We start from the raw sequence: 56,124 nt of genomic DNA, 5'->3' as shown, positions 1-56,124 counted from the left end.
CCTCGATCTGTTTCAGACGCTTGTCATAGACCTCGCACTCGTCGCCCAACTGGTCGGCGGTGCGCTTGGCTTCCATCTGGCGAATCTCCTCATTTATCTCCTCGGCGCGTTCCGGATTGCTCTCGGTCAGCTGGTTGACGCGCTCGGCCAGCTGTTCGGCCTTGGCATTCACTTCGTCCGGGGTGCACGCTGCGTGCGCAGTCGGGCTGGCCAGCGCGGCGGCGGTCAGGGCAATCATCAGCAGTTTCATGGCTCGCTCCTCGTTCAATCGGTCTGAACGGTGGATCGCAGCGCAGCCGCTTTAGTTCAGACAACGAACCGGTCGCCATGGTGAACGGTCCCAATCAGTAGGCGCCTCATTCGCGAGGCGAACATCTGCTGAGGGAGAACGACCATGAGCTATAACTGGGGCCTTATCCAGCGCCTGTTGCATGAAGTTCAACGCGGCGCCAATGACAGTTTCAAGCCACGCCACTACGCCGAAGAACATGCGACGCAGATGGAAAGTGAAGGTCAGCCGATGCCGAATCTTGATAGTCTGCGTGCCGAAGCGGCCGATTACGAAAGTCTGCTATTCGAAGGTGGCTTCATCGTTTCGCGGCCCGAGGAGGAGGGCGGCAATGGCGAGAATTTCGTCCTGACCGAGCGCGGCTCGCGTTTGCTGGCGATCCTCGACGATCCGCAGGAGGCGCAGCGCCAGCACCTGGCGGACAAGGGCGATGCGGCGCTGGTGCCGGAAGTGTTCGACGAGATGGCGGCCGGTCGCCCATGACCGGCGTTGTCGTTACAGGCGAAAGCCATCGGCGATGTAGCCGGCGAGCGTTTCGCTGACCGGCGACTGCTGCTGCGGGTTGCGCAGCAGCACGATGCTGGTCTGAGGCAGGCGCGGCAGGCCCTCCTTTTCACCGAGTATCTGCAGATCGGCAGGAATCAGGCTCTGCAGCTGTGCGGTCAGCGCCAATCCTGCACCCACGATCGCCATGATCGCCGACAGGCTCGGGCTGCTATAGGCGATCCGGTACTCGATTTCCCGCGCATCCAGCGCATTGCATACCCAGGCGCGACAGAAGCAATCGGTATTGAACGTTGCCAGCGGCAGGGGGCGATGCTCATGCAGGTCGAAGCCCGGGGCGGCGGCCCAGACGACGTGCTCCTGGCGCAGCAACTGGCCAATCTCGGTGCCCGGTTCGCGGGTGACGATGCTCAGGTCCAGATCCCGTCGCTGCAACAACTGGGTCGATGGCTCGCAATGCACCTCGACTTGCACCAGTGGATACGCCTGGGCGAAGCGCGAAAGAATGCCGGGTAGAAAACGCATGACGTAATCGTCCGGCGTGCCGATGCGCACCGCGCCGACCATGTGTGGCTGGCGCAGGGTGGTCATGACTTCGCCGTGCAGTTTGAGAATGCGCCGCGCGTAACCCAGCAGTATCTGGCCCTCGGCAGTAAACCTGACCTGCCGACCGTTGCGCTCGAATAGCGGACGCTGCAACACATCCTCTTCCAGGCGTTTCATCTGCATGCTCACCGCCGACTGGGTGCGGTTCACCGCGGCTGCGGCACGGGTGAAACCGCCGTGGTCAGCGATGGCCACGAAGCTGCGCAGCAGCTCGGTGTCGATATTCGGGTAGTTGGCCATTCATCAATCCTCGAGATGCAAGGCATTAGGAACATTCGTTGGATTGATCTTAATCCGAGCGCGAGACTGACGCCAACCCAACTGGAGGGCGTCGTGATGAACATGCACAAAGTCGCTTTGCGATCTTTCCATCTGCCGAAGGCACTTCGAGCACCCGCGCCGGGATTGCTGCTGCAGGCCTGGCACAAGCTGCAGCGCTGGAACGAACTGGCACGCCAACGGCGCCAGCTGGCCGCGCTCGGTGACGACATGCTCAAGGACATCGGCCGCAGCCGTGCCGACATCGAATGGGAAGCGAGCCGGCCGTTCTGGGACAACCCTGATCGTCAGTGACCCAGCACCAGCTTTTGAATCCCCAGCGACAGGCTGACGGTGACCAACATGAGCGCGAACAGGCGCTGCAGCAGACTGCTGTTGAGGTATTGCGCCAGGCGGTTACCGGCCAGCACGCCGAAGGCACCGCCCAGCGCCAGGCCGCCGAGCAGCGGTAGTGGTGGCTCGGCATCGGTAAGGTAGAGCAGGAAGCCACCGCCGCTGACGACGGCGATCACCGCCATCGAGGTGGCCATGGCGCTGAGCAGCGATAGCGAGGTGAACCAGAGCAGTGCCGGGACGATGAGAAAGCCGCCGCCGACACCCATCAGCCCGGAGAGCAGGCCAACGCCGACGCCGATGCCCGGCAGCGCCAGCTGTCGATCCTTGACGTTTTCCTTGGCCGGCAGGTTGGCGCCGCGCCACATGCGCCAGGCGGACCACAGCACCAACAGGCAGAAACCGATGATCAGTGCGCGCTCCGGTATGAACTGCCCGAGCCATTGACCGGCAGCGTTGCCCGGCAAGCCGCAGACAGCCAGCAGCATGACCGGGCGCCAGGCGACCTGGCCGAGCCGCGCCCGCGGAATCGCGCCGATGAGTGCGGACATGGCCACCGCACCGAGGCTGACGCCGATGGCATCGCGCAATGGCAGGTGCAGGCTGAGTAGCAGGGGCAGGGCGACCAACGAGCCACCGGCGCCGGTGAGGCCAAGCAACAGGCCGAGAATGAGGCCGATTCCCAGTGCTTCCAGCAGTAGAACGTCCATCAGGCAAGGCTGCCGGATGCCAGGGGAATGGTAGGGACCGTATCGGTTTGCATGCGTGCTCCGTCGTCAGCGTTCCATCGTCCATCGTTGATAGGCCCGAGCTGGCGTGTTCCGTGCGATGGACGGCGGCCGCAGCGGTGCCACGCACCCGCAGACAAAGTGTAAGGCCTATCAGCGTGGCAGGGCACGACTGAGGGTGAAGGCGCCGCGCAGATCGCCCTCGCGAAACCCACGGGCCTGATCCTGCGGGTAGTGGTGGTCGATCAGCTCCAGCAGCTCCGGCTTGATCTTTTCCCCGTGACAACCCAAGCAGGCTTCAGCGGTGCCGATCGCCTGCATGTAGCGGTACTCGCCTGCGACAACCTCACCATGCTTGAGCTGCTCGATCGGTTCACCCGCGGCGGCACGCTGGGCGAACTGCTCCAGCACCGAGCGCTCCCAGGCATCTGGCGCGTTGTCCGGATTGCGCAGCTTCAGCGCGGTGCGGCCTACCTGCCAGGGCGCCTGGCTATGCTGGCTGGTGATTTCCGGCGCGAGAAGACGGCATGCCTTCACGGCTTCCGCCGGGCCAGCGTCTGCCATGGCCTGCTTGACCGTGCCGAGCAGCTGCTGCTGGAACGGTGGAATCAGGCTGGCAGCCTCGCCGCGCAGCGGTTCGGTGTCGACGTCAGGTGCGGCGTGGGCCTGCAATGCGAACCAGCCGAGCGTCAGCAAAGACAGTGATTTCATAATGCCTCCCAGAATGTGAAATATAGTGGGGGGAGTATCGGTGCAGGCGGCACACGATGCAAGCCACTGCCTGCGGTAGGCAGCGGCTCCGGCACCGGAATGTCTCAGGTACCGCGAATCAGCTTGCGCAGCAGGAAACGATTGGGGTGGCAGGCTTCGGCGACGTCCCGAGGCAGCGGCAATGGTTCGTCGTCCAGCCAGGCTGCCAGCAGCTCGCCGGACAGCGGGGCGCTGATCATGCCGCGCGAGCCGTGAGCGGTATTGACGTAGAGCCCGTCGAGCCACGGGCAGGGCGCGTGCAGCGACTGACGGGCGTTCTTGCCCAGCGCCGCATAGGTTTCGGCGAATGCATCGGGCTCGGCCAGTGGCCCGATCAACGGCAGATAGTCCGGGCTGGTGCAGCGAAATGCCACGCGCCCGTCCAGCATCTCGGTACGTTGTGGGTTCGCCGCCAGGCGCTGGTACAGATCCGCTGAAATCTGCTCGAGCATTTGCAGATTCGCCTGGTGCTCGGCGACGCTGGGGGTATCGTCGGTCTGCTGGAAGTTGAAGCTGGCACCCAGCGTGTGCGTGCCATTTCGGGGCGGAGCGACGTAACCTTTGGCGCACAGCACGGTACCCAGCTGGCTGCTCTGGGCGGTCGCCGGCAGGCAGGAAATCTGCCCGCGAATACGTTTGAGCGGCAGCCAGGCGCTCTGGCTGAAGCGTGCGACGTCCGCCGCGCCGGTCAGGATCACCACGGGCGCCTCGGCCAGCAGCGCTTGTTCCCTCAGCACCTGCCAGGATTGTCCGTTGCGGCGCAGTTCGAGCGCATCATGGTACTTGAGCAGCTCGACTCCCGGTCGCTGCAGCAGCCACTGGCATAGCGCCGGTGGGTTGGCCCAGCCGGCGTCGGGATAGAACAATCCGCCCTCGGGCAGGGCAACCCCGGCCAGCGCTTCAGCGGCTTCGCGCGACAGCGGATGGACCAACGAGGCCGGAAAGGCCGTCGCCAACTCGGCCTGGCGTTCGCGCTCCTTGTCGTCGTAGATCAGTTGCAGTACACCGCATGCCTGCCAGTCCTGGCCTGCTTGCAGATTGCTCAGCAGCCGGCGTGTATAGCTGAAACCACTGACCACCAGCCGCGACAGTGCGGTGCCGTGGGCAGAAAGCTTGAGGTAGAGCACGCCCTGCGGGTTGCCCGAGCCTTCCTGCGCCGCCGCGGCGTGGCGTTCGAGGACTGTCACCTTCCAGCCGCGGGCAGCCAGCGATGCGGCCGTCGCGCAGCCTGCCAGTCCCGCGCCGATGATCACCGCGCGACGTTCGGCCGTCGCATAGCCCGGGCGAGCGAACCAGGGCTTGTCCGAAACGCGGGTGCCGGGTGCTCGCAGGCGCCCGCGCAGAATCTCGCGTTTGTGGCCGTAGCCGGGTATCCGCTGCATGTCGAAGCCTGCCTCGATCAGGCCGCGCCGCACGAAGCCGGCGCTGGTAAACGTGCCCAGCGTTGCGTCGGGCGCGGAAAGTCTGGCCAGCTCGGCGAACAGCGCCGGTTGCCACATCTGCGGATTCTTCGCCGGGGCGAAGCCGTCGAGGAACCAGGCATCGACCTGCGCATCCAGGCTCGGCAAGCATTCGAGCACGTCGCCGATCAGCAGGGTCAGCACCACGCGGCCGCCAGCGAAGACGAAACGCTGATAGCCCGGATTCAGCGCCACGTACTGCTGCAGCAGCTGCTCGGACTGCTGCTCCAGCTCCGGCCACAGCGCCAGTGCACGCTGCAGGTCCTCGCGGGTCAGCGGGTGCTTCTCGACGCTGATGAAGTGCAGCCGCGCCTGCGGGTCGGCCACGCGCTCGAACAGATGCCACGCACAGAGAAAGTTCAGCCCGGTACCGAAGCCGGTTTCACCGATCACCAGGCGCCGGTTGCCCTGTAGCGCGGCGAAACGCTGGGGCAGATCGTTCTGCGTGAGGAACACATGTTCGGTCTCGGCCAGGCCGCTGGCCCGGGAGAAGTACACGTCGCCGTACTGGCGAGATTGCGGCAGGCCGTTCTCGTCCCAGTCGAGTTCGGCATGCTGGAAGGCGTCGGAAGCGGGGCGGTCGTTCATGGTGGTTCCTGAAAGGGCGGGGCAACGCGATGGGAATCGCCGGGTGCAGATGACGCACCCGGCGCGGTCGATCAGCCGTCGACCTGGATTTGCTGCTCCAGTCGGCCGATGGCGGCGTCCAGCTCGTCGAGCGCGGCCTCGCTGTCCGGATGGTTCTGCTTGAGCAGCGTCTCGCTCTGCTGGCAGGCATTGCGCAGCTGCGGCACGCCGCAATAGCGGGTGGCGCCATGCAGGCGGTGCACGCGCTCGATCAGCGCCTGGCGATCACCTGCCTGGCGGGCTTCGCGAATGGTTCGGCGGTCGCCTTCCAGTGACTGCAGCAGCATGCCGAGCATGTCATCGGCGAGATCGGCCTTGCCTGCCGCCAGGCGCAGGCCTTCTTCCTCATCCAGCACTTTCAGGCTCGGTTCAGCCTGTTTCGGCGGCTCCAGCGCGCGCTGCGGCTGGCTGCGCAGGGCCAGGCCGGTCCACTTCAACACCACCTGGGCCAGCTGCCGGTCGCTGATCGGCTTGGTCAGGTAGTCGTCCATGCCGCTCTGTAGCAGCGAGCGTTTCTCGTTCGCCAGCGCATGGGCGGTGAGCGCGATGATCGGCAGCGGCGAACTATTGCTGGTGTGCTCCCAGTGACGGATGGCTTCGGTGGTTTGCCGGCCGTCCATGCCGGGCATTTGCACGTCCATCAGGACCAGGTCGAAGGCATGCTGCTTGACCGCTTCCAGCGCGGCCGGGCCGTTATCCACCGCAACGACTTCGGCGCCCATATCGCCGAGCAGGGTTTTCACCAGCAGCAGGTTGGCCGGATTGTCATCCACGCAGAGCACGCGCGCCGCACGGTCGGGTGCCGTCGCGGTGGGTTCCGGGTAGCTTTGGTTGGGGCGTACCAGCGCCACCAGTACGCGTTGCAGCTTGCGCGTGCAGGCGGGTTTGCCCTGCAGCTGGGTATAGCTGTGGGCTTCCGGGAGGGCGTCGTGGTAGTGGCCCTGCTCGGTGGTCGGGCAAAGCACCACGCATTTGCAGCCGAGCGCCTCGATTTCCATCAGGCGTCGGCTGAGGGCGTCCGGTTCGATTTCGCGGCCGGTGACGCCGAGCACGGCGAGGTCGATCAGCTGGCTGCTCTGGCGTTGAGCGTCGATGGTTTCCTGCATCTGATCAAGCGTATCGAAGGTATGCACTTCGAGGCCGAGGCTTTCCAGCTGATGCTGCAAGGCCTGACGGGCCAGCGGGTGCTGCTCCAGCAATGCGATCCGCCGGCCCTGCAAGGCAGGATGCGGCAGGTCTTCGATGTCGTCCCGCGCTTTCGGCAGGCTGAGGCTGATCCAGAACTCGGAGCCTTCGTCGGGGATGCTGTCGACACCGATCTCGCCGCCCATCTGTTCGATCAGGCGCTTGGAGATGACCAGGCCGAGACCGGTGCCGCCTGGCTGGCGCGACATGGAGTTGTCCGCCTGGCTGAAGGCCTGGAACAGGGCGCGCAGGTCCTGATCGGTCAGGCCGATGCCGGTGTCCTGCACGCTGATGCGCAGCTGGGCGCGATCGGCGTTGTCGTCCTCGACCATGGCGCGCACGGCGATGGTGCCTTCGTTGGTGAACTTGATGGCGTTGCTGATCAGATTGGTCAGCACCTGCTTGAGGCGCAGCGGATCGCCCAGCAGCGACAGCGGCGTGTCGCGATAGACCAGGCTGACCAGCTCCAGCTGCTTGGTGTGTGCAGCCGGGGCGAGGATGGTCAGGGTGTCCTCGATCAGATCGCGCAGATTGAAGGGAACGCTGTCGAGCACCAGCTTGCCGGCCTCGATCTTGGAGAAGTCGAGGATCTCGTTGATGATCCCGAGCAGGCTGTCGGCGGACTGCTCGATGGTACCCAGGTAGTCCTGCTGACGCGGGGTGAGGTCGCTTTTCTGCAGTAGCTGGGTGAAGCCGAGGATGCCGTTCAATGGCGTACGGATCTCGTGGCTCATGTTGGCGAGGAATTCGGACTTGATCCGGCTGGCCTCCAGGGCCTCCTTGCGCGCCAGGTCCAATTCGATGTTCTGGATCTCGATGGTTTCCAGGTTCTGCTGTACGTCCTCGGTGGCTTGGTCGATGCTCTGCTGCAGTTCCTCACGGGCGCTGAGCAGCGCCTCGGCCATGCGGTTGATGCCGGACGCGAGTTCGTCCATCTCGTGACTGCCCAGTGGTGGCAGGCGTGTTTCCAGGTGGCCGTCCTTGAGCTGCGCGACGGCGCCTTTGACACGCTGCAGCGGCAGGCTGATGGCGCGGCTCATGCGCAGGGCCAGCAGGGCGGTGATGATCAGCCCGGCACCGACCAGAAACAGGCTGGTCAGCAGGCTGCGATAGCCACGCAGCAGCGTGTTGTGGTGCGACAGTTCCAGTTCCAGCCAGCCGATCAGCTTTTCGTCCGGCCCATGGGGTTCGTCGGCGAGGTTGAGGTGACGGCTGAGCACCGGCATGAGGATGCGCGTGTGGTCCATGCTGCTGACGCGGGTCAGGCTCTCCGGGTCGCCTGGCGGAGGCGGGGTCAACATGCGCGGGCCGGCATGTACGCGCTGGACGCGTTCGGGATCGAGGATGGTCACGGCGCGGACGTCGGCCTGATCCAGCACCTGAGTCAGGATGCGCTGCAGGCGTTTGTCGTAGCCCAGATTCATGGCGGGCGCGGCCAGTGGCGCCAGCTGCTCGGCGATCAGCTGGCCGCGCTCGTCGAGCTGGTGACGCATCTCGGACAGCTGCATCCAGGTGAAGTAGGCACCGAGCACCACCGCCAGCAGGGTGCTGGGCAGCAGCGTCAGCATCAGCACGCGGCCACGAATTCCTAGGTCTTTCAGCACAGTCCGTCCACCGATCCTGGATTGCAGCGCGCTAGTGTAGCGACTCGGCTCGGTGGAATCTGCACGTCAGGTCTAGCCCTGGCGTCCCAGCCTCAGTCGAGGCCGCGGATTTCCTTACCGTTGAAGTCCGGCAGTTTCCAGTGGAAGGTCATCGCCAGTACGCGGAACAGGAAACCGCTGCCCAGCGCTGCCAGGGTGGCCAGCGTGGTATTGATCTCCAGCCACAGCATGCCGACGTAGAACACCCCGGTGAACAGCGCCACGGTGGCGTACAGCTCGCGCTGCAGCACCATCGGCACCTGGTTGCACAACACGTCGCGCATCAGGCCGCCGAAGATGCCGGTGATCACGCCGGCCAGTACGACTATGGACGGGTGCGCGCCCATGCCCATCGCCACATCGCAGCCGATCACGGTGAACGCCACCAGGCCGAGGCCATCCACCAGCAGGAAGACCATGCGCAGATGATGCAGGTGGCGGGCGATGAAGCCGGTGACGATGGCCGCGCCGATGGTGAAGGTGAGGTACTCCGGATGGGCGATCCAGCCGACCGGATAATGGCCGAGCAGCACATCCCGCGCGGTGCCGCCACCCAGCGCCGTCACGGTGCCGAGCAGGCAGATGCCGAACAGGTCCATGCCGCGGCGCATGCCCATGATGGCGCCGGACATGGCTTCGGCCGTGATGGCGATCAGGTAGATGGTGTGCAGCAGTTCCACGACGATACTCCGGACGGGCTGGGCTGCACGCCGGTGGGGCGCTGCAGCAAGGGGTGCGCGATTATGGAGCAATGCTGGTTAAATTTGTCTTGGCTAAGTATTTTTAGGCCATCCAAACATTTTCTTAATCGACACGCCGCATGAATCTCGATCCGAAGCAGACCGAAGCGTTTCGCACGGTGATCCGTACCGGCAGCTTCGAACAGGCTGCGCAGCGCCTGCACCTGACGCCACCGGCGATTTCACAGCGGGTACGCGCACTGGAGAGTGCGCTGGGCAGCGCGCTGGTCGTGCGCAGCCGGCCCTGCCGACCCACCGAAACCGGACAGCGCCTGCTGCAGTACCTCAAACGCGCCACCTTGCTCGAGGCCGATCTGCTGGCGGACCTCGCCGAGCGTAGCGATGCGCCGCTGGTCGTGGTCGCGGCACTCAATGCCGACAGCCTGGGGACCTGGTTCTTTCCAGCGCTGGCCGAGGTGCTGATCCGCGAGCGGGTTTTGCTCGATCTCACCGTCGAGGACCAGGATCACACCTACAGCCTGCTGGAGACGGGGCTGGCGATCGGTTGCATCAGCACCGAGCCCAAGCCGATGCGTGGCTGCACGGCCAGCCCGCTGGGCAGCATGCGCTACCGACTGGTGGCATCCAGCGAATTCCGGCAGAAGCACTTTGCCAACGGACTGACCCGCAACGCGGCGCGCAAGGCGCCGGTGGTCGCCTACACGCGCAAGGACACCCTGCAGTCGTCGTTCCTGCTGCGCCGCTTCGGGCTGCCGGAAGGCGCCTATCCCTGTCATTTCGTCCCCGGTGCCGAACCGCATTTCAGTGCGATTCGCTACGGGCTGGGGTACGGAATGGTGCCGGAACTGTTGCTGCATGATGCGTTGCAGACTGGCGAGGTGGTCGATCTGGCGGTCGACGAACCGCTGGAAATTGCCCTGTACTGGCACACTTGGAAGGTGCAATCGCCGCGTATGGAGCACCTTTCGCGGCAGATCATCGAGGCAGCGCCGAAGATCCTCGCGCGGCCATGATCGGCTCGGGCCGCACGCTCGCGTAGGTTGGGTTGAGGCGCGCAGCGCCGAAGCCCAACAGCGCATACCACGCAGCCCAAGGCCATGTATGCAGGCTTCATGCAACAGAAAGGCAACGGAATGACGGATGCGCCGCCTGATGCATCGTCGCGTTGGGCTTCGCTGCGCTCAACCCAACCTACATGTGCCCGACTGCGTTTGGTGGCTGGGCATATGGCCGCTTCGGCTACACGGTCTGCCCGTCGGCGAGCGTTGCCGGTATCATGGCGACCTTTTCCGCTGCCGTGCGACGCCATGACTACACACTATCCGACCATTGCCGATTGCATCGGCAACACCCCGCTGGTTCGTCTGCAGCGGATGCCGGGTAAGACCAGCAATACCATTCTGGTCAAGCTCGAGGGCAATAATCCGGCCGGTTCGGTCAAGGATCGCCCGGCGCTGTCGATGATCAACCGTGCCGAGCTGCGCGGCGACATCCATCCCGGCGACACGCTGATCGAGGCGACTTCCGGCAACACCGGGATCGCGCTGGCCATGGCGGCGGCGATCAAGGGCTACCGGATGGTCCTGATCATGCCGGACAACTCCACGGCCGAGCGCAAGGCGGCGATGACCGCCTACGGCGCCGAGCTGATTCTGGTGAGCAAGGAAGAGGGCATGGAAGGCGCCCGCGACCTGGCGCTGAAGATGCAGGCCGAGGGCCGCGGCAAGGTGCTCGACCAGTTCGCCAATGGCGACAACCCCGAGGCGCACTACAACAGTACGGGGCCGGAACTCTGGCGGCAGACTCACGGCAGCATCACCCATTTCATCAGCTCCATGGGTACCACCGGGACCATCATGGGCGTCTCGCGCTACCTCAAGGAGCAGAACGCCGCGGTGCAGATCGTCGGCCTGCAGCCGATGGAGGGCGCGGCCATCCCCGGCATCCGTCGCTGGCCGCAGGAATACCTGCCGAAGATCTATCAGGTCGAGCGCGTCGACCGCGTCGTCGACATGTCGCAGGCCGAGGCCGAACAGGTCATGCGCCGTCTGGCCCGTGAAGAAGGCATCTTCTGCGGCGTGTCCTCCGGTGGTGCCGTGGCTGCCGCGCTGCGCCTGTCGCAGGAGGTCGAGAATGCGGTGATCGTGGCGATCATCTGCGACCGTGGCGACCGTTATCTGTCTACCGGCGTGTATGACGCGCCCAATTGACTGGCTTATTGGCGGCGCGCTCCGTGCGCCGCATTGCGTCGCCATGACATTTTCAACGAACAGAACAGCGCAGGTTTCAGCTGATGGCCAAACGTAGCGGCGCTCTGCGCTTTCAACCCAGCGGCGGCGAGCGCAAGCCGCAAGTGCCGGTCGGCAAGAAGCAGCGCCTGAATATCGAGCGGTTGGCCAATGACGGGCGGGGCATCGCCTTCATCGAGGGGCGCACCTGGTTCGTCGAAGGTGCACTGCCTGGCGAAGAGGTCGAGACGCGCGTGCTGGCCGCGCGCAGCCAGATCGTCGAGGCGCGCTGCGAGCGTGTGCTTCAGGCCAGTGCGCAGCGCCAGGTAGAACCTTGTCCTCATGCCCGTCTGTGTGGCGGCTGCAACCTGCAGCATGCGCCCGTTGCCGATCAGCTTGCATTGAAACAGCACACGCTGGCCGAACAGCTCGCACGGGTGGCCGATCTGCAACCGGAGGTCTGGGCCGAACCGCTGGTGGGGCCGGCCTTCGGCTATCGCCGCCGTGCCCGGCTGGCGGTGCGCTGGGACGTCAAGAACAAGTGCCTGGACATCGGTTTTCGCGCCAGCTCCAGTCAGGAAATCGTCTCCATCCGCGAATGCCCGGTTCTGGTACAGCCTTTGCAATCGCTGCTGCCGGCATTGCTGGCCGCGTTACGTGATCTGAGCAAGCCGCAGGCTATCGGCCACGTCGAGCTTTTCAGCGGCACGGCCGAGGCGGTGCTGATTCGCCACACTGCGGTCCTGCCGGAAACAGACGTAGCACGTCTGCGCAGCTTCGCTACCGCCCATGGAGCGCAGCTCTGGTGGCAGGGTGCAGGCGAGCCTGAGCCGGACGATCCCGCGGCGACGCTGGCTTACCGACTGGATGCCTGGGATCTGGAGCTGGCCTGGCGCCCGGGGGATTTCGTTCAGGTCAACGCGCCGGTCAACGAGGCGATGGTCGCTCAGGCGCTGGAATGGCTGGGCGCTGGCAAGGATGAGGCCGTGCTTGACCTGTTCTGCGGGCTGGGTAATTTCAGCCTGCCGCTGGCGCGCTCGGGCGCTCAAGTGGTGGGTGTCGAGGGTGTCGAGGCGATGGTGACGCGGGCGCAGGAAAATGCCCGGCGCAATGCTCTGGCGCACGCGCACTTTTATCGGGCCGACTTGTCGAAGCCGCTGGCTGACGCCCCCTGGGCGCGCAAGGGTTTTGCCGCGGTGATGCTCGATCCGCCGCGTGACGGCGCGCTGGAAATCGTTCGACAAATGTCGAAGCTGAAAGCGCAGCGCGTGGTCTATGTTTCATGCAATCCCGCCACTCTGGCGCGCGATGCGCGCGAGCTGGCCAGCCAGGGGTTTCGTCTGAAGCGTGCGGGTGTGCTGGACATGTTCCCGCAGACGGCTCACGTCGAGGCCATGGCGTTGTTCGAGCGGGGTTAACGCCCGGCGCTGCATTCTTGACAGGCGAATTGCCTGTGGTTCAACCGACCGGCACGCAGAATGCCGGCGTTCATGGCGCAGTAGCTGCGCAGAAGGGAAGGTTTAGATGGTACAGGTCAGAGCGCTTCAGCCGATCAATACGGACGGCAGTATCAACCTGGATGGCTGGCTCGATCATGTGCTGGGGATGGACCCGGCACTCGACCGCGCGGCTCTTAAGGAGGCCTGCGAGTTTGCCCGCGAGGCGGAACAGCAGGCCAATGCGGCGCAGAACCTCTGGAGTGAAGGCACCTCCAGCTACCAGATCGGCCTGGAGATCGCCGAGATCCTCGCCGACCTCAAGCTGGATCAGGACAGTCTGGTCGCAGCCGTCATCTATCGCGGCGTACGTGAAGGCAAGATCCAGCTCGCCGATGTGAACCAGCGCTTCGGTCCGGTGGTGGCCAAGTTGATCGAAGGCGTGCTGCGCATGGCGGCGATCAGCGCCAGTCTCAATCCCCGCGAATCCCTCGTACTCGGTTCCCAGGCGCAGGTGGAAAACCTGCGCAAGATGCTGGTGGCCATGGTCGACGACGTGCGCGTCGCGCTGATCAAGCTCGCCGAACGCACCTGCGCCATCCGCGCGGTGAAGCTGGCCGACGATGAGAAGCGCCAGCGTGTCGCCCGCGAAGTCTTCGACATCTACGCGCCGCTGGCCCATCGGCTGGGCATCGGCCATATCAAGTGGGAGCTGGAGGACCTGTCCTTCCGCTACCTCGAACCCGAGCAGTACAAGCAGATCGCCCAGCTCTTGCACGAGCGTCGCCTCGATCGTGAACAGTACATTCAGAACGTCGTGCAGCAACTCAAGGACGAGCTGACCGCGACCGGTATCCAGCCGGACATTGACGGCCGCGCCAAGCACATCTATTCCATCTGGCGCAAGATGCAGAAGAAGGGCCTGCAGTTCAGCCAGATCTACGACGTGCGCGCGGTGCGCGTGCTGGTGCCGGAGGTGCGCGACTGCTACACCGCGCTGGGCATCGTGCATACGCTCTGGCGGCACATTCCCAAAGAATTCGACGACTACATCGCCAACCCCAAGGAGAACGGCTACCGCTCGCTGCACACCGCGGTGATCGGCCCGGAGGGCAAGGTGCTGGAGGTGCAGATCCGCACCCATGCGATGCACGAGGAGGCCGAGCTGGGCGTCTGCGCGCACTGGCGCTACAAGGGCACCGACGTCAATTCCGGCTCCGACCACTACGAGGAGAAGATCGCCTGGTTGCGCCAGGTGCTCGAATGGCACGAGGAACTGGGCGACATCGGCGGCCTGGCCGACCAGCTGCGCGTCGACATCGAGCCGGACCGGGTCTATGTGTTCACCCCGGACGGCCATGCCATCGACCTGCCCAAGGGCGCCACGCCGCTGGACTTCGCCTACCGGGTGCACACCGAGATCGGCCACAACTGCCGCGGCGCCAAGGTCAACGGGCGTATCGTGCCGCTCAACTACAGCCTGCAGACCGGCGAGCAGGTGGAGATCATCACCAGCAAGCACGGCTCGCCGAGCCGCGACTGGCTGAACCCCAACCTGGGCTACATCACCACCTCGCGCTCGCGGGCGAAGATCGTCCACTGGTTCAAGCTGCAGGCGCGCGACCAGAACGTCGCCGCCGGCAAGGCGCTGCTGGAGCGCGAGCTGGGTCGCCTGGACCTGCCGCCGGTGGATTTCGACAAGCTGGCGGAAAAGACCAACCTGAAGAACGCCGAAGACATGTTCGCCGCGCTGGGCGCCGGCGACCTGCGCCTGGCGCATCTGATCAACATGGCGCAGCAACTGGTCGAGCCGGAGCGCGGTTACGACCAGCTGGAATTGATCCCGCGGCGCTCGGCGCCGCACAAGCCGGGCAAGCGCGGCGATGTGCAGATCCAGGGCGTGGGCAACCTGCTGACGCAGATGGCCGGCTGCTGCCAGCCGCTGCCGGGCGACCCCATCGTCGGCTACATCACCCTCGGCCGCGGCGTCAGCATCCATCGCCAGGACTGCCCGTCGGTGCTGCAGTTGGCCGGGCGTGAGCCGGAGCGGATCATCCAGGTCAGCTGGGGTCCGGTGCCGGAGAAGACCTATCCGGTAGAGATCATGATCCGCGCCTACGACCGCGCCGGGCTGTTGCGCGACATCTCGCAGATGCTGCTCAACGAGCGGATCAACGTGCTGTCGATGAACACCCGTTCGAACAAGGAAGACAGCACCGCGCAGATGACGCTGACCATCGAGATCCCCGGGCTGAACGCCCTCGGCCGGCTGCTGAGCCGGATTTCCCAGTTGCCCAACATCATCGAGGCCAAGCGACAGAGGGCGACATAAAAGCAGCTATAAGCTGGAAGCCTGAAGCTGGAAGAAAAAGCTTGACCGGTGTGAGTCGCTGCCTCGCACATTGGCTTCCAGCTTCCAGCTTCCAGCTTCCAGCTTCCAGCTTCCAGCTTCCAGCTCCAGGACTTGTCATGTACCAACTCAACGACCTCCTGCACCTGATGGCCCGGCTGCGCGATCCGCAGCATGGTTGTCCGTGGGACCTGCAGCAGGACTACGCGAGCATCGTGCCGCACACATTGGAAGAAGCCTACGAGGTGGCCGATGCCATCGAGAGCGGCGACTTCGATCATCTGCCCGGTGAGCTGGGTGACCTGCTGTTCCAGGTCGTCTACTACAGCCAGCTGGCCCAGGAGGAAGGGCGCTTCGAGTTCGCCACGGTGGTCGATGCCATCACCCGCAAGCTGATCCGTCGCCATCCCCACGTGTTCCCTGATGGCGATCTGTATGGCTCGCCGGAGCTGCCGCGCCTCGATGAAACGGCGATCAAGCAGCGCTGGGAGGAGATCAAGGCCGAGGAGCGTGCCGAGAAAGCCGCCGCCCCCGAACAGCTGTCGCTGCTCGATGACGTGCCCAGCGCGCTGCCGGCGCTCAGCCGGGCCGCCAAGCTGCAGAAGCGCGCCGCCCAGGTCGGCTTCGACTGGCCCGCGGCATTGCCCGTGGTGGACAAGGTGCGCGAGGAGCTCGGCGAGGTACTGGAGGCGATGAGCGAGAGCGACCCGCAGGCCATCGCCGAAGAGTTGGGTGATCTGCTGTTCGTGGTGGTCAATCTGGCCCGCCACCTCAAGGTCGATCCGGAAAACGCCCTGCGTGCGGCCAACGGCAAGTTCGAGCGGCGCTTTCGCTTCATCGAGCAGGCCTTGCGCGACGCCGAGCGGCCCATCGAGAACTGCGATCTCGAGGAACTCGATGCGCTCTGGGAGAAGGCCAAGAAGCAGTTATAAGCCACAAGCCACAAGTGGTAAGAAAAAGCCGAGCAGAAGCGGAGTCGAGCAGCCACGCTGATTCGCTTGCAGCTTGCAGCTTGCAGCTTGCAGCTTGCAGCTTGCAGCTTGCAGCTTGCAGCTTGCAGCTTGCAGCTTGCAGCTTGCAGCTTGCAGCTTGCAGCGCAGCTTCGTAGGGTGGATGTCGCTTTTCACATCCACCACAATCCCGCTCGGTGGATCGATGAAGCGCGATCCACCCTACGCCCAATTCGAATTCACGACGAGACGAGCCGAAACATGAGTCTTTCCCTCCGTGACCAGTTGCTCAAAGCCGGACTGGTCAACGAAAAGCAGGCCAAGCAGGCCGTCAAGCAGAAACAGAAGCAGCAGCGCCTGGAGAAGAAAGGCCAGGTCGAGAAGGACGATTCGCAGCGCGAGGCGGCGCTGAAAGCCCAAGCCGAGAAGCTCGCCCGCGATCAGGAGCTGAACCGCCAGCAGCAGCAAAAGGCCGAACAGAAGGCCCGTGCGGCGCAGATCAAACAATTGATCGAGACCAGCCGCCTGCCCAAGCTGACCACCGAGGACTACTACAACTTCGTCGACGACAAGAAGGTCAAGCGCCTGTCGGTCAACAAGCTGATGCGCGACAAGCTGGCCAGTGGTTCGCTGGCCATCGTTCGCCATGGCGGCGGCTACGAGGTCATTCCGCGCGAGGCCGCGCTGAAGATCCAGGAGCGCGACCCGCAGCGCGTGGTGCAGCTCAATACCCGCACCGAAGAGCCGGATGCCGATGATCCGTACGCTGCCTACCAGGTGCCCGACGACCTGATGTGGTAAGCCTTCCGCTCGCACCGTGCTGCGCGTAGCGCACCCTACAAGGCATTCGCGCTTGCGCTCCGCGCACCGGCTTTTCCCCGTCAGCGCGCCGTTTTCGGTCGTGTCCGACCAAAGGCTGGATAGAAAGCGCGCCGTTCGCCCTCTATTGCACAACTGCCCGCAACCGCGGGCCATGTGTGGAGGGCGATATATGGGCATTCAGTCGATTCGATTCAGCCACGCTGCGCAAAGCGGGGGCTGGCACGCCGGAGGCGTGCCGGGCGATCCGGAGGAGCCGGGCGTACCGGACCTGCCCAACGAGCCGGGCGAACCCACCGTACCGGACCAGCCGCCGCCAGCGCCGGTGGCCTGAACCATCAACCGCCGGTTTCGACGAAGCCGGCGGCGCGCTGCAGCAGGTCGATGACCTGCTCGTCACTGGTCTGGTCGAAATTGGCGTAGTGCAGCCCGACGCCGATGAACGGCTCGGGCATCGCTAGGCAGACCACCTCGTCGACTTCCTCGCGCAGGGCCTCGATGACTTCCCGCGGGCCCACCGGGATCGCCAGCACCAGGCGTCTGGCGCCGGCGCGCGCGAGGCCCTTGAGCGCGGCACGAACGGTGGCGCCGGTGGCGATGCCGTCATCCACCACGATCACCAGACGTTCCGCCACCACGGGCGCTGGCCGCTTGCCGCAGTACTGCCGGCGGCGGCGCTCCAGCTCCGCCAGTTGGCGCTGCATTTCCTCGTCGAACCAGCTCTCCGGTGGGTCGATTTGGCGCAGCAACCCCTGATTGACGACCCATTGCGGCTGGGCGCCATCGACCACCGCGCCGAGCGCCAGCTCCTCGTTGCCCGGCGCGCCGATCTTGCGTACCAGCACCAGGTCCAACTGGGCCTTCAACGACCGGGCGACCTCGAACGCCACTGGCACGCCGCCGCGCGGCAGGGCGAGGATCAGTGGATGCTCGTCCGCCAGGGGCAGCAGGGCTTCGGCCAATTCCTGCCCGGCATGCTGGCGGTCCCTGAACAGATGACTTTGCTGAGCGAACGTGCGCATGGCTCACTCTCCGAACGGGTAGGTATCCGGTACGTCGCTCGGGTCGATCTCCTGCGGACCGATGGGCGTTACCGCCTGCGTCTGTTCCAGCCAGATCAACGCATCGAACTGCTCGGCGAGGATGGCGCGGAAGTAGTGGCTCTGCCGCTCGGTCAGCGGCCGGTAGATGACACCGATCGCGCGCTCCAGCCGCGGGTGGCTGAGCGCCTCGCGCAATTCGCCGCGATCATCACGCCAGTCGGTCAGCGAGGCCGGCACGCCGGCGCGCAGAAAGAGCTGCTCCCAGCTGTCCGGTCGTGACGGGATGACCTGCTTGATTCGCATCGGCTCGTCCCAGTTGTCCGCCGCCGCCACTTCGCCGCGATCGGTCGCCATGCCGATCAGCACCGCGTCGCGACCGAAGGCGGTGCGGCAGAGTTCGCCGATGTTGAAATCGCCACCCCAGCCCATCGAGGTCGCCGCCGCATTGCCGATATGCGAGTTGTGCGCCCAGACCACCGCCTTGGCGTTTGGCCCGCGATGGTCGAGCAGGGCCCGCAGGGTGTCGAACATGTGGCGGTCGCGCAGGTTCCAGGATTCGCCCGAGCCGCGGTACATGGCCCGGTAGTAGCTCTCCGCGGCCAGTACCACTCGCGCGTTGCGTTCGGCGTTGAAGAACCGTTCGCCATCCTGGCCGATGTACTCGAGGCGTTGGGCGAGCAGGGCCTGCAACTGTTCGATCACCGCCTTTTCGCAGGTTGGCTGGCCAAGCATGACGTTGCGGCCATAGACCGCCGGGTCTTCCTGCCAGGGGCTCAGGCAGCCATAGCGCTGGCGTGCATCCGCTGCGGCCTCGGGGTCGATGCGGTCGAGGTAACGCAGCACTTCGCGGATCGAGCTGCCTAGGCTGTAGACGTCCAGGCCGCGAAACTCGACGCGCCGTGAAACATCCAGCGTCGCATTGTGCTCGCGCAGCCAGCGGACGAAAGCCTCGACTTCGCGATTGCGCCACATCCAGGTCGGGAAACGCTTGAAGGCATCCTCGCTCCAGGCGACCGGTTCTCGCTGGCGACAGTAGCAGTCGATTCGCGCCGCGTCGGGCCAGTCCGCCTCGACCGCCACGATGGAAAAACCATGGCGCTCGATCAGGCGCTGGGTGATCGCGGCCCGGGCGCGGTAGAACTCGGAAGTGCCGTGGCTGGCTTCACCGATCAGCACCACCCGCGCGTCGGCGAAGCGTTCGAAGGCATCGGCGAAGTGCGGATCGTCCGGCGCGGGCAGCGGCTCGGCGTGCTGGCGCAGCAAGGTCACCAACTGCTCTTCGGACGGTTCGGCAACGGGCAGAGGCGAGGCATTCATGTTCCCGACTCCATGCTGTTTGAATACGGATGACCGGGCGTCCGCCTGGTTGTTCCTGGCAATGCAATTAAAGCTGCTAACTTTGAAGTGAGGGACCGAACTGCCGACGCCGGATGGGTCTAAAAACTTACAAAAACCAAAAATGGCGTTATTACGTTCACACGGGTTTCTTTAAGGCGAGGGGTATTCCATGACGACCTGGATCATTACGTACAACAAAGACGGCAACACTGCGATGCTGAAGATCGACTCCGAACACCAGCCGGACATCGACGACGCGGTCGAACTGGTGACGCGCAAGGCGGAGGAGCTCTATCCGGATCAGGAGATCGAACATGAACACGATCCCGATCTGGAGGACACCCCCGCCACACGTCTGGCCGAGCGCTACGGCATCACCATCACCGGTATTTCCCAGGCCTGACCGACGCCTGGCGCGCCACCGGCCACACTTCTCCATCTCCCACCACATAGATTCGCCAGTTGTCTTCGGTTGCCACCGTCATCGTGCCGGTGAAGCTGCCGAAGGCTGGCAGCAGGCTGAGCCGTTCGCCGATGCAGAAGCACGGCAGGCGCAGCCGCTGGCGCCCACGCCCCTGTAGCGGGAAGGCGGGGTGAACGTGGCCGGCCAGCACGTGGTGGCTGGGGTGCGGTTGCGGTTCGTGCTGCAGCGCGTACGGGCCGAGCAGCAGCGGCTCGCTCACCACCTCGATGCCGAGCTCCGCCGGCGGGTCGCCTGCACGGCGGTCGTGGTTGCCGCGCACCAGGGTGATGGCGAGTTGTGCATGTTCCGCACGCCATTCGGCCAGGCGGGCCAGCGTGGAGGGTGCACGGGACTCCGGCGCATGCAGGAAGTCACCGAGAAAGATCAGCTGGCGGCAGGCATACCGCGCCAGCAGATCGTCCAACTGGCGCAGGTTGGCGTCGGTGGTGCCATGGGGCACCGGCTGGCCGAGGCGACGATAGGCTGCGGCTTTGCCGAAATGGATATCCGCTATCAGCAATGCCTGCTGCTCAGGCCAGTAGACGGCCTTTTCCGCGAGCAGCCAGAGTGTGGTGCCGGCCAGTTCGATGGGCTGATAGGCGTTCATGATCCGTCGGTGCGTGCTGTGTTTCGGTTCATCAGGCGGGTTTGGCCTTCTTCGTGCGCGGCGTGCCGTCCTTGCGTGCGCGCGGCTTGCGTGGACGTGGGGCGTCGCGCTCCACAGCGATCGTCGATTGCGGCTCGGGCTGGTAACCGCCGGGGCCGGCAGCCTTGTCCAGCTCTGCCACCATGCGGCGGATGCGGTCGGCCAGTTTTTCCGAGGTCATGCTTTCGCGAAAGCGCTCGACCATCAACGGGAACGCCAGGGGCGTGGTGCGTTTGACCTGGTGAATGTCCAACTGTCGTTGCTGCAGGCGCTTCAGTGTCTGCTGCAGCCGCTCGACTTCCAGCTCCTGGCGCAGCACTTCTTCTTCGGCCTGGGTCAGCAACAGATTGGCCGGGTCGTATTGGCGGAAGACGTCGAAGAACAGCCCACTGGAAGCCTGCAGCTGACGCGCGCTCTTCTGCGCACCGGGGTAGCCGGAAAATACCAAGCCTGCGATGCGCGCGATTTCACGGAACCGGCGGCGCGCCAGCTCACCGGCGTTGAGGCTGGCGAGCACGTCGTGCAGCAGGTTGTCTTCGCTGAAAAACTCCGGCGTCAGCCAGGACAGCCAGTCCACTTCGGTTGCCGAGAGCAGCTCGAAACCGTAATCGTTGACCGCGATGGAGAAGGTCAGCGGTCGATGCCTGGCCATGCGCCAGGCCAGCAGGCTGGCCAGCCCCAGATGCACATGGCGACCGGCAAAGGGGTAGAGGAACAGATGCCAGCCTTCGCGCGACTTCATCACCTCGGCCAGCAGCGTGGTTTCGCTAGGCAGCGCCGACCAGTCCATCTGCACGCGAAGAAGCGGTTCGACCAGGCGCATTTCGGATGTGGTGAACTGCCCGCGCGAGGCGGCGCCGAGCTGTTCGACCACGGCATCGGCCAGCTCGCTGGATAGCGGCATGCGACCGCCGTTCCAGCGCGGTACGGCCGCTTTTTTGCCGGAGGCGCGATTGACGTAAGCGGTCATGTTCTCGACCCGCACCAGTTCCAGCAGGCGACCGCCGAAGAGGAAGTTGTCGCCCGGGCGCAGGCGTGCGATGAAGCCTTCCTCAATGCTGCCCAGCGAACGCCCGCTGCCGCCCTTGGCCCAGAACTTCACCGTCAGGCTGGCGTCGCTGACGATGGTGCCGATGCTCATGCGATGACGCAGTGCCACGCGGCGACTGGGCACTTTCCACAGGCCGGTTTCGTCCGGTTCGACGCGCTGGTAATCCGGGTAGGCGGTCAGCGAATGCCCGCCATGGCGAACGAAGGCCAGCGCCCACTGCCAGTGTTCGTCGGTCAATTCTCTATAGGACCAGGCCTGCCGCACTTCGGCGAACAGCTCATCCGGGCGGAAGCCGCCGCCCAGCGCCATGCTGACCAGGTGCTGCACCAGTACATCGAGGGGGTGCTGCGGTGCGCTGCGGGCCTCGATGCGGCGCTCGGCGATGGCCACCTGGGCGGCTGCGGCTTCTATCACTTCCACGCTATGAGTCGGCACCAGGGTGACCCGCGAGGTGCGCCCCGGCGCATGCCCGGAACGCCCGGCACGCTGCATCAGCCGCGCCACGCCTTTTGGCGAGCCGATCTGCAGCACCCGCTCGACTGGCAGGAAATCGACCCCGAGATCGAGGCTCGAGGTGCAGACCACCGCCTTGAGCGCGCCCTGCTTGAGGCCCTGCTCGACCCAGTCGCGTACCTCGCGCGCCAGCGAGCCGTGGTGCAGGGCGATCAGCCCGGCCCAGTCCGGTCGCGCATCCAGCAGCGCCTGATACCAGATTTCCGACTGCGAACGGGTGTTGGTGAAGACCAGTGTGGTGGCTGCCGAATCGATCTCCTCGACCACCTGCGGCAGCATGCGCAGGCCGAGATGGCCGGCCCAGGGGAAGCGCTCGATGCTTGGCGGCAGCAGGGTATCGACGCGCAGGTGCTTGTCGACCTTGCCTTGCACCAGCCTGCCGTTGCCTGGGTGCAGCAGCACCTCCAGCGCATGGGGCTGGTTACCCAGGGTGGCCGACAAGCCCCAGACGATCAGCTCCGGCATCCACTGGCGCAACCGTGCCAGCGCCAGTTGCAGCTGCACGCCGCGCTTGTTGCCCAGCAGCTCATGCCACTCGTCCACCACCAGCATGCGCAGCCCAGCGAAGGCCTGATGCGCATCGGCACGGGTCAGCAGCAGCGTGAGGCTTTCCGGTGTGGTGACCAGTGTGCTGGGCAGCCGCCGCCCCTGCCGCGCGCGCTCAGCGCTGCTGGTGTCGCCGGTGCGCAGACCGATGTTCCAGTGGATTTCCAGATCGTCCAGCGGGGCTTGCAGCGCGCGTGCGGTATCGGCGGCCAGGGCGCGCATGGGGGTGATCCAGAGGACGGTCAGCGGGGTGGGTTTGTCCGATGCACTAACGCCGTGTTTCGCGGCCGAGGCGCAAGCCAAGCGATTGAGCGCGCCAAGCCAGACGGCGTAGGTCTTGCCCGAACCTGTCGTGGCGTGGAGCAGGCCGGATTCACCTCGATCGACCGCTTGCCAGACTTCGCGCTGAAAGGGAAAGGGCTGCCAGCCCCGACTGGCGAACCAGCGTTCACCCAGGAGATCGGTTGTATCACTCATTGGCGGTGCTGCCGGGACGTGATGTTGGCGGGGGCGAGAGGTGCTCCCGTGTAGTGTGCCGGCGACGGGCGGCGTGAACTCGCTGACGCCCAGTGACCCGTCTTCCCCCTCACCCCCAGCCCCTCTCCCTCAGGGAGAGGGTGGCGATTACTCAGCGGGCCTGACGTTTCGCGCGAGGCCGCACGGCTGTGGCCCCTTCTCCCTTCAGAATAGGGCCGGGGCAAGGGCAGGTTGGGCACGGATTCACCAACGCTTCCCCGCACTCGCGTCCCCGTTGACGCAGAGGCAGGGAATACACCGTCCAGCCGCCTGACGCCCCGGTTCGCAGCCGCACCGCTATGGCTCCCTCTCCCTCTGGGAGAGGGCTGGGGTGAGGACGGATTGGGTACGGATTCAGCAACGCTTCCCCGTACTCGCGTCCCCGCCGACGCCGAGGCAGGGAATACACCGCCCAGCCGTCTAACGCCGCGGCTCGCAGCCGCACCGCCATGGCTCCCTCTCCCTCTGGGAGAGGGCTGGGGTGAGGACGGGTTGGGTACGGATTCAGCAACGCTTCCCCGCGCATTCGTCCCCGTTGACGCCGAGGCAGGGAATACACCGTCCAGTCGTCTGACGCCGCGGCTCGCAGCCGCACCGCTATGGCGCCCTCTCCCTCTGGGAGAGGGCTGGGGTGAGGGATGTTTGGACTCGGTGGGCGCCAGGCATTGCAATTTCATCCCAGCAATTCCTTCAGCGTCTCCAGGGTATCGGCTTCATCCACCGGCTTGTCGAGGCGCCAGCGCAACATGCGCGGGAAGCGCACGGCGATACCACTCTTGTGTCGGCTGCTGGCGGCGATGCCTTCGAAGCCGAGTTCGAACACCAGCGTCGGGGTAACACTGCGCACCGGGCCGAATTTCTCCACGGTGGTCTTGCGCACGATGGCGTCGACCTTGCGCATCTCCTCGTCGGTCAACCCGGAATAGGCCTTGGCGAAGGGCATCAGTTTGCGTTCGGGATCGCCCGGCTCGCCGTCCCAGACGGCAAAGGTGTAGTCGGTATAAAGGCTGGCGCGGCGGCCATGGCCGCGCTGGGCGTAGATCAGCACGGCATCGACCGAGTACGGATCGATCTTCCATTTCCACCAGAGGCCCACGTCCTTGGTGCGGCCGACGCCATACTGGGCGGCGCGCGCCTTGATCATCATGCCCTCGACGCCCAAGGCGCGAGAGGCTTCACGCTGGCGGGCCAGATCGGCCCAGTCGCTGCCGGTTACCAGCGGCGAGAGCATCAGGCGCGGGTTGGGGCATTGCCCGATCACCGTTTCGAGCTGCTGCCGGCGTTCGCGGTGTTCGCGCTGCCGCCAATCCTCGCCCTGCCATTCCAGCAGGTCGTAGGCGAGCACTGCCACCGGGGCGTCCTGCAGGACCTTGGCGGTCAGGTTCTTGCGGCCGATACGCTGCTGCAACAGGGCGAAGGGCTGTACGCCGAAGCGTTGGGTTGCGTCGCCATCATCGCGGTCTGGCTGCTCGAAGAGTTCGGTCGCCGGCTCGCCGGGCGCGTGCTTCCAGACCAGGATTTCGCCATCGATCACCGTGCCGTCCGGCAGGCAGCCAGCCAGCTCGCACAACTCGGGAAAACGCTCGCTGACCAGCTCCTCTCCGCGCGACCAGACCCACATCTGCCCGTCACGCTTGACCAGCTGGGCGCGGATCCCGTCCCACTTCCATTCGATGAACCAGTCGTCCGGCGCGCCGAGCAGGGTGTTGAACGCTTCGACCGGCGCCTGCAGCGGATGGGCGAGAAAGAACGGGTAGGGCTGGCCGCCGCGCTGGGCGTGCTCGTGTTCGGATTCGTCGGCGACCAGTGCGCGGTAGCCCTCGGCGCTGGGGCGATGCGACAGGTCGGTATAGCCCACCAGCCGTTGCGCGACGCGCTTGGGGTCGAGATCGACCAGCGAGGCCAGCGCGCGGGTGACCAGCAGCTTCGAGACGCCAACGCGGAAGGCGCCGGTGATCAGCTTGATGCAGACCATCAGGCTCAGCCGATCCAGCTGTGCCCAGAGTGCAGGCAGGCGCTCGGCCAGTTCTTCCGGCGGCAGCCCGCGTAGGGGCAGCAGCTTGTCCTGCATCCACACTGCCAGCCCGTCCTCGGAGCTGTGTTCGGCCTCGGGCATCAGCAGCGAGATGGTCTCGGCCATGTCGCCGACCGCTTGGTAGCTTTCCTCGAACAGCCATTCCGGCAAGCCCGAGGCCTGCATCGCGGTTTCCCGCAGCACGCGGGTCGGGACCAGCTGGCGCGGTCGTCCGCCGGCCAGGAAATAGACGGCCCAGGCGGCGTCGGCCGGATCGGCGTCGCGAAAGTAGTCGCGCATCGCCGCAAGCTTGGCGTTGCTCGAGGTGGTGGCGTCGAGGCGGCTATAGAGGGTGGCGAAGGCTTTCATTTCGGCCCGCCTGTATCCGCTGCGACAGGCTGTTCGCGAGCAAACTCTCTGCTACAGGAGCGTGAACCTTCTGCGCCGGTATTAGATGGCAGGAGGCGCAAGGCACGGCTGCCGCTCATTCGGCCTCCTGGGCGGCATCATCCTCTTCGCCGTATTCGGTCTCGAAGGCCTGGGCATCGAGGCCGCGCATTTCGCGCAGATAGCGCACCAGAATGGGAACGGACCCGTGGGTGACCATCACCCGCTCGGCGCCGGTCTGCTCGATGGCCCAGAGCAGGCCTGGCCAGTCGGCGTGATCGGACAGCACGAAGCCGCGGTCGACCCCGCGGCGACGGCGGGTGCCACGCAGCATCATCCAGCCGCTGGCGAAGGCGTCGGCGTAGTCACCGAAGCGGCGCATCCAGGTGCTGCCGCCAGCCGACGGTGGGGCGAGGATGATGGCGTGCTTCAGGCGCGGGTCGCCCTTTTTCAGGTCGCCGGCATAGACGGTCGGCGGAAGACGCACGCCGCCCTCACGGTAGACCTTGTTCAGTGGCTCGACCGCGCCATGCACGACGATGGTGCCGATGCTTTCATCCAATCCGTGCAGGATGCGCTGTGCCTTGCCGAAGGCGTAGCAAAACAGCACGCTGGCACGTCCGGCCGCGGCGTTGGCGCGCCACCAGTCGTTGATTTCGCGAAATACCTCGGCCTGAGACGGCCATTTGTAGATCGGCAGGCCGAAGGTCGATTCGGTGATGAAGGTGTGGCAACGCACCGGCTCGAAAGGGGCGCAGGTGCCGTCCGGCTCGACCTTGTAGTCGCCGGAGGCGACCCAGACCTCGCCGCGATACTCCAGTCGCACCTGGGCGGAACCGAGTACATGGCCAGCGGGATGGAAGCTGAGCTTTACCCCGTGATGCTCGATGGATTCGCCGTAGGCCAGCGTCTGCAGCGGCATGTCGGCGGCGATGCGCGAACGCAGGATGCCTTCGCTGTCGCTGGAAGCCAGGTAATGGCCCATGCCCCAGCGCGCGTGGTCGCCGTGGGCGTGGGTGATGACGGCGCGATCGACCGGGCGCCAGGGATCGATGTAGAAATCACCGGGTGGGCAATACAGGCCTTCGGGGCGAGCGACGACAAGATCCATGACGACTGGCAGTTCGATGGGCTTGCAGGATTGGAGCCCGGCGAAGCGCTTGGAGTTCGCTCGCCGGGCTATGGGGCGGGCCAGGCCCGTTCATGAACGGGCTACCGGGGGTTGCTCGTGTATCAGCGAGTTCGCCCTTCCTGCAGCTGCAGGTCCTCCTTGGCGAAGTCGTCCACGTCGATGACTTTGCGCCGTGCCAGCTCTGCCATCTGCAACTGTTCGGCTTCAACGGCATCGATGGCACCGGCTGCCAGCGCCGCGTCGATCGGGCTTTCGCCGGCGGCCGGCATAACCGTGCCGGACTTGAGCGCCTTGGCCAGCTTCTTCGCCGCGTCCTGGCTGGTGGCGAGGATTTCGAAGGCGTGCTTCAGCGCACCGAGTGGCTGCTCGGGATCTTGCGGGCGGTACATGCCATCGAGGATGCGCTCCAATGCCGGATCGCCTTCCGGGCGGCCGAGGAGGGCGGCGACCTCGGCGTCCAGTACGTCGGAAGGCCCCTTGTGGCGTGCGCCGAAGGGGAACACCAGGGCATGCAGCAGGTGCCCGAGAATGCGGTTGGGGAAGTTGGCCAGCACGTCCTGCAGAGCGGATTCGGCCTTTTCCAGGCAATCCTCCAGCGCCCAGCGCAGCAGCGGCTCCTGTTCGGTCGGATGGCCGAGGTCATGGAACTGCTTGAGCGCTGCGGAGGCGAGGTAGAGATGGCTGAGCACGTCGCCGAGGCGCGCCGATAGCCGCTCGCGACGCTTGAGCTCGCCACCGAGCAGCATCATCGACAGATCGGCCAGCATGGCGAATGCCGCGGCGATGCGATTGAGTGCGCGGAAGTAGGGCTGCGTGACGCTCGTCCCCGGCACACGCCCCATCAGACCGAAGCTCAGACCCAGCAGCAGGGTGCTGGCCGTGTTGCTGACGGCAAAGCCGATGTGCTGCATCAGCAGGTCATCGAATTTCACAACAGCGGCTTCGCGGTCCGGCTCGTGGACCAGCTCCATTTCACGCAACACGAACGGATGGCAGCGAATCGCTCCCTGGCCGAAGATCATCAGGTTGCGCGAGAGGATGTTGGCGCCTTCCACGGTGATGGAGATCGGTGCCGACAGCCACAGGCGCCCGAGGTAATTGTTCGGGCCAAGGATGATGCCCTTGCCGCCGTGGATATCCATGGCGTCGGTGATGCAGGCGCGGCCACGCTCGGTGAGGTGGTACTTGAGAATCGCCGAGAGCACCGAGGGCTTCTCGCCCAGGTCCACCGCGTTGGCAGTGAGAATGCGCGCCGCGTCCATCAGCCAGGCGTTGCCGCCGATACGCGCCAGCGGCTCCTGAATGCCTTCGAAGGCGGCGAGTGGCACGTTGAACTGCTCACGGACCTGCGCATAGCGACCACCGACGTAGCCGCAGACCTTGGCGGCGCTGGTGCCGGTCGCCGGCAGGGAGATCGAACGCCCGACCGACAGGCAGTTCATCAGCATCATCCAACCTTTGCCGATCATGTCGCGACCGCCGATGATCGCATCCAGCGGCACGAAGACATCCTTGCCCCAATTCGGCCCGTTCATGAAGGCCGCGCCCAGCGGCAGGTGACGACGGCCGATATCGACGCCGGGGGTATCGGTGGGGATCAGCGCCAGGCTGATGCCGAGTTCTTCCTCATCGCCCAGCAAGTGGTCCGGGTCGTAGGTCTTGAAGGCCACGCCGAGCAGGGTCGCGACCGGGCCGAGGGTGATGTAGCGCTTCTCCCAGTTCAGGCGCAGACCGAGCACTTCCTCGCCCTGCCACTGACCCTTGCAGATCACGCCGCTGTCGTTCATGGCACCGGCGTCGGAGCCGGCATAGGGGCCGGTCAGGGCAAAGCAGGGAATGTCCGTGCCGTTGGCCAGGCGCGGCAGGTAGTGGTTGCGCTGCTCCTCGGTGCCATAGTGCATCAGCAATTCGGCCGGACCGAGGGAGTTGGGCACCATCACGGTGCTGGCCAGATCGCCGCTACGGGTGGCGAGTTTCATCACGATTTGTGAATGGGCGTAGGCGGAGAAGCCCTTGCCGCCATATTCCTTGGGAATGATGAGGGCGAAGAAGCCTTCCGCCTTGATGTAGTCCCAGGCGGCAGGTGGCAGGTCCATGCGCTGGGCGATATCCCATTCGCTGACCAGTGCGCAGAGGGTCTCGGTGGGGCCGTCGAGGAAGGCTTGTTCTTCATCCGTCAGGCGCGCCCGCGGATAGCCGAGCAGGGTGTCCCAGTCCGGGCGGCCGCTGAACAGTTCGCCGTCCCACCAGACGGTGCCGGCATCGATGGCGTCGCGCTCGGTGGCGGAAATGGGCGGTAGCACCTTCTTGAACCAATCGAACATCGGCCCGCTGAAGTACTTGCGGCGCACGTCTGCGACGAGCAGTGGCACCGCAATGGCGATCAAGACGAGCCAGAGCAGGAATACCACCACCCCGGAGGTGTCGGCAGCGGTCATGAAGACCAGATAGGTGGCGACGATCACCAGTGCCGGCACCGGCGACAGGCGCAGGTGGGCGATTACGGCAATGCCGAGCAGTAGAACCAGCAACCAGAGCAGCGTCATGAGTCTTATCCTTTTGGGTTCGAACAGCTTCCGTCTTCAGCATAGGCGCTTGCGCCGCTGCAGCGAAGGGACGAGGTGTCGCCGCCGGCCAACCGGCGACGACGGGGGCATGGCTCAGGTCGGCCGGGCGCCGAGTATTGGCGCGTCGCCATCGTCGGCGTTCTGGTTGGCTGCAGGCTTTTCCTGCGGCACGCCGGCAACATTGATTTCCGGCAGCCGTCCGCCGATGAACTCGATGCTGCGGGTGGGGAAGGCGAACTGCACGCCCATGTCGCGAATGCCCTGCAGCAGGGCGAGGTTGATCTCCTGCTGGGTGTCCATGTACTTGTTGTAGTCCGAGACTTGCATGATGTAGACGACCTCGAAGGTCAGCTGGCTGTCGTCGAAACCGAGGAAATGCGCGCGGTCGAACTTGGCCATTTCGATGCCTTCGATGATGCGCTTCACCAATGCCGCCACCTCTTTCACCTTTTCGGTCGGTGTGTCGTAGGTGATGCCGAACTTGAAGACGATCCGCCGGGTGTTCATGCGCTTGTAGTTGTGCACGATCTGCCGCAGCAGATCGGCGTTGGCAACCACGACCTGCTCACCGCTGAGGGCGCGAATGCGCGTGGTTTTCAGGCCAATGTGCTCGATGTTGCCGGCAACCTCGCCGAAGACCACGAAATCCCCGATCTCGAAGGGCTTGTCCACGCCGATCGACAGCGAGGCGAAGATGTCGCTGAGCAGCGTCTGCACTGCCAGGGCGATGGCGATACCGCCAACGCCGAGGCTGGCGACCATGGCGGTGATGTCGACACCTAGATTGGCCAGGATCGACAGCAGCATCATGGTCCAGACGACGATGCGGATCATGATGCCGATGATGGTGGTGGTGACCGGATTGCGTGCCTTGCCGTCGCGGGTCAAGCTCTCCATCCACAGACGCACGCCTGTGTCCATCCACAGCGCGAACTGGAACGCGAGGGCGATGAACCAGCCGTGGGACATCGTCGATTCCCAGCGGGGCGACAGCTCGATGGTTTTCAGTGCGATCAGCAGTGAGAAAGCCAGGATCAGCAGATTGCTGGTGCGTGAAAGCAGTTCGGCGGTGATGCCGAGGAACTTGGTCTTGGACCCGGTGGCGAGCTTGTTGAGGCGCCGCGTGACGATCCCGAGGATGGCGCGCAGAACCAGATAGCTGACGATGGTGATGCCCAGCACGATCGCCAGGTTGATCCAGAGAGTCTCGTTGAGCAGGGCGTCCCAGTTCATCCATATCCTCCGATAAGGGTGCGTATGATGCAGCGAAGGCCACGTTTTTCAGTGGCCCTCGCTGCTCATAAGTTCCCTATGTCGGCGGTGGGGATGAGTGCTGCTGGCGGACTCGATGGCCGCTTTGGCGCTATCAGTCGCTAGGTAAGGCAGTGGCGAGCTCGTCGTAGCCGCCCGCGTTGATGACATGTGTATAGCCGAGCTTCTCGAGCACGTCCTGCGCTTCGGAGGCGCGTCGGCCGCTGCGGCAGTAGAGCACGACCGGGGTATCTTTTTCCGGGGCCAGCGCTCCGATCCGCGCGGCGATATCCGGAGTCTCGATGCGAACCGCGCCGGGTAGCGCTCCTTCGGCGAATTCGTCGGCAGTCCTTACATCGATCAGTATGGTGTCGGCTCGCTGCAGCATCTTCAGGGCGGTGCTCTGGTCGATCTCGCCAGCCGATGCGTGCAGGCTCAGAGCCAGCAGTAGGGAAAGAATGGGCGCGCGCATTGAACTCCTCGCAGCGCGCCGGTGCGCGCTCAGCTGAATATACGGGTCAGGTTGGGCAGGATGAGAATCACTGCCGTGGCAATGACGATCAGGGTCGCCTGCCGAAATTTCTTCTGCTTGAGCATGACATGGCCTTTTATTCTTGTGTGTAGCGATTATCGCCTTGCCGAAGGGATGGAGACGGTACGTGACCGCGGTTTCCAGGATTCGACGCCGGTAAATGAGACGTGCCGGACATTCGCCCAGACTCAAGAGAAAGCAATTTCCGCACCAGCAAATGGGTCTGGCGATGAAGCTGACTGCTTCATTTGGTTGTCTTCCGTTTTACACCGCATCGGAGGACAAACAATGAACAAGCCGAAGCTACCGCTAGTACTGTTGCTCACTGCCATTTCCAGTGCTGCATTGGCGCAGCAGGAGGACATGACTCTGCAGCAGGAGCGTGACCAGATGGGCGCCGATTTGGAAGAAAATCGCCAGCAGATCGGTCGCGATATCAACCGTATCCGTGAACCGGGCAACACTCAGGAGCAGACGCCTGGCATCAACCGAGGGGGCGTGCAGAGTGATGCCTACAATCCTCGAGCCAACGTTCCGGGTGCTGCGAACCCGCCGGCCGGGACCGGTTTGCCGAGCCCGCAGAACAATGTCCGCCAGCCGAACGGTAGCGTGGGCGCGAATCCTGCTCCAGGCGCTACCCAGCCGCAAACCGCTCCAGGTGGTGCCAATGGAAACGCCAATCAGGGCGGCGTCACACCGCCGGGTGGAATCGGAACAGGTAGCGGTAACGGTGCAGGCGGAGTCAGCAATGGCGGTGCGGTTGGTGGCGGCGCAACGGGTGGCGCTGCCGGTCAGCGCTGAGCCGGCCGGTGTTCAGCGAGTGGTGTCACCGTTGCTCAAGAGGCCCAGGGTGGCCGGATCGGCCTGACCGTCGAAGAAGGCTTGTAGCGCCTGCTCGAACGGGACGGGGTTGGTGGCTGCTTGGGCGAAGAGGGTCATGCAGGAGCGAAGCTTCAGGTCGTCCGGGCTTCCGAGGATCTGTCGGGCGCTGTCGTTGCGATGCTCCAGCAGCGCCTCGGTGCAGGTCAGCAGCCGTTTCCCCAGTAGCGGGTGCTGCATGTAGGCTTGCGCTTCGGCTCGGCCCGAAATGGCGAAGCGCTGTGCCATAGCGCTGTGGCCAAGCCCCCGCAACTGCGGAAAGATGAACCACATCCAGTGCGTCCGTTTGCGCCCGCTGCGCAGCTCTGCCAGTGCACGCGGGTGATGGAGTTGTTGAGTGTCGACGAAGCGTTGCAGGTCGTAGGGATCGGCCATGGAAGTGATTGCGGCATGAAAGGACTGCGAGCAATCTGCAACAGTCCAGCCAGCACGGCAATCGCTGACGGACGTACGGTGGCCTTGCTCGGATCGGGACTCTAGAACGCAAAAACCCCTGGCTTCGTGGAAGCCAGGGGTTTTGCTTGAATCGAATATGGCGGTGAGGAAGGGATTCGAACCCTTGATACGATTTCTCGTATACACACTTTCCAGGCGTGCTCCTTCAACCGCTCGGACACCTCACCGGATCGACGGAGGTTCATGTCCGTCGAGGCGCGCTAATGTAATCGAACCCAGTGCCTTTGGCAAAAACTTTTTTAGCTTATTCATGCGCTTAACAAATTCGTCTCACTCAGGCGACAGGCTGCACGTTCCGCTAGACTGCTGATTGAAGCCTTGGCCGATGCTTGGGTTATTTTGAATAAGAAAGCCGAGCGGAGCCCACCTGTTCGATGAAACTGACAAGCAAGTCAGGCAAGCATATCGATACCTTGCTGGTGCCAACCCGGCGTCAGGTTGCTGTCGCTCGTCTGGAATTGGGTATGTACGTCTGTGAGCTGGATCGGCCGTGGAATGAAACGAACTTTGCGTTCCAAGGTTTTCCGCTGCTGACGCCTGGCGAGATACGCGCGCTGCGCAACTGTTGCGAGTATGTCTATGTCGACGACACACGCCGGGTTCGCCTGCAGCACGAGGCGCCGGTTCCGGTCGGCGGGCCGCGTGTTCGCAAGCCGATACAGCGGCCGCAGCAGGCGCTTTCGACCGAGGTGGAAGAGGCCCGCGCAGCCTATCTGGATGGCTCCCGCCTGATCGATCAGGTCCTGGCCGATGTGCAGCATGGACGGGTGATCGACACCCGTGCGTGCCACGGTGCGGTCAAGCGCAACCTGGCCAGCATTTTGCGCAATGAAAGCGCCATGCTCTGGCTGATCCGCTTGAAGAACAAGGATCTCTACACAAGCCTGCACTGCCTGTCGGTGTCGATCATGGCGATGGGGTTCGGCAATCATCTCGGCCTACAGGACGACAAGCTGCAGCTGTTGGGGATGGCGGGATTGCTGCACGACGTCGGCAAGATGCGCATCGATCCGGAGATTCTCAACAAACCCGGGAAACTCACCGCCGAGGAGTTCGAGGTGATCAAGCTGCATCCGGTCTTCGGCCTTGAAGCACTGCGGGCGCAGCCCGGGATTCCGGAGGCCGCGCTGCATGCCGCTTATGGCCATCACGAGCGGCTCGATGGCACCGGATATCCGCTGGGCTCGGGCCCCGCGCAGATTTCCTACATGACGCGGATCATCACCATTGTCGATGCCTTCGACGCCATTACCAGCCACAGGGCCTACGATTGCGCGCGCCCGGTGCAATCGGCGTTCGAGATTCTGCGCAGTGCCAGCGGCAGGCAGTTCGACGAGGACCTGGTGCGCGAATTCATCCGTTGGCTGGGCGCTTTCCCGGTGGGTACGCTCGTCGAGCTGCATACCGGCGAGGTCGCCGTGGTAGTGGAAAAACATCGGCAATACCAGCTCCGCCCCCGCGTCGTGGTGCTGCGCGATGCCGCCAAGCAGCGCTGCACGCCGCGTTATCTGGATCTGGCGCAGCTCACCGTGGACGAGGAGGGCGCGCCTTACCGGATATCCGCCGGTCTGCCGGATGGCTCTTTCGGGCTGCATCTCGCCGACCCCGAGCTGCAGGCCATCCTGCACCCGGAGACGCTGGCCGACTTCGAATCGAGCTGATCCCTTTCTGCACAGACGCGTTTCCGTTTGGCTTTGATGCCTCTGGCGTGACCGGTCGGTCGGTCATCGCGCTTTACCTGAGCCTGAGCGCTGGGTAACGTCTGCCCACTTCAAAAACAAGGAATCTCGTCATGAGTGAGCTGGTCTCCTACCAATTCGAAGACGGCGTCGCCACGCTGACGCTGTGCAATGGCAAGGTCAACGCCCTTTCGCCTGCCGTGTTCGAGGCGCTCAACGCCGCACTGGATCGCGCCGAGCAGGACCGTGCCATCGTGATCATCACGGGGCAGCCGGGTATTCTCTCTGGTGGTTACGACCTGAAAGTCATGACCTCGAGCCCGCAGAATGCCATGACGTTGGTCGCCACCGGTTCGACCTTTTCCCGCCGCATGCTGGCGCACCCATTTCCGATCATCGTGGCCTGCTCCGGTCATGCGATCGCCAAGGGCGCCTTCCTGCTACTGTCGGCCGATTACCGCATTGGCGTGGAAGGTCCATTCCATATCGGCCTCAATGAGGTGCAGATCGGCATGACCATGCACCACGCCGGCATCGAGTTGGCGCGCGACCGCTTGCGCAAGTCAGCTTTCCATCGCTCGGTGATCAACGGCGAGATGTTCGATCCGGTTGGCGCGGTGGATGCCGGTTTTCTCGACAAGGTGGTGCCGACCGGCGAGCTGCTGGCAGTCGCCAAAGCCGCGGCCGAGCAGCTGAAGAAGATCAACATGGTGGCGCACAAGAACACCAAGCTCAAGGTGCGCAAGGCCTTGCTGGAAACCCTGGATCAGGCGATCGCGCTGGACCAGCAGCACTTCGGCTGATCGAGCGCTCGGGCGCAAGAGAATTTCTTCTCCAGTGCGCACGAGGGCCGGCCCTGCGTTTACACTGCGCGAGTGACGCCCCGCCGATGGCGGGGCGTTTTCATTTCTCATTCCGTGTCGCCTCGCAGGAGAGCCCCGATGTCCGCCCCGCACACCCCGGTAGAACGCGCCGATTTCGACCAGGTCATTGTTCCCACTTTCGCCCCCGCCGCCTTCGTACCGGTGCGCGGCCTGGGTTCGCGAGTCTGGGATCAGAGCGGGCGAGAACTGGTGGACTTCGCCGGCGGCATCGCAGTGAATGCGCTGGGCCATGCGCATCCGGCGCTGGTGGCGGCGCTGACCGAGCAGGCCGGCAAGCTCTGGCACATCTCCAACATCTATACCAACGAGCCGGCGCTGCGCCTGGCGAAGAAGCTGACGGCGGCAACCTTCGCCGACCGCGCGTTCTTCTGCAATTCCGGCGCGGAAGCCAACGAGGCGGCGTTCAAGCTGGCCCGTCGTTACGCCCACGACGTCTACGGCCCGCAGAAATTCGAGATCATCTCGGCGCTTAACAGCTTCCACGGCCGCACCCTGTTCACCGTCACGGTGGGCGGGCAGTCGAAGTATTCCGATGGCTTCGGGCCGAAGATCGAGGGCATCACTCATGTGCCGTACAACGATCTCGACGCCTTGAAAGCGGCGATTTCCGACAAGACCTGCGCGGTGGTATTGGAACCGATCCAGGGCGAGAGCGGCATCCTGCCGGGCGACCAGGCCTATCTGAAAGGCGCGCGCCAGCTGTGCGACGAGCACAACGCATTGCTGATCTTCGATGAGGTGCAAACAGGCCTCGGTCGTACCGGCGAGCTGTTCGCCTACATGCACTACGGCGTCATGCCGGACATCCTGACCAACGCCAAGAGTCTGGGCGGCGGCTTCCCGATTGGGGTGATGCTGACCACCAACGAAATCGCTGCGCACCTGAGCGTCGGCACCCATGGCACGACGTATGGCGGTAACCCGCTGGCCTGCGCGGTTGCCGAGACGGTGCTGGATATCGTCAATACGCCGGAAGTGCTCGAGGGCGTCAAGGCGCGCCACGAGCGCTTCAAGGCGCGCCTGATGCAGATCGGCGAGCGCTATGGCGTGTTCAGCCGGGTACGTGGCCGCGGCCTGTTGATCGGCTGTGTGCTGAGCGATGCCTGGAAGGGCAAGGCCGGTGTCTTCTGTGCCGCAGCGGAGAAGGAAGCACTCATGGTGCTGCAGGCCGGCCCCGACGTGGTGCGTCTGGCGCCGAGCCTGGTCATCGACGAAGCTGATATCGACGAAGGGCTGAACCGTCTCGAGCGCGCTGTCGCGACGCTGACCCAGGCCTGACCATTCCCCATGCGCGGCGCCGCGAGCGTCGCGTGTTCTACTAGCGAGAGCAATTCAATGAGCGATAGCCTGCAACTGGTTCTGGAAGATGTCGACGGAACCCAATTGGAAACTTCCTGCACCCGTTTCGCCGTGATCTGGCAGGGTCGCGAGGTCTGGATTCAGCAGGTCGGCAACGGTCAGCTGATGATCGGCGTGGACGTCGAGGACGGCGACACCGAGTACGCCAATCTGGTGCTGCGTCCGCTGGCGACCAATCTGGTCAGCCTGCAGCTGGAAATGGAGCCGGTCGAGGCCGATGACGACGAGCACGTCCACGGCCCTGAATGCAATCACTGAAGGCCGACCGGCATGCTCGCCATCGGCAAGCTGCTGGAACTGACTCTCGCCGGGCGCGAGCCCTGCGAGAAAGTCCAGCTCACCCCGCGCGGGGTGAAGCTGCACTGGCTGGCCGAGGGCGCGTTGCTGGTATCGCCGCCGAGCGGCCAGGACCAGGGTGTCGATTTGCTCCTGTCGGCCGGCATACACGGCAATGAACTCATCCCCATACATGTCCTGGATCGCCTGATCCGTGCACTCGCACGGGGCGATGTGCAGCCCCGTGCGCGACTGTTGCTGCTGTTCGCCAACCCTCCGGCGATGCGGCGGATGCTGCGCTACATCGATCAGGACTTGAATCGTCTGTTTTGCGGGGCTTATGCCGATGTCTGGGGCGGCGAAGCCATTCGCGCGGCGGAGCTCGAAGCGCTGGTCGCTGGCTTTTTCAGCGGGGCGGGGCGCCAGCGGCGGCATTACGACCTGCACTCGGCGATGCGCCCGTCACGCCTTGCCCAGTTTGCGCTCTGTCCCTGGCGCGAGGGCGCGCAGGTCGTGCCTGGAGCCTTGGCACGCTTGCAAGGTCTGGCAGTCGAAGGCGTGCTGCTGCAGCGCCAGACCAGCTCTACTTTTAGCGCGATGACCGCCACGCTCCATGGTGCCGAGGCGTTTACCGTCGAGCTCGCCGAAGGCAAGGGCGAATCCCTGCCGGCTGCGGTCCTGCAGCTCGAGCACGGATTGATCGCGATGATCGAAGGGCGCGAGCTGCCGGTGGGTGCGCAGCCGCATCTGCTGAGTATTTCTCGCGAGATCGTCAAGCGCGGCCCGCGGTTTCGGCTGTGTCTGCCCAGCGACATCGAGAACTTCGCGCCATTGTCGCTCGGCAGCGTGGTGGCGGAGGATGACGGCATGCGCTGGGTGGTCGATGAGCCCGATGCACGCATCCTGTTTCCCATGGCGGATGTCGCCGAAGGCCAGCGTGCGGCGCTGATCGTCGTGCCGCTGGAGCAGCCCGAAGCGGAGTAGTGACACTCGCACCAGGAAATGCGCGGTTGCAATTGGCTGCTCGCGCCCTTATCTAGCTTCATTCCTCCTGCGTTGTGTGCACCTTCTTATGAGTACTGCTCTGTCCATTCGGCAGTTGACCAAGACCTACGGCAATGGCTTCCAGGCCCTCAAGGGCATCGACCTGGACGTCGCCGAAGGCGATTTCTTCGCTCTGCTCGGCCCCAACGGCGCCGGCAAATCCACCACCATCGGCATCCTCTCCACCCTGGTGAACAAAAGTGGCGGCACGGTCAACGTGTTCGGCCACGACCTGGACCGCGATCCCTCCGGCCTCAAGCGATGCCTGGGCGTGGTGCCGCAGGAATTCAATTTCAACCAGTTCGAGAAGGCCTTCGACATCCTGGTGACCCAGGCCGGTTACTACGGCATCCCGGCGAAGGTCGCCAAGGAGCGCGCCGAGCGCTATCTCAACCAGCTGGGCCTGTGGGACAAGCGCGACGTGTCCTCGCGCATGCTCTCCGGCGGCATGAAGCGCCGCCTGATGATCGCCCGCGCGCTGATCCATCAGCCGCGCCTGTTGATTCTCGACGAGCCCACCGCCGGCGTGGATATCGAGCTGCGACGGTCGATGTGGTCGTTCCTCACCGAGCTCAACCGCGAGGGGATCACCATCATCCTCACCACGCACTATCTGGAGGAGGCCGAACAGCTGTGCCGCAACATCGGCATCATCGATCACGGCCAGATCGTCAAGAACACCAGCATGCGCGAACTGCTCACGCAGCTGCACGTGGAAACCTTTCTGCTCGACCTCAAGGAGTCGCAACTGGTCGCACCGGAGCTGGGCAGCTATCCGGCGCAGTTGATCGATCATCACACCCTCGAGGTGCAGGTGGAGAAGAGCCAGGGCGTGACTGAACTGTTTCGTCTGCTGGCCGCCCAGGACATCGAGGTGCTGAGCCTACGCAACAAGACCAACCGACTGGAGGAGCTGTTCGTGTCGCTGGTGGAGAATAACCTGAAGGTGAAGTCATGAGCGGCGAGCTGCGTCCCAACCTGGTCGCGCTGCAGACCATCGTGCAGCGCGAGATCCGTCGCTACACGCGCATATGGCCACAGACGTTGCTGCCGCCGGCGATTACCATGGTGCTGTACTTCGTCATCTTCGGCAGCCTGATCGGCGCGCGGATCGGCGACATGGATGGCTTCAGCTACATGGACTACATCGTGCCGGGGCTGATCATGATGTCGGTGATCACCAACTCCTACAGCAACGTCGTGTCGAGCTTCTTCAGCACCAAGTTCCAGCGCTCTATCGAAGAGCTGCTGGTCTCGCCGGTATCGCCGCATGTGATCGTCATCGGTTTTGCCCTCGGTGGCATCACCCGCGGGCTGGCGGTGGCGGTGATCGTCACGCTGCTGTCGATGTTCTTCACCGATCTGCAGGTGCACCACCTGGGTGTGACTGTGCTGGTCATCACCCTGACGGCGAGCATCTTCGCCCTTGGCGGCTTCATCAATGCGGTGTTCGCGCGCAATTTCGACGATATCTCGATCATCCCGACCTTCGTGCTGACGCCGCTGACCTACCTGGGCGGGGTGTTCTACTCGATCCACCTGCTGTCGCCGTTCTGGCAGACGCTGTCGCTGGCCAACCCGGTGCTGCACATGGTCAACGCCTTCCGCTACGGCATCCTCGGCGTATCCGATATTCGCATCGGTGTGGCGATCAGCTTCATGCTGGTGGCGGTGGCGGCGCTCTATCTGGTCTCTGTCGGGCTGCTCAAGAGTGGACGCGGGATGCGCCAGTAGGCTTGCGCTCCCTGCGGCGGTTGCGCCGATGCCGCTGAAAAGAACGCCGCGAAGCGCTAAACTTCGCGGCGTTTTTCGTTCAGGTCCATTCCCCATGCAGCATCCCGCCGAACATTCTCCGCTGGGCAAGTCCAGTGACTACGTCGCCACCTACAGCCCGCATCTGCTGTTTCCGATTCCGCGTGCGCCGAAGTGGGCCGAACTGGGCCTCACCGCCGAGACGCTGCCCTATCAGGGCGTAGACCTGTGGAATTGCTACGAACTGTCCTGGCTGCTGCCTTCCGGCAAGCCGGTGGTGGCGATCGGTGAATTCGAGATTCCGGCCGATTCGCCGAACATCATCGAATCCAAGTCGTTCAAGCTCTATCTGAACTCGCTGAACCAGTCGGTGTTCGAGTCGCGTGAGGCATTGGTCGAGGTGATGATCGCCGATCTTTCCGCGGCAGCCGGCAAAGCCGTGAAAGTGCGCCTGCGCACGCTGGATGAGGTGGCGAGCGAGGGCGTTGCAACGCTGCCGGGTCGCTGCATCGATGATCTGGACGTGACCATCGAACATTACGACCATCCCCAGCCGGAGCTGTTGACCTGCGATGCGCGGCGTTTGGTCGAGGAGTCGCTGCACAGTCATCTGCTCAAGTCCAACTGCCCAGTGACGGGTCAGCCGGACTGGGGCAGCGTGGTCGTCGAGTATCGCGGCGCGGCGCTGCAGGCGGAGAGCCTGTTGGCCTATCTGGTGAGCTTCCGCCAGCATGCCGACTTTCACGAGCAGTGCGTGGAGCGCATCTTTCTCGATCTGCAGCGCTTGCTGCAGCCGGAGAAGCTGACGGTCTATGCGCGTTATGTGCGCCGCGGCGGGCTGGACATCAATCCGTACCGCAGTACCGAGGCGATGGTCGTGGACAATCGCCGTCTGGTGCGCCAGTAACGCAGCGAGTCAGGGTCGCAGCGCGACCCGTGACCTGTTTCAGATACCCATGTTGGCCAGGGTCTGCATGATGTTGCGCAGCGTCATGGCCATGCTTGGGTGGCTGACCTCGAAACGTTCGACGGCCAGGTTGACGCCATCCACCAGCGAGTCGTTGTGGTCGGTGGTGCCCTGCGTCGCCAGGCGAGCCTCGATGTCCTGGGCGATCGCCTGCAGCGAAGCCCGCTCCTCGTCGGTCAGCGGCGTGTCCTGGGCCAGTTGATAACGCAGTTCTTCGAGCTGCGACTGCAGATCATGTTCCGGCATTTTGCTTCCCTCTCATGGGTTTACGGGCGACGTGGTATGAACCTCGATACTTGAAGGTTAAACCAGCGGCCAGGCCTTGTCTGTGCCTTTACCGGCGCTGGCGCAAGTGCCGGCGTGCGCCACGAACACCGAACATCCGGCTGGCTGCCGAAAACAGGATGTTCACTCTATACTGCGCGGTCTGCATCGGTGCGCCGCATGCACCAAATACCCAAGGGAGAGAAAAGTGATGCCCAAGATCGCTACGGCCTGGATCGCCGTGCTCAAGGCCAGTTTCGTCGCTACGGTCGCCACGCTTGGCGCGGCGCCTGCTCTGGCGGCCGAAGAAGATCCGTGGGAAAGCGTCAACCGCGCGGTGTTCCGCTTCAATGACACCGTCGACACCTACACCCTCAAGCCCCTGGCCCAGGGTTACCAGAAGGTGACGCCGAACTTCCTCGAAGATGGCATCGGCAATGTGTTCAGCAACTTAGGTGACGTGATTGTGCTGACCAACGACCTGCTGCAGGGCAAGGTCCACGATGCGGGCATCGACACCAGTCGCATCCTGTTCAACACCACGTTCGGTGTGCTCGGCTTCTTCGATGTGGCCACCCGGATGGGGTTGCACAAGAACGATGAGGACTTCGGCCAGACGCTGGGTGCCTGGGGGCTTGGAAGTGGGCCTTATGTCGTGTTGCCGCTGCTTGGACCAAGCACGGTGCGTGATGCCGTCGGCCGCGTGCCGGATTCCTTTCTCGAGCCGTATCCGCATATGGATCACGTGCCGAGCCGCAACGTGACGCGTGGTGTGGATCTGGTCGATACGCGGGCAGGTCTGCTGTCCGCCGAGAAGATGATTCAGGGGGATCGCTACATCTTCGTACGCAATGCGTACCTGCAGAATCGCGAATTCCGGGTCAAGGACGGTGAAGTCGAAGACGACTTCTGAAGCCTGGCCGCATTTGCTGCGGCCATCGGCGGAGCAAGGTCAGGACATCGAAAGGATTGCCAGCCCCAGGCTTTGCCGGCCATCGTCGAGCTGGCTGACGCGTACGACTTCTGTCTGCGCGTCCAGCCCTTTCAGCTCGCTGTGCTCGGACGGAATGAGTACGCGGACCTTATCGCCCATGCGTAGTTGGGCGCTGGCCAGAACCTGCATGCCGGTACTGGAGAGGTCGATACAGGTGCCGCTCATTTTTGTGTCGCCATGTTCCAGCGCAACGGTGGTTTCGATCTGCATCCGGATGAAATCGCGTTTTTCACTGTAATCGCGGTCTTTCTGGCTCATGGTTTCAACCTTTTATATATGGTTCGCGGCATTCTTATAGCTCCCCTCAATTCGACCTGTAAAGGCGCCAGCCGGTCGGCTTGAAACCCCGATCGTATGGGAGTACCGTCTGCGCCTTGAAACGAACCCAAGCCCGGCATCATGCGGGGCCAATGTTTTCGCCAATCATCCTGGCGACCCCGCCTGGTAGGAACATGCATAAACCAAGCGCGACGCTGCTGATCATAGATGACGACGATGTGGTTCGAGCCAGTCTGGCTGCCTATCTGGATGACAGTGGTTTTCGTGTCTTGCAGGCCGGCAATGGCCCGCAGGGCATGGAGCTCTTCGAGTCGGAACAGCCCGATCTGGTTATCTGCGATCTGCGCATGCCGCAGATGGATGGCCTCGAACTTATCCGTCAGATCAGCGAACGCCAGCTCGACCTCCCTGTGATCGTGGTTTCCGGTGCCGGCGTGATGAGCGATGCGGTTGAGGCCCTGCGCCTGGGCGCCGCCGACTACCTGATCAAGCCACTCGAAGACCTGGCGATGCTCGAGCATTCGGTACGCCGGGCGTTGGACCGTTCCCGTCTGCGCCTGGAAAACCGCCGCTATCGCGAGCAGCTCGAAACGGCCAATCGCGATCTGCAAGCCAGCCTGCATCTGTTGCAGGAAGATCAGGACGCCGGCCGCCAGGTTCAGATGAACATGCTGCCGGTGACGCCCTGGAGCGTCGACGGTTTCGACTTCGCCCACCAGATCATTCCGTCGTTGTACCTGTCGGGTGACTTCGTCGACTACTTCCGGGTGGATGAGCGGCGTATCGGTTTCTACCTGGCCGATGTGTCCGGTCACGGCGCCTCGTCGGCATTCGTGACCGTGCTGCTCAAGTTCATGACCACGCGACTGTTGTACGAATCGCGCCGCGGCGGCACGTTGCGCGAGTTCAAGCCGTCGGAAGTGCTCGACCACATCAATCGCGGGCTGATCAATTGCAAGCTGGGCAAGCACGTCACCATGCTCGGTGGCGTGATCGATCAAGAGCGCAATGTGTTGCACTACAGCATTGGCGGGCATCTGCCCATGCCGGTGCTGTACACGGGGGAGGGCGCGCACTATCTGGAAGGGCGTGGTCTGCCGGTCGGGTTGTTCGTCGAGGCGACCTATCAGGATTTCGAGCTGGAGCTGCCGGAGACCTTCAGCCTGACGTTGCTCTCCGATGGCATTCTGGACCTTTTGCCCGGCGACACACTCAAAGACAAAGAGTCCGCGTTGCCCGGTCTGATTACCGAGGCCGGTGGCACGCTGGATGGATTACGTCGAGTCTTCGGGTTGGCCGAACTGGCTGACATGCCCGACGATATCGCCTTGCTGGTGTTGAGCAGGAACCTTGCATGAGTACTGGTAGAATCCAGTTCGCCGAGATGGATGGCACCTTTGTTCTGAAGTTCATAGGTGAAATTCGTTTGACGCTCTGTTCGGCGCTGGATGCAACGATCGAAAAGATATTCTCGTCACGCAATTTTTCTTCGATCGTCATCGATCTGACCGAGAGCCGCAGCATCGACAGCACGACCTTGGGCCTGCTGGCCAAGCTGTCGATCCTGTCGCGGCAGAAGGTGGGCATGCTGCCCACCCTGGTTACCACCCACCCGGACATCACCCGACTGTTGCAGTCGATGGGCTTCGATCAGGTGTTCAACATCGTCGACACGCCGCTGCCATGTCCGGAGTGCCTGGCCGACCTGCCATCGCAGGATCAGTCCGAAGAGGTGGTGAAGGCCAAGGTGCTGGAGGCCCACCGCATCCTGATGAGCCTCAACGAGTCCAATCGCGAGGCCTTCCATGACCTCGTCACCGCATTGGAGCGATCCTGATCAGGCCAGCTTGGCCAGCAGGGCTTCGAGTTTCTCCTGATCCCGCGCGAACTGACGGATGCCTTCGGCGAGCTTTTCGGTCGCCATCGCATCCTCGTTCAGGCCCCAGCGGAAACTCTTCTCATCCAGGCTGATACGCGGCTCTGACTCGCGACCGGGCTGCAGTTTGCGCTCCAGTGTGCCGCTGGCCTCAGCCAGGTCGCCGAGCAGTTCCGGGCTGATGGTCAGCCGATCACAACCCGCCAGTGCCTCGATCTGTCCGACGTTGCGGAAGCTCGCGCCCATCACCACCGTCTTGTAGCCGTGAGCCTTGTAGTAGTCGTAGATGCGGCTGACCGACTGCACGCCTGGATCTTCCGCGCCCTGGTAATCACGGCCTTCGTGCTTCTTGTACCAGTCGTAGATACGGCCAACGAACGGTGAAATCAGGAACACGCCGGCCTCGGCGCATGCCACGGCCTGGGTGAAGGAGAACAGCAGGGTAAGGTTGGTCTGGATGCCGGCTTTCTCCAGCTGTTCCGCTGCGCGGATGCCTTCCCAGGTCGAGGCGATCTTGATCAATACGCGCTCGCGGCTGATGCCGGCCTGCTCGTAAAGGCCGATCAGACGTTCACCGCGCTGGACCATGGCTTGAGTGTCGAACGACAGTCGCGCGTCGACTTCGGTGGAGATGCGTCCGGGGATCAGTTCCAGAACCTGCTTGCCTACCGCGACGGCGAACAGGTCGCACGCCAGGCCGATGTCGCCCTGACACTGTTTCATCGCGTTCGACAGATCATCGGCGTAACGCGGCATGGCCGCGGCCTTGAGCAGCAGTGAAGGATTGGTGGTGGCGTCCACCGGTTTCAGGCGAGCGATGGCGTCGATGTCGCCCGTATCGGCGACGACGGTGGTGAACTGCTTGAGTTGTTCCAGCTTGGAAGTCATGTAAGAGGGGCTCCGTCCTGTGAGTGGCATGACCTTACCCGAGCCAATCAGCCTGCTCAACGAGCGGGTGGACCCGGATGCGCCTGGCCTTTGATCGAAATGCCGGGGTTGCGTTCCTTGCGTGCGGAGCCTTCAGTGCCCTTCGAGCAGCGCCGTCGCCTGATCGAGCAACGCCAGGGGTTCGCTCGTCTTGTGGATGTCCACTGAAAGCAGCTGGCGGAAGCGCCGCGCGCCGGGAAAGCCCTGACCCAAACCGAGTACATGGCGGGTGATGTGATGCATCGCGCCACCTTCGCTCAGGTGCCGCTCGATATAGGGCCGCATGTTGCGCAGTGCCTGTGCCCGGCTGACTACCGGCGCCTCGCTACCAAACAGCTCCTGGTCTACGCGGGCCAGCAGATAGGGATTGTGGTAGGCCTCGCGGCCGAGCATGACGCCATCGAAGGTCTGCAGGTGCGCGCGGCACTCGTCCAGCGTCTTGATGCCGCCGTTCAGGATGATCTCGAGGTCCGGGAAGTCCTTCTTCAGCTGCGCGGCGACATCGTAGCGCAATGGCGGCACTTCGCGGTTCTGCTTCGGTGACAGCCCTTCGAGGATGGCGATGCGCGCGTGTACGGTGAAACTGCGGCAGCCGACGTCGCGCACCTGACCGACGAAGTCGCACAGTTCGGCATAGCTGTCGCGGCCATTGATCCCGATGCGATGCTTGACGGTGACTTCGATATCTACCGCATCGCGCATCGCCTTGACGCAATCGGCCACCAACGACGGGTGACCCATCAGGCAGGCGCCGATCATGTTGTTCTGTACCCGATCACTGGGGCAGCCGACGTTCAGATTCACCTCGTCATAACCCGCGGCTTCGGCGAGCTTCGCGCAAGCCGCCAGATCGCCCGGCACGCTGCCGCCCAGCTGCAGCGCCAGCGGGTGTTCGCTCTCGTCGTAGCGCAGAAAGCGCGCCGCATCGCCGTGCAGCAGCGCACCGGTAGTGACCATCTCGGTGTAGAGCAGGGCGTGTTTGGAAAGCTGGCGCAGGAAATAGCGGCAATGGCGGTCCGTCCAATCCATCATGGGTGCGACGGAGAACTTTCTACTGGCAACAGACTGATTCGAACGAGGACTTTGCACTATCGAGCCGGATAACTTGGAGAGTCGGTGCAGGCGCACACGAGCGGTAAATGGGGGCGGCATTATACAGGATGGCGCCCATGGACCAGCGACCGGCTTGCAAGCTGTCATCCAGTCCGGATCAGCGGCGACTGCTTTTCTCGGTGCCTGTCCAACGGCCAAGTCAAAAACCGTTCGGTCACCGAACGACGGGGTGTCGTTCGTTGGTCGAATCTCCTATGCTCGAACGAAGCGATATTCTTGACGCAGGTCAAGCCTGAGCATGCAGGTGCGTGGCAGGAATCGCCACCGGCATCCTTGACGATGGCCCGGTCGACTATAAGAACAATGCGAGTGCCTGGTGATGGAACGACTGCTGAACGAAAAAAGCAGGATCTTCGAGCATGCCGATCCGCATGCAGTGTCGGACTACGTCAATCAGCACGTGGGGGTGCACTGCATCCAGTTGCCGCGCACCGGCAGCCCGCAAGCCAGCCTCAGCCACTGCAAGTTCGGCAAGCTCGATCTGTGCCAGATCAGTTACGGTGGCAGCGTTCATGTCACGTCGCCGGCGCTTGAAACCATCTATCACCTGCAGCTGCTGCAGCGCGGCCATTGCCTGTGGCGCGGGCGGGGTCAGGAGCACTATTTCACCCCCGGTGAGCTGTTGCTGATCAATCCGGACGATCCGGTCGATCTGACCTATTCGGATGACTGCGAGAAGCTCATCGTCAAACTGCCAGCCTCCTTTCTGGAAAAGGCCTGTAGCGAAAACCAATGGCAGGCTCCGGCGGAGGGGATTCGCTTCGGCAGCAACCGTCATGCGCTCAGTGAACTCGATGGGTTTGGCAGCCTGCTTGGTTTGATCTGCCAGGAGGCGGGATCCGAGCAGAGCATTCCGCAGATTCAGGAACAGTACAGCCGCATCATCGCCAGCAAGCTGCTCTGTAGCCTGGCCAGCAACATCCGCCGTGATCCGTTTGGCGACAGTTGCCCGTCCTTCGGGCGGATTGCCGACTATATAGATGAGCATCTGAAGCGTGACATTTCCGTCGAGCAGCTGGCCGAGCTGGCCAACATGAGCCTGCGCTCGCTCTATCTGCTGTTCGAGCGCAAGGTCGGCACCACGCCGAAGTCCTATATCCGCCAGCGCAAGCTGGAGCAGATCCATGGTCGGCTGAGCGATCCTTCGGCCAGGGTGCGCAACATCACCGAGATCGCCATGGACTACGGCTTCATGCATCTGGGGCGTTTCTCGGAAAGCTACAAGAGCACCTTCGGCGAGCTGCCTTCGGATACCCTGCGCCGCCATCACTGAGTCCCCCTTGAGTCGCGGCGGTCCGACGGAAGCGGCTCTTTTTTCTTTCCCTGTCACTGCGCATTCGCTGCTTGTCACCCCGCGTGATGCGTGGGCGTCTTCCTGCGCGCCTGCGTCAATCTGTCCGTTTGCGCTTTGCAGAAAACGGATAGAGGTCCTGCAGAAATCGGATATTGATCCCGTTCCCCACGCCGTAGCCTTCATCACGTAGAAACAATAACAATGGAGGCCCCGGCCATGTCCCTGGGATTCGACTACCTTGATTCGCTGCTAGAAGAAGATAAAGAGAAGGGCGTCTTTCGCTGCAAGCGCGAAATGTTCACCGATCCTCGGTTGTTCGATCTGGAGATGAAACACATCTTCGAGGGCAACTGGCTGTACCTCGCTCACGAAAGCCAGATCCCCGAGAAGAACGACTACTACACCACCCAGATGGGTCGTCAGCCAATCTTCATCGCCCGCAACAAGGATGGCGAACTCAACGCCTTCATCAATGCTTGCAGCCATCGCGGCGCCATGCTCTGCCGCTTCAAGAGCGGTAACAAGGCGACCTATACCTGCCCATTCCACGGCTGGACCTTCAATAACTCGGGCAAGCTGCTCAAGGTCAAGGATCCCAAGGAAGCCGGCTACCCGGACAGCTTCAACTGCGACGGCTCGCATGACCTGAAGAAGGTCGCGCGCTTCGAGTCCTATCGCGGCTTCCTGTTCGGCAGCCTGCGTGAGGATGTCGCGCCGCTGGAGGAGTTTCTCGGCGAGTCGAAGAAGATCATCGACATGGTGGTCGACCAGTCGCCGGAAGGCATCGAGGTCCTGCGCGGTTCCTCCACCTATGTCTATGAAGGTAACTGGAAGCTGCAGGCCGAGAACGGCGCCGATGGCTACCACGTCACCGCCGTGCATTGGAACTACGCCGCCACCCAGCAGCAGCGCAAGCTCAAGGAGGCGGGAGACGATATCCGTGCGATGAGCGCCGGCGGCTGGGGCAAGAAGGGCGGTGGTTTCTACTCCTTCGAGAACGGCCATCTACTGCTCTGGACCCGCTGGGATAACCCGGAAGACCGCCCGCTGTACGCCCGCCGCGACGAGATGATCGCCGAGTTCGGCCAGGCACGCACCGACTGGATGATCGAGAACTCGCGCAACCTCTGCCTCTACCCGAACCTGTACCTGATGGACCAGTTCGGCTCGCAGTTGCGCATCGCCAAACCGCTGTCCGTGGACAAGACCGAAGTCACCATCTATTGCATCGCGCCCAAGGGTGAGAGTGCCGAAGCCCGCGCCCGTCGCATCCGCCAGTACGAAGACTTCTTCAACGTCAGCGGCATGGCCACGCCGGATGACCTCGAAGAGTTCCGCGCCTGCCAGCAGGGCTTCGCCGGCCGTGCGATGGAATGGAACGACATGTCCCGCGGGGCCAAGCACTGGATCGACGGCGCCGACGAGGGCGCGCAGGAGGTCGACCTGCATCCGCTGATGAGCGGCGCGCGCACCGAGGATGAAGGCCTGTTCGTGCTGCAGCACCACTACTGGCAGCAGCAGATGATCAAGGCGGTGCAGCAAGAGCAGGATCAACTGATCCATGTGGAGGGCGCGTAAATGAGCCTGACTTACGAAGCCGCACGCGACTTCCTCTACCGCGAAGCGCGCTATCTGGATGACAAGGATTGGGATGCCTGGCTCGAACTCTATGCGCCGGACGCCACCTTCTGGATGCCGGCCTGGGATGACCGCGACCAGCTGACCAAGGATCCGATGAGTGAAATCTCGTTGATCTGGTACGGCAACCGCGGCGGCCTGGAAGACCGGGTATTCCGCATCCGCACCGAGCGCTCCAGCGCGACCATTCCGGACACTCGCACGAGTCACAACATCAGCAACCTCGAGCTGCTCGAGCAGGCCGACGGTGTCTGCAAGCTGCGCTTCAACTGGCACACGATGAGCTTTCGCTACAAGACGGTCGACCACTTCTACGGCACCAGCTTCTACACCCTCGATACGCGCGGCGAGAACCCGCTGATCAAGGCCAAGAAGGTCGTGCTGAAGAATGACTACATCCGCCAGATGATCGACGTTTACCACCTCTGAGGGCGCCGCCATGACTCACAAGATCGCATTGAACTTCGAAGACGGCGTCACCCGTTTCATCGACGCCAACATCGGTGAAACCGTCGCTGACGCTGCCTACCGCCAAGGCATTAACGTCCCACTCGATTGCCGGGATGGCGCCTGCGGGGCCTGCAAGTGCTTCGCCGAAAGCGGTCGCTACGACCTTGGCGAGGAATACATCGAGGACGCGCTGAGCGAAGCCGAAGCCGAGCAGGGCTATGTATTGACCTGCCAGATGCGTGCCGAAAGCGACTGCATAATTCGCGTGCCGGCCGCCTCGGACATCTGCAAGACCCAGCAGGCCAACTACCAGGCTGCCATCAGCAACGTGCGCCAGCTGTCGGAGAGCACCATCGCGCTGTCGATCAAGGGCGAGTCGCTGAACCAGCTGGCGTTCCTGCCCGGGCAGTACGTGAACCTGCAGGTGCCCGGCAGCGATCAGACCCGCGCCTATTCCTTCAGCTCGTTGCAGAAAGACGGCGAGGTCAGCTTCCTGATCCGCAACGTGCCGGGCGGGTTGATGAGCAGCTTCCTGACCAACCTCGCCAAGGCCGGTGACAGCGTCAATCTGGCCGGTCCTCTGGGTGCTTTTTACCTGCGCGAGATCAAGCGGCCGCTGCTGTTGCTGGCCGGCGGCACCGGCCTGGCGCCGTTCACGGCGATGCTGGAGAAGATCGCCGAGCACGGCAGCGAGCACCCGCTGCACCTCATCTACGGTGTCACCCACGACCACGACCTGGTGGAGATGGACAAGCTCGAGGCCTTCGCTGCGCGCATTCCCAACTTCACTTACAGCGCCTGCGTCGCCAGCCCGGCCAGCGCCTATCCACAGAAGGGCTACGTGACCCAGCACATCGAGCCCAGGCATTTGAATGATGGTGAAGTAGATATCTACCTCTGCGGCCCGCCGCCGATGGTCGAGGCGGTCAGCGGGTTCATCCGCGAGCAAGGGTTGGAGCCGGCGAACTTCTACTACGAGAAGTTCGCCGCCAGCGCCTGATCAGCCAGCCGTAGGGTGGGCAACTGCGCCGCATTGCCCACCGAATCCCTCGCCATTTCAGAGGTTGGGTAGATGAACACACGTTTTCAGAACAAGGTCGCCGTGATTACCGGTGCGGCCCAGGGCATCGGCCGCCGCGTGGCCGAACGCATGGGCGAAGAGGGGGGGCGGCTGATTCTGGTCGACCGTTCCGAGCTCGTCCACGAACTGGCCGATGAGCTGGGGGCGAAGGGCGTCGAGGTGCTGACGCTGACCGCCGATCTCGAGCAGTTTGCCGACTGCCATCGTGTCATGGATGCGGCGAAGGAGCGGTTCGGCCGCCTCGACATCCTCGTCAACAACGTCGGCGGCACCATCTGGGCAAAGCCCTTCGAGCATTACCAGGAACACGAGATCGAGGCCGAAGTGCGCCGTTCGCTGTTCCCCACGCTGTGGTGCTGCCATGCCGCGCTGCCACACATGCTGGAGCAAGGTGTCGGCTCCATCGTCAACGTGTCGTCTATTGCCACGCGCAGCGTGAATCGCGTGCCCTACGGCGCGGCCAAGGGCGGCGTTAACGCGCTGACTGCCTGCCTGGCGTTCGAGAACGCCCAGCGCGGCATCCGCATCAACGCCACCGCACCAGGCGGTACCGAAGCGCCGCCGCGGCGCATCCCGCGCAACGCTGCGGAGCAGAGTGAACAGGAAAAGATCTGGTTCCAGCAGATCGTCGATCAGACCGTCGACTCAACCCTGATGAAACGCTACGGGACGATCGACGAACAGGCCGGCGCCATCCTTTTCCTCGCCTCGGACGATGCGTCCTACATCACCGGCGTGACCCTGCCGGTCGGTGGTGGCGATATCGGCTGAATCACGTAGACCGGCCTGACCGGACGACGCCAAGGCACATCGGCGGCGCGGTGACTCACCGCCGCGGCCGACCCGCGACTAACAAAAACAATAGAGAGTCTTGCCATGCGAAAAGTAGATGTTCACGAAATCATCGATAACGCGCGCTTCGGCCGCTTTCACTGGCTCGTCGTGTGCCTCTGCGCACTGCTGCTGATCTTCGACGGCTACGACCTGTTCATCTATGGCGTGGTGCTGCCGGTGATCATGAAGGAATGGGGGCTGAGCCCGCTCGAGGCCGGTGCGCTGGGCAGTTACGCGCTGTTCGGCATGATGTTCGGCGCGCTGGTGTTCGGCACCCTGGCCGACCGCATCGGCCGCAAGAAAGGCATCGCCATCTGCTTCGTGCTGTTCAGCGGCGCCACCGTGCTCAACGGTTTCGCCAGCACGCCCACCGAATTCGGCATCTTCCGCTTTCTCGCTGGCCTCGGCTGCGGCGGGTTGATGCCCAATGTGGTGGCGCTGATGAATGAATACGCGCCGAAGAAACTGCGCAGCACGCTGGTGGCCGTCATGTTCAGCGGCTACTCGCTGGGCGGCATGCTCTCGGCGGGCCTCGGGATTTATATGCTGCCGCGCTTCGGCTGGGAAGCGATGTTCTTCGCCGCTGCGGTGCCGCTGCTGCTGTTGCCGGTGATTCTCTGGTACTTGCCCGAATCGGTCGGCTTCCTGGTCCGCCAGGGTCGCGGCGAGCAGGCCCGAGCGCTGCTGAACAAGGTTGATCCGAGCCGCCAACTGAGCGCAGCCGATGAACTGGTGATGACCGATGTGAAGGGCAAGGGCGCCTCGGTGCTGGAGCTGTTCCGCGAAGGCCGTGGCGTGCGCACCTTCTCCCTGTGGCTGGCATTCTTTTGCTGTCTGCTGATGGTCTACGCGCTGGGCTCCTGGTTGCCGAAGCTGATGGCCAACGCCGGCTATAGCCTGGGTTCGAGCCTATCGTTCCTGCTCGCGCTGAACTTCGGCGGCATGGCCGGTGCCATCCTCGGCGGTTGGCTGGGTGATCGCTACAACCTGTCCAAGGTGGTGGTGATTTTCTTCGCCGTGTCGGTGGCCTCCATCAGCCTGTTGGGCTTCAAGACGCCGATGCCCGTGCTCTACACGCTGATCTTCATCGCCGGCGCCACCGTGATCGGCACGCAGATCCTGCTGTACGCGACCGCGGCGCAGTTCTATGGCCTGTCGATCCGCTCCACCGGTCTCGGCTGGGCCTCGGGCATCGGTCGCAACGGCGCCATCGTCGGCCCGCTGCTGGGTGGTGCGCTGCTGGGCATCAACCTGCCGCTGCAACTCAACTTCATCGCCTTCGCCGTCCCGGGCGTCATCGCCGCCCTGGCCATGGCCGCCTTCGCCATCTCCAGCAAGCGCAGCCCGGAAGCCGCACCAGTCGTGCTATCGGCGGCCAAGGCGTGAACCCTGACACTGGTAATTCGGAAAACGCTATGAGCCCCATCCTGATCGAACGTATCCAGGCAATCGTCGTCGACCTGCCGACCATCCGCCCGCACAAGCTGGCGATGCACACCATGCAGCAGCAGACGCTGGTGATCATCCGCGTGCGGTGCAGCGATGGCATAGAAGGCATTGGCGAGGCCACCACCATCGGCGGCCTGGCTTACGGCAACGAGAGCCCGGAGAGCATCAAGCAGAACATCGATAGCCACCTCGGCCCGCTGCTGGTGGGGCAGGATGCGGCGAATATCAACGCGGCCATGCTGCGCCTGGACAGGGCGACCAAGGGCAACACCTTCGCCAAGTCTGGTCTGGAAAGCGCACTGCTGGACGCTCAGGGCAAGCGCCTCGGGCTGCCGGTCAGCGAGCTGCTCGGCGGTCGCGTGCGTGACAGCCTGGAAGTCGCCTGGACGCTGGCCAGCGGCAACACGGCGAAAGACATCGAAGAGGCCGAGCGCATGCTCGACATCCGCCGCCACCGTATCTTCAAGCTGAAGATCGGCGCCGGCGAGGTGAACGCCGACCTCAAGCACGTCATCGCCATCAAGCAGGCCCTTGGCGAGCGTGCCAGCGTGCGCGTCGACGTCAATCAGGCGTGGGACGAATCGGTGGCCCTGCGCGCCTGCCGCATCCTCGGCGACAACGGCATCGACCTGATCGAACAGCCCATCTCGCGGATCAACCGTGGCGGGCAGGTGCGCCTGAATCAGCGCAGCCCGGCGCCGATCATGGCCGACGAGTCCATCGAGAGCGTCGAGGACGCCTTCAGCCTGGCCGCCGACGGCGCGGCCAGCATCTTCGCCCTGAAGATCGCCAAGAACGGCGGTCCGCGTGCCGTGCTGCGCACCGCGCAGATCGCCGAAGCGGCAGGTATTGCGCTGTACGGCGGCACCATGCTCGAAGGCTCGGTCGGCACCCTGGCCTCGGCGCACGCCTTCGTCACCCTCAACAAGCTGACCTGGGCCACCGAGCTGTTCGGCCCGCTGCTGCTCACCGAAGAAATCGTCACCGAAGCGCCGGTTTACCGCGACTTCCAGCTGCAAGTGCCGCGCACGCCGGGCCTCGGCCTGACCCTCGATGAAGAGCGCCTGGCGTTCTTTGCCCGTCAGTAAATGGAGGTTGGAAAGATGCTGTTCCACGTAAAGATGATCGTAAAACTGCCCGTTGATATGGACCCGGCAAAGGCAGCCAAGCTCAAGGCAGACGAGAAGGAACTGGCGCAAAGCCTGATGCGCGAGGGCAAGTGGCGCCACCTCTGGCGTATCGCCGGGCAGTACGCCAACTACAGCGTGTTCGATGTGGCCAGCGTGCAGGAACTGCACGACACCCTGATGCAGCTACCGCTTTTCCCCTACATGGAGATCGAGGTCAACGCGCTGTGCCGGCACCCGTCGTCGATTCGTGAAGACGACCGCTGATCGAGTTTCAATGGCCGGAATGCGCCGGCCAGCTACCGCGTCACCACAACTACAAGACGAGGCCTGAGCCATGACTGTGAAAATCTCCCACTGCCCTGAAATCCAGCAGTTCTTCAAGGAAGCCAGCGGCTTCAATAACGACGAAGGCAACAGCCGTATGAAGACGGTGGTCAACCGCATCCTGGTCGACACTGCGAAGATCATCGAGGATCTGGAAATCACCCAGGATGAATTCTGGAAAGCGGTGGACTACCTGAATCGTCTGGGCGGCCGCCACGAGGCAGGGCTGTTGGTCGCGGGTCTCGGCCTGGAGCATTTTCTCGATCTGCTGGAGGATGCCAAGGACGAACAGCAGGGCCTGACTGGCGGCACACCGCGCACCATCGAAGGGCCGCTTTACGTCGCTGGCGCTCCGATCGCTGAAGGTGAAGCACGCATGGACGATGGCAGCGAGGAGGGCGTCGCCACGACGATGTTCCTGCAGGGCCGCGTCACCGGTCCGGACGGCAAGCCACTTGCCGGTGCGGTAGTCGACCTGTGGCACGCCAACACCAAGGGCAACTATTCCTACTTCGACAAGAGCCAGTCCGACTACAACTTGCGTCGCCGCATCGTCACCGACCAGAACGGCTACTACCGCGCGCGCAGCATCGTGCCGTCCGGCTACGGTTGCTCGCCTGACGGCCCGACTCAGGAAGTGCTGGACAAGCTCGGCCGCCACGGCCAGCGGCCGGCGCACATTCATTTCTTCATCTCTGCGCCCGGTCATCGCCACCTGACGACGCAGATCAACCTGGCCGGCGACAAGTACCTCTGGGACGACTTCGCCTACGCCACGCGCGACGGCCTGATCGGTGACATTCGCTTTATCGACGATGCCGAAGCCGTGCGTGCACGGGGCGTGCAGGGGCGTTTTGCCGAAGTGGATTTCGACTTCCAGCTGCAGCAGGCGCCGGCTCCGCAAGCCGAGCAGCGCAGCAAGCGTCCGCGCGCGCTGCAGCAAGCCTGATAGGCCGCGGCGTCCGCGCGTGCCCGGGCACCGCGCTGCACCGGTAGTGCAGCCGCTACATTCATAACAAGAGTGATCCGGGCCAAGACCACGGATCGCCAGGCCTGTCTTGCGAGGCGACATGAACGCTCTGATGAAAGACTTCTCGCTCTCCGCCGTGGTCGCTGGCTTCATCGCGACCGTGATTTCCTACGCCGGTCCGCTGGTGATCATCTTCCAGGCTGCCAAGGCCGGTGGCATGCCGCATGACGTGCTCTCGTCATGGGTGTGGACCATCTCCATCGGCAGCGGCGTGCTCGGCATCCTGCTCAGCGTGCGCTACAGGGTGCCCATCATCATCGCTTGGTCGGCGCCCGGTTCGGCGCTGCTGGTGACCATGTTGCCGGACATCACGCTGAACGAGGCGGTCGGCGCCTACATCGTCACCAGCGTGGTGGTACTGCTGGTGGGCCTGTCAGGTGCGTTCGACCGGATCATCAATCGCCTGCCGGCCGCCATCGCTGCGGGCATGCTGGCCGGCATCCTGTTCCGTTTCGGCACCGGGCTGTTCGTCTCGGTCAGGGAGCAGCCTTGGCTGGTACTGGCGATGTTTGGCACTTATCTGCTGTTCAAGCGTGCCTTGCCTCGCTACGCAGTGCTCGCGGTACTGATCGTCGGTGTGACGATCACCATTGCCTCGGGTGAGCTACGCAGCGAAGCACTGGTTATCGGGTTGGCAACGCCGGTGTGGATTACCCCGGACTTCAGCTGGCAGGTCATCCTCAATATCGCCTTCCCGTTGGTGATGGTGGCGTTGACCGGACAGTTCGTTCCCGGCATGGCGGTCCTGCGTAATGACGGCTACGACACACCGGCCAGCCCGCTAATCAGCAGTAGTGCACTGGCTTCGCTACTGCTGGCACCGTTCGGCTGTCACGGACTGAACCTGGCTGCGATCACGGCGGCGATCTGTACCGGCCGGGAGTCCCACGAGAACCCGTCCAAACGTTACGTCGCGGGGATTTCCGGTGGCGTCTTCTATCTGCTGCTGGGCATTTTCGGGGCGACGCTGGTCTCGATCTTCACCGCATTCCCTGCCGCATTGATCGCCGCGCTGGCCGGGCTGGCGCTGCTCGCGGCGATAGGTGGCGCATTGAGCGCGGCAATGGCGGTGCCCGCTGATCGCGAGGCAGCGTTGATCACTTTCCTGGTCACCGCGTCGGGAATGTCCTTTCTCGGGCTGTCGGCGGCATTCTGGGGGCTGATCTTCGGCATCTCTGCTCATCTGCTGCTGGGCCTGCGCAAGCCGACGCCGGTGCTGTCTGGTGCGAACGGTCGCAAGGAGCAGCCGGCGCGTTGA

General features: G+C 63.7%; 53 protein-coding genes and 1 tRNA gene (1 of these 54 only partly in view). 32 read left to right on the top strand and 22 right to left on the bottom strand.

The window, feature by feature from the left end; genetic code table 11:
* On the bottom strand, positions 1–250 hold the 5' portion of the coding sequence (locus P5704_004500) for a hypothetical protein (protein WOF79761.1). 44 nt of this gene lie to the left of the window's left edge; 250 of the gene's 294 nt are visible here — the first part of the coding sequence; the start codon lies at positions 248–250; the stop codon falls past the left edge of the window.
* 144 nt (positions 251–394) lie between these two features.
* Between P5704_004500 and P5704_004495 the strand changes: the two genes are divergently transcribed.
* Positions 395–772, top strand: a complete 378-nt coding sequence (locus tag P5704_004495) for a transcriptional regulator (GenBank protein ID WOF79760.1) — start codon at positions 395–397, stop codon at positions 770–772.
* Positions 773–784: 12 nt separating this feature from the next.
* Here the strand turns inward: P5704_004495 and P5704_004490 are convergent, their stop codons facing one another.
* Positions 785–1,639 carry a LysR substrate-binding domain-containing protein gene (locus P5704_004490; GenBank protein ID WOF79759.1) on the bottom strand — a complete coding sequence of 285 codons (855 nt, stop codon included), beginning with the start codon at positions 1,637–1,639 and terminating at the stop codon, positions 785–787.
* Between the two features lie 96 nt (positions 1,640–1,735).
* On the opposite strand from P5704_004490, the gene P5704_004485 reads away from it, so the two are divergent.
* Positions 1,736–1,972, top strand: coding sequence for a DUF1127 domain-containing protein (locus P5704_004485; GenBank protein ID WOF79758.1), 237 nt, complete (start codon positions 1,736–1,738; stop codon positions 1,970–1,972).
* On the opposite strand, the gene P5704_004480 is transcribed toward P5704_004485, so the two are convergent.
* The 5 genes from P5704_004480 to P5704_004460 all read right to left on the bottom strand — a co-directional run bounded on the left by P5704_004480 (position 1,966) and on the right by P5704_004460 (position 9,084).
* Positions 1,966–2,721 (bottom strand): sulfite exporter TauE/SafE family protein, encoded by a 756-nt coding sequence (locus tag P5704_004480; protein WOF79757.1) that lies wholly within the window; start codon positions 2,719–2,721, stop codon positions 1,966–1,968. The two genes, P5704_004485 and P5704_004480, sit on opposite strands and share 7 nt — an antisense overlap.
* Before the next feature lie 171 nt (positions 2,722–2,892).
* On the bottom strand, positions 2,893–3,450 hold the full coding sequence (locus P5704_004475) for a DUF3365 domain-containing protein (GenBank protein ID WOF79756.1): 558 nt from the start codon (positions 3,448–3,450) through the stop codon (positions 2,893–2,895).
* A 104-nt stretch (positions 3,451–3,554) separates the two neighbouring features.
* Positions 3,555–5,537 (bottom strand): bifunctional tRNA (5-methylaminomethyl-2-thiouridine)(34)-methyltransferase MnmD/FAD-dependent 5-carboxymethylaminomethyl-2-thiouridine(34) oxidoreductase MnmC, encoded by a 1,983-nt coding sequence (mnmC, locus tag P5704_004470; protein WOF79755.1) that lies wholly within the window; start codon positions 5,535–5,537, stop codon positions 3,555–3,557.
* 71 nt (positions 5,538–5,608) lie between these two features.
* The gene (locus P5704_004465; GenBank protein WOF79754.1) at positions 5,609–8,365 is read right to left on the bottom strand and encodes a response regulator; all 2,757 of its coding nucleotides are present in this window, start codon (positions 8,363–8,365) and stop codon (positions 5,609–5,611) included.
* 92 nt (positions 8,366–8,457) lie between these two features.
* The gene (locus P5704_004460) at positions 8,458–9,084 is read right to left on the bottom strand and encodes a trimeric intracellular cation channel family protein (protein WOF79753.1); all 627 of its coding nucleotides are present in this window, start codon (positions 9,082–9,084) and stop codon (positions 8,458–8,460) included.
* 140 nt (positions 9,085–9,224) lie between these two features.
* Between P5704_004460 and P5704_004455 the strand changes: the two genes are divergently transcribed.
* From P5704_004455 to P5704_004425, 7 genes are all read left to right on the top strand, one after another.
* A complete protein-coding gene (locus P5704_004455; GenBank protein WOF79752.1) occupies positions 9,225–10,118 on the top strand; it encodes an HTH-type transcriptional regulator ArgP in 894 nt (297 codons plus the stop codon).
* A 294-nt stretch (positions 10,119–10,412) separates the two neighbouring features.
* Complete coding sequence (gene cysM, locus P5704_004450; protein WOF79751.1) at positions 10,413–11,315, top strand: cysteine synthase CysM; 903 nt, start codon at positions 10,413–10,415, stop codon at positions 11,313–11,315.
* Between the two features lie 83 nt (positions 11,316–11,398).
* Positions 11,399–12,751, top strand: a complete 1,353-nt coding sequence (gene rlmD / locus P5704_004445) for a 23S rRNA (uracil(1939)-C(5))-methyltransferase RlmD (GenBank protein ID WOF79750.1) — start codon at positions 11,399–11,401, stop codon at positions 12,749–12,751.
* A 106-nt stretch (positions 12,752–12,857) separates the two neighbouring features.
* Complete coding sequence (gene relA / locus P5704_004440; GenBank protein ID WOF79749.1) at positions 12,858–15,101, top strand: GTP diphosphokinase; 2,244 nt, start codon at positions 12,858–12,860, stop codon at positions 15,099–15,101.
* Positions 15,102–15,238: 137 nt separating this feature from the next.
* Complete coding sequence (gene mazG / locus P5704_004435; protein WOF79748.1) at positions 15,239–16,051, top strand: nucleoside triphosphate pyrophosphohydrolase; 813 nt, start codon at positions 15,239–15,241, stop codon at positions 16,049–16,051.
* Between the two features lie 279 nt (positions 16,052–16,330).
* The gene (locus tag P5704_004430) at positions 16,331–16,870 is read left to right on the top strand and encodes a DUF2058 domain-containing protein (protein WOF79747.1); all 540 of its coding nucleotides are present in this window, start codon (positions 16,331–16,333) and stop codon (positions 16,868–16,870) included.
* Between the two features lie 190 nt (positions 16,871–17,060).
* Entirely contained in the window at positions 17,061–17,222 is a 162-nt protein-coding gene (locus P5704_004425; protein ID WOF79746.1) for a hypothetical protein, read from the top strand.
* A gap of 4 nt (positions 17,223–17,226) precedes the next feature.
* Here the strand turns inward: P5704_004425 and P5704_004420 are convergent, their stop codons facing one another.
* Together P5704_004420 and P5704_004415 are read right to left on the bottom strand one after the other, a co-directional pair.
* Positions 17,227–17,910, bottom strand: coding sequence for a phosphoribosyltransferase family protein (locus P5704_004420; protein WOF79745.1), 684 nt, complete (start codon positions 17,908–17,910; stop codon positions 17,227–17,229).
* Positions 17,911–17,913: 3 nt separating this feature from the next.
* Positions 17,914–19,248 (bottom strand): erythromycin esterase family protein, encoded by a 1,335-nt coding sequence (locus P5704_004415; protein WOF79744.1) that lies wholly within the window; start codon positions 19,246–19,248, stop codon positions 17,914–17,916.
* A 190-nt stretch (positions 19,249–19,438) separates the two neighbouring features.
* Between P5704_004415 and P5704_004410 the strand changes: the two genes are divergently transcribed.
* Complete coding sequence (locus P5704_004410) at positions 19,439–19,672, top strand: hypothetical protein (GenBank protein ID WOF79743.1); 234 nt, start codon at positions 19,439–19,441, stop codon at positions 19,670–19,672.
* Here P5704_004410 and pdeM read toward each other — a convergent pair.
* The 7 genes from pdeM to P5704_004375 all read right to left on the bottom strand — a co-directional run bounded on the left by pdeM (position 19,650) and on the right by P5704_004375 (position 30,827).
* Positions 19,650–20,339, bottom strand: coding sequence for a ligase-associated DNA damage response endonuclease PdeM (gene pdeM / locus P5704_004405; protein WOF79742.1), 690 nt, complete (start codon positions 20,337–20,339; stop codon positions 19,650–19,652). The two genes, P5704_004410 and pdeM, sit on opposite strands and share 23 nt — an antisense overlap.
* A 31-nt stretch (positions 20,340–20,370) precedes the next feature.
* Entirely contained in the window at positions 20,371–22,965 is a 2,595-nt protein-coding gene (locus P5704_004400) for a ligase-associated DNA damage response DEXH box helicase (protein ID WOF79741.1), read from the bottom strand.
* Positions 22,966–23,677: 712 nt separating this feature from the next.
* Positions 23,678–25,387 carry an ATP-dependent DNA ligase gene (locus P5704_004395; GenBank protein WOF79740.1) on the bottom strand — a complete coding sequence of 570 codons (1,710 nt, stop codon included), beginning with the start codon at positions 25,385–25,387 and terminating at the stop codon, positions 23,678–23,680.
* Positions 25,388–25,502: 115 nt separating this feature from the next.
* Complete coding sequence (locus P5704_004390) at positions 25,503–26,516, bottom strand: ligase-associated DNA damage response exonuclease (protein WOF79739.1); 1,014 nt, start codon at positions 26,514–26,516, stop codon at positions 25,503–25,505.
* Between the two features lie 122 nt (positions 26,517–26,638).
* The gene (locus tag P5704_004385; protein WOF79738.1) at positions 26,639–29,083 is read right to left on the bottom strand and encodes an acyl-CoA dehydrogenase; all 2,445 of its coding nucleotides are present in this window, start codon (positions 29,081–29,083) and stop codon (positions 26,639–26,641) included.
* Between the two features lie 114 nt (positions 29,084–29,197).
* The gene (locus P5704_004380; protein WOF79737.1) at positions 29,198–30,337 is read right to left on the bottom strand and encodes a mechanosensitive ion channel family protein; all 1,140 of its coding nucleotides are present in this window, start codon (positions 30,335–30,337) and stop codon (positions 29,198–29,200) included.
* Positions 30,338–30,470: 133 nt separating this feature from the next.
* A complete protein-coding gene (locus tag P5704_004375) occupies positions 30,471–30,827 on the bottom strand; it encodes a rhodanese-like domain-containing protein (protein WOF79736.1) in 357 nt (118 codons plus the stop codon).
* Between the two features lie 348 nt (positions 30,828–31,175).
* Between P5704_004375 and P5704_004370 the strand changes: the two genes are divergently transcribed.
* Complete coding sequence (locus tag P5704_004370; GenBank protein WOF79735.1) at positions 31,176–31,688, top strand: hypothetical protein; 513 nt, start codon at positions 31,176–31,178, stop codon at positions 31,686–31,688.
* Between the two features lie 12 nt (positions 31,689–31,700).
* Here P5704_004370 and P5704_004365 read toward each other — a convergent pair whose 3' ends face one another.
* Positions 31,701–32,141 carry a DUF1810 domain-containing protein gene (locus tag P5704_004365; protein WOF79734.1) on the bottom strand — a complete coding sequence of 147 codons (441 nt, stop codon included), beginning with the start codon at positions 32,139–32,141 and terminating at the stop codon, positions 31,701–31,703.
* A gap of 158 nt (positions 32,142–32,299) precedes the next feature.
* A tRNA-Ser gene (locus tag P5704_004360) sits at positions 32,300–32,389 on the bottom strand.
* 207 nt (positions 32,390–32,596) lie between these two features.
* Here P5704_004360 and P5704_004355 point away from each other — a divergent pair.
* The 8 genes from P5704_004355 to queF all read left to right on the top strand — a co-directional run bounded on the left by P5704_004355 (position 32,597) and on the right by queF (position 40,123).
* On the top strand, positions 32,597–33,883 hold the full coding sequence (locus P5704_004355; GenBank protein WOF79733.1) for an HD-GYP domain-containing protein: 1,287 nt from the start codon (positions 32,597–32,599) through the stop codon (positions 33,881–33,883).
* Between the two features lie 131 nt (positions 33,884–34,014).
* The gene (locus tag P5704_004350; protein WOF79732.1) at positions 34,015–34,704 is read left to right on the top strand and encodes a crotonase/enoyl-CoA hydratase family protein; all 690 of its coding nucleotides are present in this window, start codon (positions 34,015–34,017) and stop codon (positions 34,702–34,704) included.
* Between the two features lie 138 nt (positions 34,705–34,842).
* A complete protein-coding gene (locus P5704_004345; protein WOF79731.1) occupies positions 34,843–36,063 on the top strand; it encodes an aspartate aminotransferase family protein in 1,221 nt (406 codons plus the stop codon).
* A 57-nt stretch (positions 36,064–36,120) separates the two neighbouring features.
* Positions 36,121–36,402, top strand: a complete 282-nt coding sequence (locus tag P5704_004340; GenBank protein WOF79730.1) for a topoisomerase II — start codon at positions 36,121–36,123, stop codon at positions 36,400–36,402.
* 12 nt (positions 36,403–36,414) lie between these two features.
* Positions 36,415–37,404, top strand: coding sequence for a succinylglutamate desuccinylase (locus P5704_004335; protein WOF79729.1), 990 nt, complete (start codon positions 36,415–36,417; stop codon positions 37,402–37,404).
* 88 nt (positions 37,405–37,492) lie between these two features.
* The gene (locus P5704_004330) at positions 37,493–38,422 is read left to right on the top strand and encodes an ABC transporter ATP-binding protein (GenBank protein ID WOF79728.1); all 930 of its coding nucleotides are present in this window, start codon (positions 37,493–37,495) and stop codon (positions 38,420–38,422) included.
* Positions 38,419–39,198, top strand: a complete 780-nt coding sequence (locus P5704_004325) for an ABC transporter permease (GenBank protein ID WOF79727.1) — start codon at positions 38,419–38,421, stop codon at positions 39,196–39,198. Before P5704_004330 ends, P5704_004325 begins: the two co-directional genes overlap by 4 nt.
* 94 nt (positions 39,199–39,292) lie before the next feature.
* The gene (queF, locus tag P5704_004320) at positions 39,293–40,123 is read left to right on the top strand and encodes an NADPH-dependent 7-cyano-7-deazaguanine reductase QueF (GenBank protein WOF79726.1); all 831 of its coding nucleotides are present in this window, start codon (positions 39,293–39,295) and stop codon (positions 40,121–40,123) included.
* 39 nt (positions 40,124–40,162) lie between these two features.
* Here queF and P5704_004315 read toward each other — a convergent pair whose 3' ends face one another.
* Positions 40,163–40,429, bottom strand: coding sequence for a DUF4404 family protein (locus tag P5704_004315; protein WOF79725.1), 267 nt, complete (start codon positions 40,427–40,429; stop codon positions 40,163–40,165).
* A gap of 229 nt (positions 40,430–40,658) precedes the next feature.
* Between P5704_004315 and P5704_004310 the strand changes: the two genes are divergently transcribed.
* Positions 40,659–41,360, top strand: coding sequence for a VacJ family lipoprotein (locus P5704_004310; GenBank protein ID WOF79724.1), 702 nt, complete (start codon positions 40,659–40,661; stop codon positions 41,358–41,360).
* Between the two features lie 39 nt (positions 41,361–41,399).
* On the opposite strand, the gene P5704_004305 is transcribed toward P5704_004310, so the two are convergent.
* A complete protein-coding gene (locus tag P5704_004305) occupies positions 41,400–41,699 on the bottom strand; it encodes a PilZ domain-containing protein (GenBank protein ID WOF79723.1) in 300 nt (99 codons plus the stop codon).
* A gap of 194 nt (positions 41,700–41,893) precedes the next feature.
* Between P5704_004305 and P5704_004300 the strand changes: the two genes are divergently transcribed.
* Together P5704_004300 and P5704_004295 are read left to right on the top strand one after the other, a co-directional pair.
* A complete protein-coding gene (locus P5704_004300) occupies positions 41,894–43,078 on the top strand; it encodes a response regulator (protein WOF79722.1) in 1,185 nt (394 codons plus the stop codon).
* Positions 43,075–43,557, top strand: coding sequence for an STAS domain-containing protein (locus P5704_004295; GenBank protein WOF79721.1), 483 nt, complete (start codon positions 43,075–43,077; stop codon positions 43,555–43,557). Before P5704_004300 ends, P5704_004295 begins: the two co-directional genes overlap by 4 nt.
* Here the strand turns inward: P5704_004295 and tal are convergent, their stop codons facing one another.
* Both tal and dusA read right to left on the bottom strand, forming a co-directional pair.
* Positions 43,558–44,484, bottom strand: a complete 927-nt coding sequence (gene tal, locus P5704_004290) for a transaldolase (protein WOF79720.1) — start codon at positions 44,482–44,484, stop codon at positions 43,558–43,560. It abuts the gene before it with no gap.
* 132 nt (positions 44,485–44,616) lie between these two features.
* Positions 44,617–45,552 carry a tRNA dihydrouridine(20/20a) synthase DusA gene (dusA, locus tag P5704_004285; protein ID WOF81169.1) on the bottom strand — a complete coding sequence of 312 codons (936 nt, stop codon included), beginning with the start codon at positions 45,550–45,552 and terminating at the stop codon, positions 44,617–44,619.
* A 403-nt stretch (positions 45,553–45,955) separates the two neighbouring features.
* Here dusA and P5704_004280 point away from each other — a divergent pair, with 403 nt between their 5' ends.
* The 10 genes from P5704_004280 to P5704_004235 all read left to right on the top strand — a co-directional run bounded on the left by P5704_004280 (position 45,956) and on the right by P5704_004235 (position 56,124).
* Positions 45,956–46,909, top strand: coding sequence for an AraC family transcriptional regulator (locus P5704_004280; protein WOF79719.1), 954 nt, complete (start codon positions 45,956–45,958; stop codon positions 46,907–46,909).
* A gap of 237 nt (positions 46,910–47,146) precedes the next feature.
* Positions 47,147–48,508 carry a benzoate 1,2-dioxygenase large subunit gene (gene benA, locus P5704_004275; protein WOF79718.1) on the top strand — a complete coding sequence of 454 codons (1,362 nt, stop codon included), beginning with the start codon at positions 47,147–47,149 and terminating at the stop codon, positions 48,506–48,508.
* Positions 48,509–48,997, top strand: coding sequence for a benzoate 1,2-dioxygenase small subunit (gene benB / locus P5704_004270; GenBank protein ID WOF79717.1), 489 nt, complete (start codon positions 48,509–48,511; stop codon positions 48,995–48,997).
* A gap of 10 nt (positions 48,998–49,007) precedes the next feature.
* The gene (gene benC / locus P5704_004265; GenBank protein ID WOF79716.1) at positions 49,008–50,018 is read left to right on the top strand and encodes a benzoate 1,2-dioxygenase electron transfer component BenC; all 1,011 of its coding nucleotides are present in this window, start codon (positions 49,008–49,010) and stop codon (positions 50,016–50,018) included.
* A 72-nt stretch (positions 50,019–50,090) separates the two neighbouring features.
* Positions 50,091–50,870: a 1,6-dihydroxycyclohexa-2,4-diene-1-carboxylate dehydrogenase gene (locus tag P5704_004260; protein WOF79715.1), complete on the top strand. Its 780-nt coding sequence runs from the start codon at positions 50,091–50,093 to the stop codon at positions 50,868–50,870.
* Positions 50,871–50,975: 105 nt separating this feature from the next.
* Positions 50,976–52,319 carry an MFS transporter gene (locus tag P5704_004255; GenBank protein ID WOF79714.1) on the top strand — a complete coding sequence of 448 codons (1,344 nt, stop codon included), beginning with the start codon at positions 50,976–50,978 and terminating at the stop codon, positions 52,317–52,319.
* 29 nt (positions 52,320–52,348) lie between these two features.
* Positions 52,349–53,470 (top strand): muconate cycloisomerase family protein, encoded by a 1,122-nt coding sequence (locus tag P5704_004250; GenBank protein WOF79713.1) that lies wholly within the window; start codon positions 52,349–52,351, stop codon positions 53,468–53,470.
* 15 nt (positions 53,471–53,485) lie between these two features.
* The gene (gene catC, locus P5704_004245; protein ID WOF79712.1) at positions 53,486–53,776 is read left to right on the top strand and encodes a muconolactone Delta-isomerase; all 291 of its coding nucleotides are present in this window, start codon (positions 53,486–53,488) and stop codon (positions 53,774–53,776) included.
* A gap of 70 nt (positions 53,777–53,846) precedes the next feature.
* On the top strand, positions 53,847–54,785 hold the full coding sequence (gene catA, locus P5704_004240) for a catechol 1,2-dioxygenase (GenBank protein WOF79711.1): 939 nt from the start codon (positions 53,847–53,849) through the stop codon (positions 54,783–54,785).
* Between the two features lie 121 nt (positions 54,786–54,906).
* Positions 54,907–56,124, top strand: a complete 1,218-nt coding sequence (locus tag P5704_004235; protein ID WOF79710.1) for a benzoate/H(+) symporter BenE family transporter — start codon at positions 54,907–54,909, stop codon at positions 56,122–56,124.

Source organism: Pseudomonas sp. FeN3W (assembly GCA_030263805.2).
Classification (GTDB): domain Bacteria; phylum Pseudomonadota; class Gammaproteobacteria; order Pseudomonadales; family Pseudomonadaceae; genus Stutzerimonas; species Stutzerimonas stutzeri_G.
This window is presented reverse-complemented; position numbering and strand designations above follow the sequence as displayed.

What these genes read in the sequence shown, in the direction of transcription:
- pdeM (WOF79742.1), bottom strand. Translation starts at nt 20,339, where the DNA reads ATGAACGCCTATCAGCCCATCGAACTGGCCGGCACCACACTCTGGCTG.
- P5704_004380 (WOF79737.1), bottom strand. Translation starts at nt 30,337, where the DNA reads ATGAACTGGGACGCCCTGCTCAACGAGACTCTCTGGATCAACCTGGCG.
- P5704_004335 (WOF79729.1), top strand. Translation starts at nt 36,415, where the DNA reads ATGCTCGCCATCGGCAAGCTGCTGGAACTGACTCTCGCCGGGCGCGAG.
- P5704_004420 (WOF79745.1), bottom strand. Translation starts at nt 17,910, where the DNA reads ATGCGCACGTTCGCTCAGCAAAGTCATCTGTTCAGGGACCGCCAGCAT.
- P5704_004455 (WOF79752.1), top strand. Translation starts at nt 9,225, where the DNA reads ATGAATCTCGATCCGAAGCAGACCGAAGCGTTTCGCACGGTGATCCGT.
- catA (WOF79711.1), top strand. Translation starts at nt 53,847, where the DNA reads ATGACTGTGAAAATCTCCCACTGCCCTGAAATCCAGCAGTTCTTCAAG.
- P5704_004430 (WOF79747.1), top strand. Translation starts at nt 16,331, where the DNA reads ATGAGTCTTTCCCTCCGTGACCAGTTGCTCAAAGCCGGACTGGTCAAC.
- P5704_004415 (WOF79744.1), bottom strand. Translation starts at nt 19,248, where the DNA reads ATGAATGCCTCGCCTCTGCCCGTTGCCGAACCGTCCGAAGAGCAGTTG.
- tal (WOF79720.1), bottom strand. Translation starts at nt 44,484, where the DNA reads ATGACTTCCAAGCTGGAACAACTCAAGCAGTTCACCACCGTCGTCGCC.
- benB (WOF79717.1), top strand. Translation starts at nt 48,509, where the DNA reads ATGAGCCTGACTTACGAAGCCGCACGCGACTTCCTCTACCGCGAAGCG.
- P5704_004315 (WOF79725.1), bottom strand. Translation starts at nt 40,429, where the DNA reads ATGCCGGAACATGATCTGCAGTCGCAGCTCGAAGAACTGCGTTATCAA.
- mnmC (WOF79755.1), bottom strand. Translation starts at nt 5,537, where the DNA reads ATGAACGACCGCCCCGCTTCCGACGCCTTCCAGCATGCCGAACTCGAC.
- mazG (WOF79748.1), top strand. Translation starts at nt 15,239, where the DNA reads ATGTACCAACTCAACGACCTCCTGCACCTGATGGCCCGGCTGCGCGAT.
- P5704_004260 (WOF79715.1), top strand. Translation starts at nt 50,091, where the DNA reads ATGAACACACGTTTTCAGAACAAGGTCGCCGTGATTACCGGTGCGGCC.
- P5704_004490 (WOF79759.1), bottom strand. Translation starts at nt 1,639, where the DNA reads ATGGCCAACTACCCGAATATCGACACCGAGCTGCTGCGCAGCTTCGTG.
- P5704_004300 (WOF79722.1), top strand. Translation starts at nt 41,894, where the DNA reads ATGCATAAACCAAGCGCGACGCTGCTGATCATAGATGACGACGATGTG.
- queF (WOF79726.1), top strand. Translation starts at nt 39,293, where the DNA reads ATGCAGCATCCCGCCGAACATTCTCCGCTGGGCAAGTCCAGTGACTAC.
- P5704_004330 (WOF79728.1), top strand. Translation starts at nt 37,493, where the DNA reads ATGAGTACTGCTCTGTCCATTCGGCAGTTGACCAAGACCTACGGCAAT.
- P5704_004345 (WOF79731.1), top strand. Translation starts at nt 34,843, where the DNA reads ATGTCCGCCCCGCACACCCCGGTAGAACGCGCCGATTTCGACCAGGTC.
- benA (WOF79718.1), top strand. Translation starts at nt 47,147, where the DNA reads ATGTCCCTGGGATTCGACTACCTTGATTCGCTGCTAGAAGAAGATAAA.
- P5704_004400 (WOF79741.1), bottom strand. Translation starts at nt 22,965, where the DNA reads ATGAGTGATACAACCGATCTCCTGGGTGAACGCTGGTTCGCCAGTCGG.
- benC (WOF79716.1), top strand. Translation starts at nt 49,008, where the DNA reads ATGACTCACAAGATCGCATTGAACTTCGAAGACGGCGTCACCCGTTTC.
- P5704_004305 (WOF79723.1), bottom strand. Translation starts at nt 41,699, where the DNA reads ATGAGCCAGAAAGACCGCGATTACAGTGAAAAACGCGATTTCATCCGG.
- P5704_004280 (WOF79719.1), top strand. Translation starts at nt 45,956, where the DNA reads ATGGAACGACTGCTGAACGAAAAAAGCAGGATCTTCGAGCATGCCGAT.
- P5704_004310 (WOF79724.1), top strand. Translation starts at nt 40,659, where the DNA reads ATGCCCAAGATCGCTACGGCCTGGATCGCCGTGCTCAAGGCCAGTTTC.
- P5704_004355 (WOF79733.1), top strand. Translation starts at nt 32,597, where the DNA reads ATGAAACTGACAAGCAAGTCAGGCAAGCATATCGATACCTTGCTGGTG.
- P5704_004350 (WOF79732.1), top strand. Translation starts at nt 34,015, where the DNA reads ATGAGTGAGCTGGTCTCCTACCAATTCGAAGACGGCGTCGCCACGCTG.
- P5704_004235 (WOF79710.1), top strand. Translation starts at nt 54,907, where the DNA reads ATGAACGCTCTGATGAAAGACTTCTCGCTCTCCGCCGTGGTCGCTGGC.
- catC (WOF79712.1), top strand. Translation starts at nt 53,486, where the DNA reads ATGCTGTTCCACGTAAAGATGATCGTAAAACTGCCCGTTGATATGGAC.
- dusA (WOF81169.1), bottom strand. Translation starts at nt 45,552, where the DNA reads ATGGATTGGACGGACCGCCATTGCCGCTATTTCCTGCGCCAGCTTTCC.
- P5704_004390 (WOF79739.1), bottom strand. Translation starts at nt 26,516, where the DNA reads ATGGATCTTGTCGTCGCTCGCCCCGAAGGCCTGTATTGCCCACCCGGT.
- P5704_004425 (WOF79746.1), top strand. Translation starts at nt 17,061, where the DNA reads ATGGGCATTCAGTCGATTCGATTCAGCCACGCTGCGCAAAGCGGGGGC.
- P5704_004365 (WOF79734.1), bottom strand. Translation starts at nt 32,141, where the DNA reads ATGGCCGATCCCTACGACCTGCAACGCTTCGTCGACACTCAACAACTC.
- P5704_004495 (WOF79760.1), top strand. Translation starts at nt 395, where the DNA reads ATGAGCTATAACTGGGGCCTTATCCAGCGCCTGTTGCATGAAGTTCAA.
- P5704_004340 (WOF79730.1), top strand. Translation starts at nt 36,121, where the DNA reads ATGAGCGATAGCCTGCAACTGGTTCTGGAAGATGTCGACGGAACCCAA.
- P5704_004395 (WOF79740.1), bottom strand. Translation starts at nt 25,387, where the DNA reads ATGAAAGCCTTCGCCACCCTCTATAGCCGCCTCGACGCCACCACCTCG.
- P5704_004370 (WOF79735.1), top strand. Translation starts at nt 31,176, where the DNA reads ATGAACAAGCCGAAGCTACCGCTAGTACTGTTGCTCACTGCCATTTCC.
- P5704_004410 (WOF79743.1), top strand. Translation starts at nt 19,439, where the DNA reads ATGACGACCTGGATCATTACGTACAACAAAGACGGCAACACTGCGATG.
- P5704_004480 (WOF79757.1), bottom strand. Translation starts at nt 2,721, where the DNA reads ATGGACGTTCTACTGCTGGAAGCACTGGGAATCGGCCTCATTCTCGGC.
- P5704_004475 (WOF79756.1), bottom strand. Translation starts at nt 3,450, where the DNA reads ATGAAATCACTGTCTTTGCTGACGCTCGGCTGGTTCGCATTGCAGGCC.
- P5704_004485 (WOF79758.1), top strand. Translation starts at nt 1,736, where the DNA reads ATGAACATGCACAAAGTCGCTTTGCGATCTTTCCATCTGCCGAAGGCA.
- P5704_004255 (WOF79714.1), top strand. Translation starts at nt 50,976, where the DNA reads ATGCGAAAAGTAGATGTTCACGAAATCATCGATAACGCGCGCTTCGGC.
- cysM (WOF79751.1), top strand. Translation starts at nt 10,413, where the DNA reads ATGACTACACACTATCCGACCATTGCCGATTGCATCGGCAACACCCCG.
- P5704_004295 (WOF79721.1), top strand. Translation starts at nt 43,075, where the DNA reads ATGAGTACTGGTAGAATCCAGTTCGCCGAGATGGATGGCACCTTTGTT.
- P5704_004385 (WOF79738.1), bottom strand. Translation starts at nt 29,083, where the DNA reads ATGACGCTGCTCTGGTTGCTGGTTCTACTGCTCGGCATTGCCGTAATC.
- relA (WOF79749.1), top strand. Translation starts at nt 12,858, where the DNA reads ATGGTACAGGTCAGAGCGCTTCAGCCGATCAATACGGACGGCAGTATC.
- P5704_004325 (WOF79727.1), top strand. Translation starts at nt 38,419, where the DNA reads ATGAGCGGCGAGCTGCGTCCCAACCTGGTCGCGCTGCAGACCATCGTG.
- rlmD (WOF79750.1), top strand. Translation starts at nt 11,399, where the DNA reads ATGGCCAAACGTAGCGGCGCTCTGCGCTTTCAACCCAGCGGCGGCGAG.
- P5704_004250 (WOF79713.1), top strand. Translation starts at nt 52,349, where the DNA reads ATGAGCCCCATCCTGATCGAACGTATCCAGGCAATCGTCGTCGACCTG.
- P5704_004375 (WOF79736.1), bottom strand. Translation starts at nt 30,827, where the DNA reads ATGCGCGCGCCCATTCTTTCCCTACTGCTGGCTCTGAGCCTGCACGCA.